The sequence below is a fragment of the Oceanicaulis sp. genome (genome assembly GCF_051859625.1).
Lineage (GTDB): Bacteria > Pseudomonadota > Alphaproteobacteria > Caulobacterales > Maricaulaceae > Oceanicaulis.
The window spans coordinates 386094-441014 of the sequence record NZ_JBHYFH010000003.1 but is presented as its reverse complement, the minus strand read 5'-3'; the positions used below and the strand labels follow the sequence as shown (position 1 = coordinate 441014).

At 63.4% G+C, this 54921-nt stretch carries 57 protein-coding genes and 1 other RNA gene (2 of these 58 running past the window's edge); 28 read left to right on the top strand and 30 right to left on the bottom strand.

Annotated elements, in window-relative coordinates; genetic code table 11:
• Positions 1 to 562, top strand: the 3' end of a protein-coding gene (locus ACTIGF_RS15370) for a serine hydrolase domain-containing protein (RefSeq protein ID WP_439637700.1). The gene continues 1127 nt to the left of window position 1, outside the view; only the last 562 of its 1689 coding nucleotides appear in the window; its start codon lies off the left edge, out of view; its stop codon occupies positions 560 to 562.
• Between the two features lie 75 nt (positions 563 to 637).
• On the opposite strand, the gene ACTIGF_RS15365 is transcribed toward ACTIGF_RS15370, so the two are convergent.
• Both ACTIGF_RS15365 and ACTIGF_RS15360 read right to left on the bottom strand, forming a co-directional pair.
• Positions 638 to 1420, bottom strand: a complete 783-nt coding sequence (locus ACTIGF_RS15365) for a metallophosphoesterase family protein (protein ID WP_439637699.1) — start codon at positions 1418 to 1420, stop codon at positions 638 to 640.
• Entirely contained in the window at positions 1417 to 2310 is an 894-nt protein-coding gene (locus ACTIGF_RS15360) for a diacylglycerol/lipid kinase family protein (RefSeq protein WP_439637698.1), read from the bottom strand. The genes ACTIGF_RS15365 and ACTIGF_RS15360 overlap by 4 nt, the downstream gene beginning before the upstream one ends.
• Before the next feature lie 121 nt (positions 2311 to 2431).
• Between ACTIGF_RS15360 and ACTIGF_RS15355 the strand changes: the two genes are divergently transcribed.
• A complete protein-coding gene (locus ACTIGF_RS15355; protein WP_439637697.1) occupies positions 2432 to 4003 on the top strand; it encodes an alkaline phosphatase in 1572 nt (523 codons plus the stop codon).
• Positions 4004 to 4092: 89 nt separating this feature from the next.
• Here ACTIGF_RS15355 and ACTIGF_RS15350 read toward each other — a convergent pair whose 3' ends face one another.
• A complete protein-coding gene (locus tag ACTIGF_RS15350) occupies positions 4093 to 4893 on the bottom strand; it encodes an endonuclease/exonuclease/phosphatase family protein (protein ID WP_439637736.1) in 801 nt (266 codons plus the stop codon).
• A 92-nt stretch (positions 4894 to 4985) separates the two neighbouring features.
• Between ACTIGF_RS15350 and ACTIGF_RS15345 the strand changes: the two genes are divergently transcribed.
• Both ACTIGF_RS15345 and ACTIGF_RS15340 read left to right on the top strand, forming a co-directional pair.
• Positions 4986 to 5168, top strand: coding sequence for a hypothetical protein (locus ACTIGF_RS15345; protein WP_439637696.1), 183 nt, complete (start codon positions 4986 to 4988; stop codon positions 5166 to 5168).
• A gap of 521 nt (positions 5169 to 5689) precedes the next feature.
• Positions 5690 to 6595, top strand: a complete 906-nt coding sequence (locus ACTIGF_RS15340) for a hypothetical protein (protein WP_439637695.1) — start codon at positions 5690 to 5692, stop codon at positions 6593 to 6595.
• 92 nt (positions 6596 to 6687) lie between these two features.
• Here ACTIGF_RS15340 and ACTIGF_RS15335 read toward each other — a convergent pair whose 3' ends face one another.
• Complete coding sequence (locus tag ACTIGF_RS15335; protein ID WP_439637694.1) at positions 6688 to 9282, bottom strand: bifunctional aspartate kinase/diaminopimelate decarboxylase; 2595 nt, start codon at positions 9280 to 9282, stop codon at positions 6688 to 6690.
• A gap of 146 nt (positions 9283 to 9428) precedes the next feature.
• On the opposite strand from ACTIGF_RS15335, the gene ACTIGF_RS15330 reads away from it, so the two are divergent.
• The 3 genes from ACTIGF_RS15330 to ACTIGF_RS15320 all read left to right on the top strand — a co-directional run bounded on the left by ACTIGF_RS15330 (position 9429) and on the right by ACTIGF_RS15320 (position 12554).
• Positions 9429 to 10730, top strand: a complete 1302-nt coding sequence (locus ACTIGF_RS15330) for an ectonucleotide pyrophosphatase/phosphodiesterase (protein WP_439637693.1) — start codon at positions 9429 to 9431, stop codon at positions 10728 to 10730.
• Between the two features lie 102 nt (positions 10731 to 10832).
• Entirely contained in the window at positions 10833 to 11048 is a 216-nt protein-coding gene (locus ACTIGF_RS15325; RefSeq protein WP_107711462.1) for an AMP nucleosidase, read from the top strand.
• A 36-nt stretch (positions 11049 to 11084) separates the two neighbouring features.
• Complete coding sequence (locus ACTIGF_RS15320) at positions 11085 to 12554, top strand: AMP nucleosidase (protein WP_439637735.1); 1470 nt, start codon at positions 11085 to 11087, stop codon at positions 12552 to 12554.
• 9 nt (positions 12555 to 12563) lie between these two features.
• Here ACTIGF_RS15320 and ACTIGF_RS15315 read toward each other — a convergent pair whose 3' ends face one another.
• The gene (locus tag ACTIGF_RS15315; RefSeq protein WP_439637692.1) at positions 12564 to 14618 is read right to left on the bottom strand and encodes a putative bifunctional diguanylate cyclase/phosphodiesterase; all 2055 of its coding nucleotides are present in this window, start codon (positions 14616 to 14618) and stop codon (positions 12564 to 12566) included.
• A 116-nt stretch (positions 14619 to 14734) separates the two neighbouring features.
• Between ACTIGF_RS15315 and ACTIGF_RS15310 the strand changes: the two genes are divergently transcribed.
• The 3 genes from ACTIGF_RS15310 to ACTIGF_RS15300 are packed head-to-tail and all read left to right on the top strand — an operon-like array spanning position 14735 to position 17654.
• Positions 14735 to 15508, top strand: a complete 774-nt coding sequence (locus ACTIGF_RS15310; protein WP_439637691.1) for a tyrosine-protein phosphatase — start codon at positions 14735 to 14737, stop codon at positions 15506 to 15508.
• Positions 15505 to 16833, top strand: a complete 1329-nt coding sequence (gene pabB / locus ACTIGF_RS15305) for an aminodeoxychorismate synthase component I (RefSeq protein WP_439637690.1) — start codon at positions 15505 to 15507, stop codon at positions 16831 to 16833. The genes ACTIGF_RS15310 and pabB overlap by 4 nt, the downstream gene beginning before the upstream one ends.
• Positions 16830 to 17654, top strand: a complete 825-nt coding sequence (locus ACTIGF_RS15300; RefSeq protein WP_439637689.1) for an aminotransferase class IV — start codon at positions 16830 to 16832, stop codon at positions 17652 to 17654. The genes pabB and ACTIGF_RS15300 overlap by 4 nt, the downstream gene beginning before the upstream one ends.
• Here the strand turns inward: ACTIGF_RS15300 and ACTIGF_RS15295 are convergent.
• From ACTIGF_RS15295 to ACTIGF_RS15285, 3 genes are all read right to left on the bottom strand, one after another.
• A complete protein-coding gene (locus tag ACTIGF_RS15295; RefSeq protein ID WP_439637688.1) occupies positions 17651 to 18187 on the bottom strand; it encodes a TadE/TadG family type IV pilus assembly protein in 537 nt (178 codons plus the stop codon). The two genes, ACTIGF_RS15300 and ACTIGF_RS15295, sit on opposite strands and share 4 nt — an antisense overlap.
• Before the next feature lie 4 nt (positions 18188 to 18191).
• Complete coding sequence (locus ACTIGF_RS15290; RefSeq protein WP_439637687.1) at positions 18192 to 18728, bottom strand: TadE/TadG family type IV pilus assembly protein; 537 nt, start codon at positions 18726 to 18728, stop codon at positions 18192 to 18194.
• Positions 18729 to 18795: 67 nt separating this feature from the next.
• A complete protein-coding gene (locus ACTIGF_RS15285) occupies positions 18796 to 19242 on the bottom strand; it encodes a pilus assembly protein N-terminal domain-containing protein (RefSeq protein WP_439637686.1) in 447 nt (148 codons plus the stop codon).
• Between the two features lie 341 nt (positions 19243 to 19583).
• Here ACTIGF_RS15285 and ACTIGF_RS15280 point away from each other — a divergent pair, with 341 nt between their 5' ends.
• The 10 genes from ACTIGF_RS15280 to ACTIGF_RS15235 all read left to right on the top strand — a co-directional run bounded on the left by ACTIGF_RS15280 (position 19584) and on the right by ACTIGF_RS15235 (position 29352).
• Positions 19584 to 19796, top strand: coding sequence for a Flp family type IVb pilin (locus tag ACTIGF_RS15280; protein ID WP_439637685.1), 213 nt, complete (start codon positions 19584 to 19586; stop codon positions 19794 to 19796).
• Positions 19797 to 19947: 151 nt separating this feature from the next.
• Entirely contained in the window at positions 19948 to 20451 is a 504-nt protein-coding gene (locus ACTIGF_RS15275; RefSeq protein ID WP_439637684.1) for an A24 family peptidase, read from the top strand.
• Between the two features lie 96 nt (positions 20452 to 20547).
• Complete coding sequence (gene cpaB, locus ACTIGF_RS15270) at positions 20548 to 21351, top strand: Flp pilus assembly protein CpaB (protein WP_439637683.1); 804 nt, start codon at positions 20548 to 20550, stop codon at positions 21349 to 21351.
• The gene (locus ACTIGF_RS15265; protein WP_439637682.1) at positions 21348 to 22940 is read left to right on the top strand and encodes a type II and III secretion system protein family protein; all 1593 of its coding nucleotides are present in this window, start codon (positions 21348 to 21350) and stop codon (positions 22938 to 22940) included. The genes cpaB and ACTIGF_RS15265 overlap by 4 nt, the downstream gene beginning before the upstream one ends.
• A 4-nt stretch (positions 22941 to 22944) precedes the next feature.
• Positions 22945 to 23601: a CpaD family pilus assembly protein gene (locus ACTIGF_RS15260; RefSeq protein ID WP_439637681.1), complete on the top strand. Its 657-nt coding sequence runs from the start codon at positions 22945 to 22947 to the stop codon at positions 23599 to 23601.
• A gap of 13 nt (positions 23602 to 23614) precedes the next feature.
• Complete coding sequence (locus ACTIGF_RS15255) at positions 23615 to 25249, top strand: AAA family ATPase (RefSeq protein ID WP_439637680.1); 1635 nt, start codon at positions 23615 to 23617, stop codon at positions 25247 to 25249.
• Between the two features lie 9 nt (positions 25250 to 25258).
• Positions 25259 to 26794 carry a CpaF family protein gene (locus tag ACTIGF_RS15250; protein WP_439637679.1) on the top strand — a complete coding sequence of 512 codons (1536 nt, stop codon included), beginning with the start codon at positions 25259 to 25261 and terminating at the stop codon, positions 26792 to 26794.
• A 3-nt stretch (positions 26795 to 26797) separates the two neighbouring features.
• Positions 26798 to 27793, top strand: a complete 996-nt coding sequence (locus tag ACTIGF_RS15245; protein ID WP_439637678.1) for a type II secretion system F family protein — start codon at positions 26798 to 26800, stop codon at positions 27791 to 27793.
• Between the two features lie 11 nt (positions 27794 to 27804).
• Positions 27805 to 28785 (top strand): type II secretion system F family protein, encoded by a 981-nt coding sequence (locus tag ACTIGF_RS15240; protein WP_273145906.1) that lies wholly within the window; start codon positions 27805 to 27807, stop codon positions 28783 to 28785.
• A gap of 69 nt (positions 28786 to 28854) precedes the next feature.
• Positions 28855 to 29352 (top strand): hypothetical protein, encoded by a 498-nt coding sequence (locus ACTIGF_RS15235; protein ID WP_439637677.1) that lies wholly within the window; start codon positions 28855 to 28857, stop codon positions 29350 to 29352.
• Here the strand turns inward: ACTIGF_RS15235 and ACTIGF_RS15230 are convergent.
• Both ACTIGF_RS15230 and ACTIGF_RS15225 read right to left on the bottom strand, forming a co-directional pair.
• Positions 29349 to 30122 carry a class I SAM-dependent methyltransferase gene (locus ACTIGF_RS15230; RefSeq protein ID WP_439637676.1) on the bottom strand — a complete coding sequence of 258 codons (774 nt, stop codon included), beginning with the start codon at positions 30120 to 30122 and terminating at the stop codon, positions 29349 to 29351. The two genes, ACTIGF_RS15235 and ACTIGF_RS15230, sit on opposite strands and share 4 nt — an antisense overlap.
• Positions 30123 to 30127: 5 nt before the next feature.
• Positions 30128 to 30961 carry a tetratricopeptide repeat protein gene (locus ACTIGF_RS15225; RefSeq protein WP_439637675.1) on the bottom strand — a complete coding sequence of 278 codons (834 nt, stop codon included), beginning with the start codon at positions 30959 to 30961 and terminating at the stop codon, positions 30128 to 30130.
• A gap of 146 nt (positions 30962 to 31107) precedes the next feature.
• Between ACTIGF_RS15225 and ACTIGF_RS15220 the strand changes: the two genes are divergently transcribed.
• The 3 genes from ACTIGF_RS15220 (at position 31108) to ACTIGF_RS15210 (ending at position 34388) form a co-directional block, all read left to right on the top strand.
• Entirely contained in the window at positions 31108 to 32478 is a 1371-nt protein-coding gene (locus tag ACTIGF_RS15220) for a leucyl aminopeptidase family protein (RefSeq protein ID WP_439637674.1), read from the top strand.
• A 9-nt stretch (positions 32479 to 32487) separates the two neighbouring features.
• A complete protein-coding gene (locus tag ACTIGF_RS15215; RefSeq protein ID WP_439637673.1) occupies positions 32488 to 33279 on the top strand; it encodes a C40 family peptidase in 792 nt (263 codons plus the stop codon).
• 80 nt (positions 33280 to 33359) lie between these two features.
• Positions 33360 to 34388 (top strand): sensor domain-containing diguanylate cyclase, encoded by a 1029-nt coding sequence (locus tag ACTIGF_RS15210; RefSeq protein ID WP_439637672.1) that lies wholly within the window; start codon positions 33360 to 33362, stop codon positions 34386 to 34388.
• Here ACTIGF_RS15210 and ACTIGF_RS15205 read toward each other — a convergent pair whose 3' ends face one another.
• The 6 genes from ACTIGF_RS15205 to ffs all read right to left on the bottom strand — a co-directional run bounded on the left by ACTIGF_RS15205 (position 34389) and on the right by ffs (position 39107).
• The gene (locus tag ACTIGF_RS15205) at positions 34389 to 35393 is read right to left on the bottom strand and encodes an alpha/beta hydrolase (protein WP_439637671.1); all 1005 of its coding nucleotides are present in this window, start codon (positions 35391 to 35393) and stop codon (positions 34389 to 34391) included.
• A 373-nt stretch (positions 35394 to 35766) separates the two neighbouring features.
• A complete protein-coding gene (locus tag ACTIGF_RS15200; protein WP_439637670.1) occupies positions 35767 to 35976 on the bottom strand; it encodes a hypothetical protein in 210 nt (69 codons plus the stop codon).
• Between the two features lie 11 nt (positions 35977 to 35987).
• The gene (gene recR / locus ACTIGF_RS15195) at positions 35988 to 36584 is read right to left on the bottom strand and encodes a recombination mediator RecR (RefSeq protein ID WP_439637669.1); all 597 of its coding nucleotides are present in this window, start codon (positions 36582 to 36584) and stop codon (positions 35988 to 35990) included.
• Between the two features lie 245 nt (positions 36585 to 36829).
• Positions 36830 to 37174 carry a YbaB/EbfC family nucleoid-associated protein gene (locus ACTIGF_RS15190; RefSeq protein ID WP_439637668.1) on the bottom strand — a complete coding sequence of 115 codons (345 nt, stop codon included), beginning with the start codon at positions 37172 to 37174 and terminating at the stop codon, positions 36830 to 36832.
• Complete coding sequence (locus ACTIGF_RS15185; RefSeq protein WP_439637667.1) at positions 37171 to 38934, bottom strand: DNA polymerase III subunit gamma/tau; 1764 nt, start codon at positions 38932 to 38934, stop codon at positions 37171 to 37173. Before ACTIGF_RS15185 ends, ACTIGF_RS15190 begins: the two co-directional genes overlap by 4 nt.
• A 76-nt stretch (positions 38935 to 39010) precedes the next feature.
• An RNA gene (ffs, locus tag ACTIGF_RS15180) (signal recognition particle sRNA small type) lies at positions 39011 to 39107 on the bottom strand.
• Positions 39108 to 39295: 188 nt separating this feature from the next.
• On the opposite strand from ffs, the gene ACTIGF_RS15175 reads away from it, so the two are divergent.
• The 3 genes from ACTIGF_RS15175 (at position 39296) to ACTIGF_RS15165 (ending at position 41591) form a co-directional block, all read left to right on the top strand.
• Positions 39296 to 40282, top strand: coding sequence for a hypothetical protein (locus ACTIGF_RS15175; protein WP_439637666.1), 987 nt, complete (start codon positions 39296 to 39298; stop codon positions 40280 to 40282).
• Between the two features lie 86 nt (positions 40283 to 40368).
• Entirely contained in the window at positions 40369 to 41097 is a 729-nt protein-coding gene (locus tag ACTIGF_RS15170; protein WP_439637665.1) for a helix-turn-helix transcriptional regulator, read from the top strand.
• A 167-nt stretch (positions 41098 to 41264) separates the two neighbouring features.
• On the top strand, positions 41265 to 41591 hold the full coding sequence (locus tag ACTIGF_RS15165; RefSeq protein WP_439637664.1) for a hypothetical protein: 327 nt from the start codon (positions 41265 to 41267) through the stop codon (positions 41589 to 41591).
• On the opposite strand, the gene ACTIGF_RS15160 is transcribed toward ACTIGF_RS15165, so the two are convergent.
• The 4 genes from ACTIGF_RS15160 to ACTIGF_RS15145 all read right to left on the bottom strand — a co-directional run bounded on the left by ACTIGF_RS15160 (position 41588) and on the right by ACTIGF_RS15145 (position 43452).
• The gene (locus ACTIGF_RS15160) at positions 41588 to 41797 is read right to left on the bottom strand and encodes a hypothetical protein (protein WP_439637663.1); all 210 of its coding nucleotides are present in this window, start codon (positions 41795 to 41797) and stop codon (positions 41588 to 41590) included. The two genes, ACTIGF_RS15165 and ACTIGF_RS15160, sit on opposite strands and share 4 nt — an antisense overlap.
• 92 nt (positions 41798 to 41889) lie before the next feature.
• On the bottom strand, positions 41890 to 42012 hold the full coding sequence (locus ACTIGF_RS15155; RefSeq protein ID WP_439637662.1) for a hypothetical protein: 123 nt from the start codon (positions 42010 to 42012) through the stop codon (positions 41890 to 41892).
• A gap of 124 nt (positions 42013 to 42136) precedes the next feature.
• Positions 42137 to 42655, bottom strand: a complete 519-nt coding sequence (locus ACTIGF_RS15150) for a porin family protein (RefSeq protein WP_439637661.1) — start codon at positions 42653 to 42655, stop codon at positions 42137 to 42139.
• 236 nt (positions 42656 to 42891) lie between these two features.
• Positions 42892 to 43452 (bottom strand): carboxymuconolactone decarboxylase family protein, encoded by a 561-nt coding sequence (locus ACTIGF_RS15145; RefSeq protein WP_439637660.1) that lies wholly within the window; start codon positions 43450 to 43452, stop codon positions 42892 to 42894.
• Between the two features lie 186 nt (positions 43453 to 43638).
• Between ACTIGF_RS15145 and nudC the strand changes: the two genes are divergently transcribed.
• Positions 43639 to 44511: an NAD(+) diphosphatase gene (nudC, locus tag ACTIGF_RS15140; RefSeq protein WP_439637659.1), complete on the top strand. Its 873-nt coding sequence runs from the start codon at positions 43639 to 43641 to the stop codon at positions 44509 to 44511.
• Between the two features lie 142 nt (positions 44512 to 44653).
• On the top strand, positions 44654 to 45376 hold the full coding sequence (locus ACTIGF_RS15135; protein ID WP_439637658.1) for a c-type cytochrome: 723 nt from the start codon (positions 44654 to 44656) through the stop codon (positions 45374 to 45376).
• Positions 45377 to 45451: 75 nt separating this feature from the next.
• Here ACTIGF_RS15135 and ACTIGF_RS15130 read toward each other — a convergent pair whose 3' ends face one another.
• From ACTIGF_RS15130 to fliF, 10 genes are all read right to left on the bottom strand, one after another.
• Positions 45452 to 45907, bottom strand: a complete 456-nt coding sequence (locus ACTIGF_RS15130; protein ID WP_439637657.1) for a hypothetical protein — start codon at positions 45905 to 45907, stop codon at positions 45452 to 45454.
• 96 nt (positions 45908 to 46003) lie between these two features.
• Positions 46004 to 46330, bottom strand: coding sequence for a hypothetical protein (locus ACTIGF_RS15125; RefSeq protein ID WP_022701515.1), 327 nt, complete (start codon positions 46328 to 46330; stop codon positions 46004 to 46006).
• 69 nt (positions 46331 to 46399) lie between these two features.
• Positions 46400 to 47203, bottom strand: a complete 804-nt coding sequence (locus ACTIGF_RS15120) for a nucleotide-binding protein (RefSeq protein WP_439637656.1) — start codon at positions 47201 to 47203, stop codon at positions 46400 to 46402.
• The gene (locus tag ACTIGF_RS15115) at positions 47200 to 48183 is read right to left on the bottom strand and encodes a flagellar biosynthesis-like protein (FlhF) (RefSeq protein ID WP_439637655.1); all 984 of its coding nucleotides are present in this window, start codon (positions 48181 to 48183) and stop codon (positions 47200 to 47202) included. Before ACTIGF_RS15115 ends, ACTIGF_RS15120 begins: the two co-directional genes overlap by 4 nt.
• A gap of 26 nt (positions 48184 to 48209) precedes the next feature.
• Complete coding sequence (gene flhA / locus ACTIGF_RS15110) at positions 48210 to 50318, bottom strand: flagellar biosynthesis protein FlhA (RefSeq protein WP_022701518.1); 2109 nt, start codon at positions 50316 to 50318, stop codon at positions 48210 to 48212.
• Positions 50319 to 50461: 143 nt separating this feature from the next.
• Entirely contained in the window at positions 50462 to 51826 is a 1365-nt protein-coding gene (flbD, locus tag ACTIGF_RS15105) for a sigma-54-dependent transcriptional regulator FlbD (protein ID WP_439637654.1), read from the bottom strand.
• Between the two features lie 31 nt (positions 51827 to 51857).
• Positions 51858 to 52163 carry a flagellar motor switch protein FliN gene (fliN, locus tag ACTIGF_RS15100; RefSeq protein ID WP_040705591.1) on the bottom strand — a complete coding sequence of 102 codons (306 nt, stop codon included), beginning with the start codon at positions 52161 to 52163 and terminating at the stop codon, positions 51858 to 51860.
• Between the two features lie 84 nt (positions 52164 to 52247).
• Positions 52248 to 52916 carry a hypothetical protein gene (locus ACTIGF_RS15095; RefSeq protein ID WP_439637653.1) on the bottom strand — a complete coding sequence of 223 codons (669 nt, stop codon included), beginning with the start codon at positions 52914 to 52916 and terminating at the stop codon, positions 52248 to 52250.
• Between the two features lie 15 nt (positions 52917 to 52931).
• The gene (fliG, locus tag ACTIGF_RS15090) at positions 52932 to 53918 is read right to left on the bottom strand and encodes a flagellar motor switch protein FliG (RefSeq protein WP_439637734.1); all 987 of its coding nucleotides are present in this window, start codon (positions 53916 to 53918) and stop codon (positions 52932 to 52934) included.
• A gap of 55 nt (positions 53919 to 53973) precedes the next feature.
• Positions 53974 to 54921: the 3' portion of a flagellar basal-body MS-ring/collar protein FliF gene (gene fliF / locus ACTIGF_RS15085; RefSeq protein WP_439637652.1), read on the bottom strand. Its footprint extends 693 nt past the window's final position; the window shows 948 of its 1641 coding nt (coding positions 694-1641); its start codon lies off the right edge, out of view; it ends in the stop codon at positions 53974 to 53976.

The following is a 54921-nucleotide window of genomic DNA, read 5'->3' as shown; positions in this document are numbered from 1 at the left end:
GACCGATCTGGCGAGCCTTGAAGAGCTGTACGGGGTCTATGCGATTGAAGGCACGGACGACACGCGCCAGTTCTTCGCCCGTGACGGACAGCTTTACACGTTGCGCTCTGGCGGCAGCGCCAGCGAGGTCTTTCATGCCGGCGACAACCGGTTTTTCTATGGCCCGGACAGCCTGACCTGGTTCGAGATCGTGTCATCACCCGATGGGACGTCCCGGATGAACATGTATCAGCAAGGCGCCAGCGAGGCGGAGCCCGCGCTCTGGTCCGGACCCGTGCCCGAACAGCCTGACGTCATCGAACTGCCCGCCAGCACGCTTGAAGCCTATGTGGGTGCATACGCGCTGGGCGCTGCGGTGCTCGAAATCCGGTTCAATGACGCCGGCGCTTTGGAAGCCCAGCTCACAGGCCAGGACCCCATCGCCATCAACGCCATCAGCGACGTTGAGTTTCTGGTGTCCGGCGTGGATGCGCGTCTGGTCTTCTCCGCAGGCGAACCCGCACCCTCTGTCACGCTGCTGCAGAGCGGTCAGGAAATCCTGGCGGAGCGTGTCACCGAGTAAGCGTCTGGCGCCACTGCAACGAGATCAGCCCCGGGCGCGCCGCGTCCGGGGTTTTTCTTCCGCGGAGGGGACATCCTAGCCGTGCAGCGCCTGGGTCTTGATCGGGGCGAAGCGGTTTTCGCCCTCCTGCGCCGCGTAGACGGTCAGGCTGAGCCCGTCGAGCGTATAGTCAAAGAGGTTGAAGCTGGGCGGTTCGCCACGGGTGCGATGTGACAGCGCCGTGCCGGCGCCGACAAACCAGCACGCCTTGCCGTCGGGGCGGCGCTGATGCAGGGCGAAGACCTGATGCAGATGCCCGGTCACCACCAGATCCACGCCGGACTGGACGAACACTTCGGCCGCTTCACGTCCGCCATGGGTCTTGGCTCGGCCGGTCAACCCGCCCGGCGCCACCAGCGGATGGTGTGCGGCGACGACTTTCAGCCCGTTAAAGTCTGACAGGGACTGAGCGATCTTCGCAGCGTGCTTGGGGTTGGCCCGGCCCAGGGACCAGTCGAGCTGGGCCTGAAGCCCGCGCGCGGTGAGAAAGGATTCCACCGCCGCTTTCGCAGAGCGCCAGCTGGGCGTCACCCCCTGTCCCAGACGTTTTTCAAAGCGCGCCCAGGGGGAGGCGACGCGAGCGGCCAGGTTGAGATAAGGCGTGTCATGATTGCCCGGCGCCGCGATGACGGGCGCATCAATGGCGCTGAAGAAGTCGCGCGCGGCGTCAAATTCCCGCCGGCGGCCATATTGGGTGAAATCACCTGAGGCGATCACCGCGTCGGGCTTGAGCGCCGCCAGGCTTTCAAGCAGGGCTTCGGGCAGGCCGGGGGATTCCGCCCCGAAATGCAGGTCAGAAATCTGGGCCAGTCGGGTCATGCGTCAGCCTCCGGTGCGGCGAACAGGGCGGCGTTGGGCTTGAGGGAGATGCGCAGCGGCGTTTTCAGGGTCAAGGTCTCGCCATCCAGCATCACGGTGACTTTTGACGGCCCGTCCAGCACGGCGCTCTCATAGGAGCGTTGGGGCGCCAGCTCCCCCATATTCAGCATTTCGCCCAGAAATCCGGTCATCGCGCCCAGCGCGTCGGCCAGGTCATCGGTATGGGTGAAGATATGCTCGAGCACCTCATCGCCTGGCCGCGCGCCATGGATCATCGTCACCGCGCCGCCGGGAATGGTCATCAACGCATTGGCGCGGCTGAGCTTGCGCACTTCGTCACCATCCAGCGTCAGACGCAGGCGGGTCGTGGTGTACGCTTTCAGCGCTTGGCGCAGGCGGGACAGGGCGCGTAGCGGTTGACGGCCGTCTCCGTCCGGGCGCAGGGCCTCGCGCGCCTGGCCGACGCGCACGGGGAAGCCCGCCATCAGGGCGCAGAAAAACAGATTTCCCTCCACCTCGCCGGCGTGCAGCGGCTCGATGGGATAATCCGGCGCTTCTTTCAGGATGGTCTCGATGGAGCGGTCGCCATAGAGCCGCTTGGGCAGAAGATTCGCCGTTCCGAGCGGCAGGGCGATCACCGGCGTTTTGCAGTGTGTGCGCACCAGCTCGTTGAGCACCGCCGCCGCTGTGCCGTCTCCGCCGGCCACTGCGATATAATCAGAGGCCGCCGCACAGGCCTGATTGATGCAATCCTCAAAGCCGTCCTCGCAGTCATGAACGATGACCTGGGCCCAGTCCGCGGAGCGTGTGACTGCATCCAGTACTTTTTCCTTGCCCAGCTCACGCGTGGTTCCAGAATGGGCGTTCAGCACAAGCGACAAGGTTTTCAAGCGTCTACTCTCCTACAAGAGGGGGCGCCCAAGGCGATGGGCGCAGGGAAGTCAGGCGAGATGCTTTGATCCGTCACATTCCCGCGTTAAACCAACGCGCAAGTTAGATGAGGGATCCATCATGTTCTTCCGTGCCGCTCTTTTTTCTGCAAGCGCTCTGTCGCTTTGCGCTTGTCAGAACGTGACCGTCCAGTCCGATATCGACTGGTCGGGCCGTAATGATGACGCGCCTGAGGCCGCCGCCGCTCCCGCCGCATTTGAAGGGCCGGGCGCTGAATGGCGCTCGCTGGCGCAAAGCGAAATCCTGGACCGTCTGGCGCGTCCCGAACGTGAAGGTCGCGCCCGCAACGTCATCGTTTTTGTCGGCGACGGCATGAGCCTGAGCACGATCGTGGCGAGCCGGATTCTCGACGGTCAGAACCAGGGCATGAGCGGTGAAGAGAATTATCTGCCGTTTGAGCGCTGGGGGCATTCCGCGCTGATCAAGACCTATTCGGAAAACGCGCAAGTGCCTGACAGCGCCGCCACTGCATCGGCGATCCATACGGGCGTCAAAACCCATTCAGGCGCCATTTCGGTCTATGCGCGCGATACGATTGAACCGTGTCAGGGCGGCCCGGTGCCGCAAACCCTCGTCGAGATGGCCGAGGAACGCGGCCTGTCCACCGGCATCGTCTCCTCGGCGCGCCTGACCCATGCGACCCCGGCCACCACCTACGCCCATGTCACCAATCGCGGGTGGGAAACCGACACCGCGCTGCCTGAAGATGTGGTTGAAGCGGGCTGCACCGACATTGCTGCGCAATTGATCGGCACGCGCTCGGGCGCATATGGCGACGGTCTGGACGTGGCGCTGGGCGGCGGCCGGGCGGCTTTCCAGATGCAGGCGCAGGGCGGTCAGCGGGCCGACCGCGACCTCACCGCCGAATGGACGGATCTGGGCGGCGTCTATGTCGAGGATCGCGCCGGGTTTGACGCGCTGGATGCAGGCGATGACGCGCCGGTGCTGGGCCTCTTCACCCGGTCCCATCTCAGCTATGAGCTCGATCGTGACCCGGCGGTGGAGCCCTCTCTCGCCGAGCTGACCGAGTTCGCCATCGAGCGGCTCTCCAATAATGATGACGGCTTCTATCTGCTGGTCGAGGGCGGCCGGATCGACCACGCCCATCATGGCGCCAACGCCGCGCGAGCGCTCAATGACGCGCTGGCCTTCTCTCAGGCCATTGATCGCGCCCAGCAGATGGTGGATCTGGATGAAACCCTGATCCTGGTCACCGCCGACCATGGCCATGTGTTCACGATTTCGGGCTATCCGCGCCGCGGCAATCCGATCCTGGGCCTGGTGCGTCCGCCCGCCCCGAACCTGACCGACGCTGAAACCCCGCCCATGCCGGCGGGCGACGGCCGTCCCTACACCACGCTGGGCTATCAAAACGGCGGCCCGCTGCGTCCGCGCGGCGATGACGCCGAGCCCCTGACCGACGAAATCGTCATGGACCCGAACTATCGTCAGGAAGCGGCGATCCCCATGGGCTCTGAAACCCATTCGGGCGAAGACGTCATCGCCTACGCCGTCGGCCCCTGGGCGCATCTGATCGACGGCTCCATGGAGCAAAACACCCTTCACCACGTCATCACCCATGCGTACGGGTGGAGCGCCACCGCCGCCATCGCCGAGGCGGATGAGGACTAAGGTTCGAGAGAGCCTGAACGACAAAGCCCCGGTCGATGTGACCGGGGCTTTTTTGTGGCGGCGCCGAGCCATGTTGGTGTCGCCATACTTCAAAGTTCCAGAACAAGTGGGCGATGGTCGGAGACTTCAGGGGTTTCGACGACCTGGAACTCCCGAACGGCGCTGAGATCACTGATCAGCATATAGTCCGCGAAACGCCCGGGTTTTTTGTAAAACGAACTGCGCGTGCTGGTGAAACCGGTGTGCGCCACCAGCTCGGTCAGGCCCGAGGCCTGAAGGGTTCTGATCGTTTCACTGTCCGGTTCGACGTTGAAATCACCGCAGATGATCTTCAGATCTCCCGGCTCGGTCAGCTGATCGGAGAGGTCGAGCAAACGCCGCGCCTGCTCTGAGCGCTCCGGCGTATCCATCTTGCCGCGCAAGTCTCTCAAGCCATGCATGTGGGTGACGCTGACAAAGCGCTTTCGGGCGGGCGCATAGACGCGAACGCCATGGGCGTTGCGGGATCTGGGATGCTCGCCATATCCGTCCGGGGAATAGCTCTTGTGCACGAAGCCCTGCACCTGTCCGACGATGGGCAGGGCGGCGTGCACAAAGGTCGCGAGCCCCCATTGTGAGGGGACAGGGCGATCCCCGTCCCACAACACGCCTTGGGCGGCGGGGCAGAAGACGGCGGTATGGTCCGGCAGCGCCGCGCACACCTCCCGAAAGAAATTCGCGCGTTGCGGCAGGACATGGTCGCCATCGCGATAGGTGAGGCAGTCCTTGTCCGTCTCCGGACTGTGGACGACCTCTTGCAGGCATAAGATCTGCGGCTGCGTCGCCTTCAGATAGGGCAGCAGCCTGTCATGCAGCGTCCCGCCCCAGCCGTTCAGGCACATGATGTTCATCGGTCCGGCCTGACTCGTGTCTCCGCCCATACCCTCAGATCATCCCTCAGCCGCCGGTCGAGCCGAGTATAGCGGTTGGCGCTGAGGGCGCCATGGGCGGCGGTTTCTGGGCGTATTGGGGTGGATGGCTCCATGACGCAACACATCCTCCACCTCGTCATCATCCATGCGTAGATGGGGGCGTCACCGTTGCGGTGGTCGCGGCGGATGAGGATGACGACGAGGACGAAGACGAAGACGAAGACGAAGACGAAGATGATGGCGATGACGACTAGGTCGCGTCATCGCTGAACCTACAAAGCCCTGGCCAGATGGCCGGGGCTTTTTTGCTGGCTAAAATTATGGTCAGCTTCTATCTCTGGTAAGGATGTATCAATGTTCTTTGCGTCGTATTTAATAGCGTTAGCCAATTTGCTTCGCAATATGCTATGCTAAGAATATGAAATTGTACTGTTAGTTGATAGTTTCGTGAATGGGCTGAGGTGATATCGGGGGGCATGAGATTTGTGATGCCTTTAGCACCTCAAATTTTGCTAACGTGGTATTAATTAGAATCGAGCGTAGCTACATGCATGAAGGGGCCACAGCGATGAAGAAAATTACTAAAGTTCTGATTGCAAAACAGCTCATCCGGGATCGCGGGTTCAAGGTTGTAAAAGTGACGTCCCGTGAAGCGCACAAGAAGTTTCAGAGTCAGGCTATGCGCCGCGCGAAAAAAATGTCCGCTTGATCCTTTATGGAACTAACATCTAGTTTTTTCGCTATATTATACTCCCTTGTGCCGGGAGTAATATTTGTGTATTCGGTGCTCCTTTTTCAGAGATTATCTGTCGAGTATACTGATACTGTTTTCGATAAATTATTCTATGCAGTAATAGCTGCGCCATTTATTCACTTCTTAACTTTTTGCTTCCTAAAGTTCGCCCCGTGGGATATTAGTGTTGGGTATGCGCAATTCAATTTTGATAAACCAGTAAGGTTTATTTCAGAATATCGCGAGTTTGTTGCTTATTTAATTTCCGATGCGCCAAGTGGTGAAAACATACCGGCAGATACTGCGCTTCGACAATTCGGTATATATTCTATAGCTTCTTTTTTAGTCGCAGTAGTATCTTCATACTTGGCCACAAAAATATTTATAATGTTTTTTGGTGGTTTCCCTGGTTTCAGGCGAGGGATTTATTCTATTGTAAATGGGCCTGTGAAGCCAAAATTAGTCGCATCTGTGCTTTGCACCGAACCGAGTTCAGAAAAAAGCTATATAATATATACTGGAATTGTCGATCAGATCCGAGTTAGAAAAACTGGTGAAATAGTCTTTATTTATTTAAACTTTTGTGAGAAGCGTGTTGCTTCATTTAAAGAGCAAATAGTCTCAGATGAATTAGAAGATCGAATTGATGAGGTTTTCCAGTCTCATCCATCGAGTCTGTTGAATGAACAGCAACTCCGCTTGCAGCTTGATGAGCAAGACGACACCGCAATGCCGAACACACGCGCGCGACTATCGGATCGTGCTGGTGAGCAGCCATGGGAAGCGGGAGTGTTCATAAGCGGTGAACATATCGCTAATATCTATTTTGTTCCTTGGCGTGAACCTGCAATTTTGTCTGCAGGCGAGTTGATACTAGAAGCGATTGAGACTTATGCGATAAGCCTTGGCCTAACATTGCGAGATTTCATCGCACGACGCCTTCTGTGACAGCACTTAATGGTGCGAACGGTTAGGCGAAATGGAAGGATGATCCATCAGTCCCCGGATGAAGTCCAAGGACCGAGAGGCTCGCCCCCCCCCTAAATCACCACCTCGTCCGCCGGTTCGCGCAAATTATACCGGCTGGCCATGACCGCGCCATAGGCGCCGGTTTCGGCGATGGCGATGACGTCGCCTTCCTGGGTGTCGGGCATCAGGCGGTCGGCGCCCAGAAGGTCCGCGCTTTCGCAGATGGGGCCGACGATGGAGGCCATGCCCGTGCCGTCCTCGTCATAGCGCGTCAGGTTCACGATCTCATGCCGCGCGCCATAGAGCGCCGGGCGGATCAGCGAGTTCATGCCGGTCCCAAGGCCGATAAAGCGCGTGCCGAAGGCGTGCTTGATTTGCGTGACGCCCGACAACAGAACGCCCGCTTCGGCCACCGGATAGCGGCCCGGCTCCATCCAGATTTCATAATCGGGCAGGGCCTGTTTGAGCTTGGCGAGCTCCGCGTCCACTTTTGACAGGTCCAGCGCCGGCGCTTCGGCGCTTTCCGGCACGCCCAGGCCCCCGCCCACATTCAGGATGCGGATATCGTCAAAGCCTTCGGCGGCGCGGGCCAGAATAGCCCCGATCTCGCGCCAATGGTTCGCCTCCACCACGCCAGAGCCGGCATGGGCGTGCAGGCCGATGACGGTCGCGCCCGCTTGGGCCGCGGCCTCGCGCGCAGCGTCGAGCTGGTCGAGCGGAATGCCGAATTTCGCTTTCGGCCCGGCGGTCTGCACATGCTGGTGGTGACCGCGCGGACGGTCGGGATTGATGCGCAGGATGATCTCCGCGCCCTTGAACATGTCGGGCCAGTGGGTCAGCGGATGCAGGCCGTCAATGGTGAGGTTCGTCCCCAGCTCGATCGCGGCGGCGTATTCATGGCGCGAGGCGAAATTGGGGGTGAACAGCACCTTCTTGGGGTCGAGCCCGGGGAAGGTGTCTTTCAGGCGCATCAGCTCGCCCGGCGACACGCATTCAAAGCCGAGGCCCGCCTCGAAAATGGTTTTGAGGACCTCCGGGTGCGGATTGGCCTTCATGGCGTAAAAGGCGCGATTGACGCTCTTGATGCCCGCCACCGCGCTGGCGCGGGCCTTGATCGTCTCAAGGTCATAGACATAGCGCCCGCCGGTTTGCGGGGTCAGCTTGATCAGCTGGTCGCGCTTGGTCGCCCACCAGGGCGTGGGGCGTGCAGGCTTGGCGGCGGCGGTGTCGTTGAGCTCGGCCCAGCTCGGCCCGAAGACGGGGCCGGAAGGGGCGGGGGCGATCAGCTCTTCATGCAGGCGCGCGGCGAGGGTGCGGCCCTCGCTTTCATCCACCACCACGGTGAAGTTGAGATCATTGGCGGCCTGGCTGACCAGCCGGATCGGCTTGTCCTGGAACATTTCCAGCGCCGGGGCGAGCTTGTGCAATATGCGCCGCACGCCATAACCCACCAGCGACACCGCGGCGCCGTCCTCGATGATCTTCACCCGGCAGAACGGCTCAAGCCGTGCGCGCAAAGCGTCGAGTCGCGCCTGGTCGAGGCTGGGGTCGGGATCCAGGCTGACGGTGATGTTGGTTTCAGAGGTGGAGACGAGATCCACCGACACGCCGCACGCCTTGAAACAGGCGAAGACATCGGCGAGGAAGCCCGCCTGCCGCCACATGCCCGCACCTTCCATGGTGACGATGCGCACGCCGGTCTTCACAGACACGGCTTTGAGCTGCGGCGCGTCATCGCCGGGCTCGGACGTGATCAAGGTGCCGGCGAGTTCGGGGCGCAAGGTGGAGCGCACCTCCACAGGGACATTCGCGCGGCGGGCCGGTCCGATGCAGCGCGGATGCAGCACCTTGCCGCCCATGGTGGCGATTTCCTGCGCCTCGTCATAAGACAGCGCCTGCAGCAGGCGCGCGCCTTCGGTCAGGCGTGGATCGGCGCTAAAGAGCCCCGGCACATCGGTCCAGATTTCAAGCTTCGCCGCTTCCAGCTTGTTGGCGAAATACGCCGCCGAGGTGTCTGATCCGCCCCGGCCCAGCAAGACGGTTTCGCCGCGGTTATTGCGGGCGATGAAGCCCTGGGTCAGCACGAGGTCGGCGCTGTCGAGCCGCGCCTGCAGCGCCGGGTCGGCGCCTTCGATGACGGAATTGGACAGATAGCCGCTGGCGTCTGTGCTGTCGGATGACGCTGTCAGCGCGTCGCGGGCGTCCAGCAGAACCGGGCTCAGTCCTTCCTGACGCAGGCGCTCCATGCCCAGCACGCTCGCCATCTGTTCGCCCAGCGCCAGCAATTCCGCGCGCACGCGCGGGCTGGCTTCACGCACCAGCGCAATGCCGGCGGCCAGACGATCAAGTGTCTCAAAATGGGACGCCAGCAGGGTGGAGCCGTCCAGCGCGGCGTTTTCCGCAAAATCCAGATGCACCGCCTTGATCGCCGCGATCTCGACGCTGACATCGCCGCTGAGCGCCTTGTCGGGCAGGGCCTCGAGCCGGTTTGAGACACCGGACAGGGCCGAATGGACGATCAGCACCTTGCCGCCCGGTTTGTCCTGTTTGATCCGGGCCTTCGCAAGCTTTGCGATAACAGCCCAGTTTTCCGGCTTGGCCACGGAGGTGCCGCCGAATTTCAAAACAGTCCAGATACGCGAGGAGGGCAGGGATTGATCAGTCATCGGATCGTCCAGAATTACAACAGAACGACGGACATAGCCCGCCATGTTGCAGTGCGAAAGTTTTCATTCGCGGTGTTCACTTTACCCCGGTCCATGCATGGGGTAGGGCGGGCTTGAAATTTCCAGTTATCGCATGGGGATGCGTCATGTTACGGTCATTTGTCTATACTATTGCTGCGTGCAGCACGCTGGCGCTTGCAAGCTGCGCCAGCATCTCTGAAACCGCGTCCACGCCGGAGGCCGCTGCGAGCGAGCAGCCCGAGCGGGTCCTGATGATCGGGCTGGACGGGTTCCGCGCGGACTTCCTTGATCTCTATGACGCGCCGAACATCGAGGCGCTCGCCGAGCGCGGCGCCCGCGCTGAACGCATGATCCCGGTCATGCCGTCAAAGACCTTCGTGAACTTCTATTCCATCGCCACGGGGCTCTATCCTGAAAACCACGGGATGACGGAAAACGCGCCCTATGACCGCGAGGCGCGGACCGGGTTTGTGAACCCGATGTCGGCGCAGGACCCGTTCTGGTGGCAGGGCGAGCCAATCTGGATCACTGCGGAAAACCAGGGCCGGTCCAGCGCCATCATGTTCTGGCTGGGCTCCGAGATCGAGCATGACGGGGTTCGCCCGTCGATCTGGACGCCCTATCAGCACGACAAGCCCTATCAGGAGCGCGTGGACGAGGTGCTCGCCTGGTATGACGCGCCGTCTGACGACATGCCGCGTCTGGCGGCGGTCTATTTCGACCGCGTGGACAGCATCGCCCATCGCAACGGGCCGGAAAACGACGCGGTTGCGGCCGCGGTGGCGGAAGTGGACGGCTATGTGGCCCAGCTGGTCGCGGGGCTTGAGGCGCGCGGACTTCTGGACACCACCAACATCATCGTCGTCTCCGACCATGGCATGGCCCAGCTCTCTGAGGATCGCATCGTCGCAGTGGATGACTGGATCGATTTCGAGCATGTGTACTCGCCGCAAATGGAGGGGCGCTGGGGCGCGGGCGCGCAGCCTTACATCTTCCTGTTCTCCGAAGAGGGCGATGAGGCCGCCATCGACGCGGCGTATGACGCCATCAACGCCTCGGGCAATGACCATGTGGTCGCCTACAAAGCGGGCGAGATGCCTTCCCATTACCATCTCGACCATCCGACCCGCGGCCCGGACCTGCTGGTGGTGGCGGAGGCCGGCTGGTCTCTGGTCGCGCCGAGCCTTGAGCAATCGCCGCGGCGCATCATTCCGGGCAATCACGGATACGACAATCTGGACCCGGTCATGGGCGCGACCTTCGTCGCCGCCGGCCCCCGCTTTGACGGGGTGGGCGACGTGGCGGCGTTCGAGAACGTCAACGTCTATCTGATGATCGCCTGCGCGCTGGGGCTGGACCCTGCTGAGACCGATGGGGATCCCGCAGAAGTCGCGCGGGTGACCGGCGGTCGCTGCCCCGCGCAGTAAGTCGCACGCCCCGGGTGGTCATCCCGGCTTGGAAGCGCGCGGAGATAGCGGTACGACTTAAGAACCGCGCTTCGTGCGCACCTGAGTTTCAAGGAGGCCGTCATGGCAGACGAACCGCATCGCATCACTTTCCTGGCCAAGACGTTTTCGGCGGCGGCTCTCGAATTTCATCGCGGCCGCATGGCCGAACGCGGCTATCGCATGGAAGGCCGGATCGAGCCCACGGCCTTTCAGATGATTGACGAAGACGGCAAGACCGAGCCGGTTTTTGACGGCGAGCCGCTGTTCACGGTGACCTTCGTCAAGCGCGAGGACTAGGCCTTGGGCGAGACCGACATCGTGTCACACGAGGCTGTGGAGAAGACCTTCAAGCGCGCGGCCACCGCCTCCAAGGCGGTGGATCGTCTGTGCGTGATGTTTGAAGCGTCGGTCAAGGCGCTGCGTGAAGAGCTGAAAATCTATCTCGAAGGCGGCCCGCCGCCGTCCGAGGCGGATCGCTTTTCCGGCGCCTTCGCCTATCCGGCGCTGCGCATCATATACCAGCCTGACGGCGCCGTGCCGCCGATCAGCCGGGCCTACGGAAAGTTTTCCGAAGCCGGCGTCTATGAACAGACGATCACCCATCCCGAGCAGTTCCGCCGCTATCTGGTCGAGCAGATCGAACTGTTGTCGGACATGTATCCGGTAAAGATCGAAACCGGTCTGTCGGTGCAGGAGATTCCCTTCTCCTACGTGCTCGACGGCGCGGATGATCTGGATATGGACGCGGCCTCGCCGGCCGAGCTGGTGCGCCATTTCCCCTATGCCGATCTGGCGGGGATCGATGATGCGCTGCCCAATGGCGAGCGTCCTTCGATACCCGGGCGATCGCGGCCTCTGAGCCTGTTTGACGCGGTGCGCACCGACTATTCGCTGCAACGCATCCGGCACTATACCGGCACGCCCTATGAGGACGTGCAGCCCTTCATCCTGTTCACCAACTACCACCGCTATGTGGATGCGTTCGTGGAATGGGCGGTCGAGCAGGTCAAGGATGAGAACACCGAGTATGATTCTCTGTCCGCGGCGGGCTTCGTCCATGTGGACGCCAACACCGAAGACCCGGTGGGCGAAATCAGCGGCGCGCCCTGGCGGCGCTTCCAGATGCCGGCCTATCATTTGAAGACCAAGACCGGTCGCGGCATCACGCTGGTGAATATCGGGGTCGGGCCGTCCAACGCCAAGAACATCACCGACCATCTTGCGGTGCTGCGCCCTGAATGCTGGATGATGATCGGCCATTGCGGCGGTCTGCGTCATTCCCAGCGTCTGGGCGATTACGTGCTGGCGCACGCCTATCTGCGCTATGACAGCGTGCTGGACCGCGAATTGCCGGTGGAGATCCCGATCCCGCCGATCGCGGAAATCCAGGTCGCCCTGCAAGAAGCGGTGGAGACGGTTAGCGGCGATGATGCGGGCGAGCTCAAGCGTCGCCTGCGGACGGGCACCGTGGTGACGTACGCCGACCGGAACTGGGAGCTGCGCTATACGCAAGAGGCGCGGCGCATCAACCAGTCGCGCTCCATCGCAGTGGACATGGAAAGCGCCACCATCGCGGCCAACGGCTTCCGTCTGCGGGTGCCCTATGGCACGCTTTTGTGCGTATCCGACAAGCCCTTGCATGGCGAGCTGAAGCTGCCCGGCGCGGCGAACCGGTTTTACGCCAAATCGGTGTCTGAACACTTGGCGGCGGGCATCGAGGCTGTCGAAATTCTCAAGCGGCAGGGCGCGGATGCGCTGCATTCGCGCAAGCTGCGCAGCTTTGACGAGCCGCCCTTCCGCTAAGCGGCGCGATCAGGTTCCTGTTTGAGTGGCGGCCGGTTCAGCCGGTCGCCACATCACATCCTGCACGGCCGGCGGCGCGCCATTCTCGGCCGGGGCGGGGCGTCCGATCAGATAGCCCTGGGCCTGCTCGCACCCCACCATGTTCAAGAGCTCCAGCTGATCAGCGGTTTCAACGCCCTCGGCGAGCACGGGAATTTCGAGATTGCGCGCCAGGGTCACCACGGCGCTGATCACGGCGCGGGACCGTCCGCCGTCTGACAGGCCGTCGGTGAAGCCCTTGTCGAGCTTGATCTTGTCGAACGGAAATTGCCGCAAGGTCTCCAGCGCCGAATAGCCGGTGCCGAAATCATCCAGCGCCATGGAGACGCCCAGCGCCTTGATCCGCCGCAACACGCTGAGCGACTGGCGCAGATCATGGATCAGAGCGGTTTCCGTCAGCTCGATCTCGAGCTGGCTCGGACTCAGGCCCGTGGAGACCAGCGCTTGCAGCACCTTGCCCACGAGATGCGGGTCATTGAGCTGAATGGCGGACAGGTTGATCGCCACTTTGGGAGAGCCCGGCCAGCGCGCCACTTCCTCGCACGTGGTCTCCAGAACCCAGTCGCCCAGACGTCCGATCAGCCCGTTCGCTTCCGCCAGCGGGATGAATTCGGCGGGGGACACCAGGCCTCGCACCGGGTGAGGCCAGCGCACCAGGGCTTCATAGCCGCACACATCGCCTGTCTTGAGGTCGATCTGGGGCTGGTAGTGCATCATGAGCTGGTCGCGGTCGAGCGCCAGGCGTAAATCCTGCGCCAGTTCGCGCCGTTGCCGCACGGCCTCGCCCAGGGCGTGCTCATAATGCTGGATGCGGTGCAGCGGATCAGTCTTGGCCTTGTACATGGCCAGGTCCGCATTGCGCATCAGGGTGTCGCGATCTTCGCCGTCGTCAGGATACAGCGCCACGCCCAGGCTGGCGCTGGTGATGATTTCAAAATCCGCATGGCGGACTGGCGTCTGGAACAGGGAGTCGATCAGGTTCAGCTCGTCGATCAGGGCCGCTTCATCCTCGACCGGAATGACGACGCCGAATTCATCACCGCCCAGACGGGCCGCAAACCCGCCCGGCCGCTCATGCCCGCGCAACCGGTCGGCGATGTCGCACAACACGGTGTCGCCGGCCTGATGTCCCCAGACATCGTTGATCTCCTTGAACCGGTTGAGATCGATCATGAGCACCGCCAGCCGTTTGCCGTCTGCGCGTGTTTCTATGGCGTGGTCGACCATGGCTGAAAAGCAGGCGCGGTTGGGCAGGCCGGTGACGATATCGTGCAGCGCCAGATGACGCATGCGCCGGTCTGAGCGTTCGCGCAGCCCCGCTTCGACCGCATATCCAACTCCGCCGGCGCCCAGCACGACCAGCGTGGTGAGCGCCGTCGTGAAGGCCAGGATCTGGAAGGTGGCCGGGTTCAGGCCTTCAGAAACGCCTAGCGGAACAACGATCAGCGCGCCCATGCCCGTGAAGTGAAGGCTGACCACGCCCAGCGCCAGCAACAAGCCCGGGAGAAGGGTTTTCAGCCCTTTTTCGAGACGGCCCGACACTTCATACGCCAGCGAGGCGAAGAAGACGCCCAGAACGACCGAGGCGATCACATAGCGCAAATCCCAGACCACCACGGCGTCCAGATGGTAGGCCGCCATGCCCACATAGTGCATGGCTGTGACCGAAAGCCCTACGACCGCGCCGGCCAGCGCCCGTGCGAACGGCCAGGACAGGGTCGCGAGATAACTGCCGACAATCGTCCCGCAAACGATGATCAGAGCGGAAAACGCCGTCTGGTCCACATCCAGGGTGACCGTCGCAGACGGGCGATAGCCCAGCATGGCGATGAAATGGGTGGACCAGATGCCGGCGCTCAGACAGATGGCCGTGATGACCAGCCAGGCCACTTGAACGCCGCCTTCGCTCGCCTCGCTTCGCCGCTGCAGACGCATGCTGAGCAGACAGCTGAGCAGACACACCAACGCCGCCAGAATGACGCTGGGAAAATGGTGCTCCAGGGCGAGGCATGAGAGGATGCGCAACGGTGTCTCCTTAAGGTGTGAACTTCATACCGTTACACCCTTAACTCGCGCTTATGCTTCGGAACTGTTTGGGCGGCCCTCTTGCTCAGACTCGCATTCAGAATTACCTCAGTGCCATGACTGATCGCGTTTTGCCTCTCTCCGGCGTTTATAATTTTCGCCATTTCGGCGCCTACCCGCTCAGCGGCGGGGGACAGGTGCGTGACCGCCTTTATCGGTCGGGACAGTTTTCCCGCGCGACCGATGAGGATGTGAAGGCTCTGGACGGGCTCAACATCAAGGTCGTGGCCGATTTGCGTCGCCCCCGGGAACGTGAGCTTGAGCCGTCCCATTGGGGTGAAACCGGCGCCGTCACGGTGCTCAGCTCTGACCATGCCGGCCATGCCGAGCCGCCGCATCTGGCGTTCTTGCGCGAGAGCGATCTGACCCTCGAGAATATCCGCGGCTTCATGCAGAAGACCTATGAGCGCCTGCCGTTTGATCCGGGCAACAAGGCGGTGTTCAAGGCCGGGTTTGAAGCGCTGGCGCAGTCTGATCCCGAAGACGGGTTCGTCGTGCATTGCGCAGCGGGCAAGGACCGCACCGGCATTTTCTGCGCCTTCTTGCTGATGGAGTTGGGCGTAGATGCGGACGCCGTGCGCGAAGATTATCTGATGACCAATACGGCCGTGGACTATGACGAGCTGACGCCGCGCTTCGCCAAACGCATCCGCGAGGGGATGGGGCGCGATGTGGGCGACCGTGAGGTCCGCGCCTTTCTGGGGGTGGAGGAATCCTATCTCGACACCGCGATGGACGCCGTGGGCGATGTGCCGGGCTATCTGCGCGGCGAGCTGGGCCTGAGTGACGCCGTGATCGCGCAATTGCACGAGCGGCTGAAAACCTCGTGATCGCGGCGCCGGAGCGGGCGCAGATGCTGGACTGGATGGAGCCGGTCCAGGCGCTGAAAGCGTTCGAGGCTGAGCCCTATGCCCTCTTGTTGCAAGGGGGCGGCGCCCAGCCCTGGGGGCGCAAAAGCTATCTGTGCGCCTATCCTGAATTCACTGTTGAAGACGACGATCCTGGCAGGGGGTTCGACCGCCTCAGGGCGGGCTATCGCTGCGCGACTGCGTCTGATGGGGAAGGGTTCTCCGGCGGTTATGCCGGTCTGCTCGCCTATGATCTGGGGCGGGCGTTTGAAGACTTGCCTGTCTGCCCTCCGGCGCCGGGCGGCGGCCCGGTCGTGGCCATGGGCTGGTATGAGGCGGTGCTGGAATTTGATCACGGCGCGCGCACCCTGCGGGCGCTCGGCGCTGCGCCGGCCGCGGCGCGGCTGATCAAAACGCTCAACGCCGCATCCGATGAGCCGAGCCCGCCGGGCGGGGCGGGGCGCCTGTCGCAGGACTGGCCGGATGCGCGCTATCTTGAGGCCGTCGAGACGGCGCGGGCGTATATCCGCGCGGGCGACGTGTTTCAGGTCAATCTCTCGCACGCCTTCACCGGACACATGCCAGGCGACCAAGCGCCACTGGCGTTGTTTGAGCGTCTGATCACGGACAGCCCTTCCGCCTTCTCGGCGTATTTCCGGCTGAGTGAGGATCAGGTCGTCATCACCAATTCGCCCGAGCGCTTTGTGCAGGCGTCAGCGAGCGGCGAGATCGAAACCCGGCCCATCAAGGGCACCCGCCCGCGCCGGGCTGACCGGGACCAGGACCGCGCCGAAGCCGATGCGCTGGCCGCTTCGCTTAAGGACCGGGCTGAAAACCTGATGATCGTGGATCTGATGCGCAATGATCTGGCGCGCGTCTGCCAGCCCGGCAGCGTCAAGACGCCCGAATTGTTCAGCGTGGAAAGCTACGCCAATGTCCATCATCTGGTCTCTACCGTTCGGGGGCGATTGCGCCCCGACCTCAACGTCTTTGATCTGATCGCGGCGACGTTTCCGCCCGGCTCCATCACCGGGGCGCCGAAAGTGCGCGCCATGCAGATCATCGCAGAGCTCGAACAGCAAAGCCGGGGGCCGTATTGCGGCGCGCTGGGCTGGCTGGGCGCGGACGGGGCGTGTGATCTCAATGTGATGATCCGCACAGCCAGCCTTCGGAAGGCCGAGACGGGTTGGGATGTGACTGTGCGCTCTGGCGGCGCAATCACCATTGATTCAGTTCCTGAAGACGAGCTGGCGGAAACCCGGGACAAGGCCGCCTCGCTCAAGGCGGCGATTGAGGGGCGCAGATGACAAAGCTCTGGTTGAACGGCGCCATGCTGGATGCGGACGCCGCCCGGATTGATCCGGCGGACCGGGGGTTTCTTCTGGGCGACGGCGCATTTGAGACCCTGCGGTATGAGGCGGGCGCGGTGCGCCGCTGGCCGCGTCACCGGGCGCGCCTTGAGAGCGCTTTGCAGCACATCGAAATCGCCTGCCCGGACTTTGATGAGGTCGAAGCCGCAGCGATAGAGCTGTGTCAGGCGAGCGCGCTTGAACGCGCCATGGTCCGCCTGACGGTGTCGCGCGGTGCGTCCGGCGGCGGGCTGGCGCCGCCCCTGGACGCGGCTCCGACTGTCTTGATCACCGCCAACGCATTGCCGGATGCGCAGCAGGCGCTGAGCGCCCGGATCGTTGAGAGCGCCCGGCGCGATGTCCGAAATATCTCAAGCCGGTTCAAGCTGACCAATTACGCTGACATGCTGGCGGCGCGGCGTGACGCGGTGCGTCAGGGCGCGGACATGGCGCTGGTCCTGTCAGCTGAGGGTCATCTGTCCAGCGCAGACAGCGCCAATCTGTTCTGGGTGACGGAGGGGCGTGTTTTTACGCCGGACCTGTCTTGCGGATGCCTGCCCGGAACGAGCCGGGCCGCGCTGATCGCGGCGTTGAAGGCTGAGGGAGAGGCTGTGATCGAGGGCCGGTTTGCGCCAGACGCGGTGATGCAGGCCGAGGCGGCGTTTCTCACCAACGCCGTACGCGGCGTCATGCCGCTTTTCCGCATTGAGGGTCGTGATTTTTCGCCCGAAGGCGCCGTGCTCCACCGCATGAAAGCGCTGTGTGACGCTGCGCTTTAGCCGCGGCGCACCCAGGGGCCGCGCCGGGGGCGCAAATAGGCGGTATCTGACAGGGTGATCGGGGTTTTCGTCAACTCGCCCAGATTGGTGGAAAAGACATAATTGGCTTCCACCATGATAATTGAGTTCATGGGCGCCAGCAGACCTGCGGGCAGTTCGGGCAGGCTGTCGGTGTCGAGCGGCGTCATGCCTTCACCTTCGCTCCAGTCCACGAAGATCTCCTGGTCGGCGTCCATTCGGATCGAGGTGATGCGCAGGCTCAGCGGCGCGGAGTCGAACGGGTTCAGAATGGCGTCGCCGGCGGCATAGATGTCGAGCAGGTCCGCATCCGTGATGAAATCATCCTGGGTGACGAGGTCGGCGACCGAATTGGCGACCTGGGAGACCTTGCGGTCCGCGGTCAGTCCCAGCGTAAGCTGCACCGAGCCCAGATACAGCGCGATCATGAACGGGGCGAGCAGGGCGAACTCCACCGCCGAGACGCCGCGTTCGTCGCGCCGAAAGCTCAGCAATGACTGAATGAACTGACGCATGGGGCTACTCAAAGGGCTCATTCCTGAACACGGCGGTGGCGGTGATCAGGCGTTTGTTGCCGCCCATATTGGACATGCCCGAGATCACGCCCGGCGCCATCAGCTGCCAGTCATAGAACACGCGCACGACCACCACATCGCCGCCGCCGCCGGGATCGAAGGTGAAATCGCTATCGTCAATTTCGCCTTCTCCGTTCAAGGGCGCGCCGGTCGAGCTTGAGGAGAAAGAGTCAAAGGTGCGCACATCCACACTGATGCGGCTGCAGTCAGCCACCGAGCTGATGCGCTCGCAGATCGAGCCGCGAAAATCCGCGACGGTTTGGTTTGATTGCTGAAGCTGGCCTGTCCGAATGCTGCGCGCCGCTTCGTGGACGCCGTTCTCGATGATGGTGGAGCCCAGAAAGAACAGGGCGACTTCCAGCGTGGCGAAGATCAACAGGAAAAACGGTGCTGCGATCAGTGCGAACTCGACCGCCGCCGCGCCCCGCCGCGCACGGATGAAGCGGCTCAAACTGTTTTTGATCGTCGCCTTAAGCGGCATGATCCCACCCTCTTCATGAAGGCGGGAGTATGCGGCAGAGCGCTTAATGCCCGATGAAACGGTAGAGTTAATTTTCGGCGGCGCCCGCGCCGTCACGGATCGCGTTGCGCTGGATGTTCATATCGTTGAACCAGCTCTGGTCATCACCGATCTGGGGCAGGGCCTGGCAGGTCGGCGCGCAGACATAAGTCTCGGGGCGGCCTGAACTGCGGAAGATCTGAACGGTTCCGCTATCGGGCTGCGCCACCACAAGATCAGAGGTGTACAGAACGCGGCCGGCTTCATCGAGCACGATGAGATTGGTGCGGCCGAACACCTTGCCGGTCACAAACAGGGTGCGTGAGTCATAGAGCGTGGCGTCGGCGATGCCGGGATTGCCCACAATCACGCCTGCCGCGTCGCCGGGCAGCCGGATCAGTCCCGCCTGATCGGCGGAGACGACAAATTCCCGCGCCTGGGCGGAGCCCAGACCCAGAACCAGACTGACGGCGATGGCGATAGCGCGAAAACCCATGACAGGCCTCTCTCTATAGAGTTGGCGTCAGTATGGGGTCGGGCCGTGAAGGAAACCTAAACGCTGTTTCTGCATCCGGGGCTTGAAGAACGACCGTGCGCAGGCTTAAGGAGAGATCAAGTTAGCAAGTTGTTTATTGGTGTTGATGCTTTGAACGCTGTTGGAGTTTGCGTTTACCTTTTATTAGTTATAGCCGAGACTTTTGATTTTTACCAAAAATAAAGCATGGATTTTTACTCGCTTTAAATCGTCTTCGGGTTTTACTCCACATGCATTCAGGACGGGGCGGCAACAAGTCTGCGATCCTGGGGCCACAGAAAAATATCTATGGAGTGGATGGGATGAACAACCTGGTTTCGCGTTTTCTGAAAGATGAGTCTGGCGCCACCGCGATCGAATACGGTCTGATCGCTGCGCTGATCGCCGTCGTGATCATCACGGCCGTGACGACCCTCGGCACTAACCTCAGCACCACCTTCACCAATGTGGGCACGCAGCTCTCCACCGCAAACGGCGGCGCGGCTGGCGGCGGTGAAGGCGGCGGCGAAGGCTAAGCCTCGCAGCGCTGACTACAGCAACGCATGTGAAAAGCCGTCCCGAAAGGGGCGGCTTTTCTGCATTTGCGGGCGGATGAAGCGCGTTTGAGAAGCCTTAAGCATAAGCGCCTAGGCTTTGGACTTCTGTCGCTGTGTCCGGGTCCGGGTCATGATCTCCAATATCGCCCTGTTGGGTTTCGCCTTTCTGATGTTGTGCGCCGTCTGGTACGACGTGCGCAGCTTCACCATTCCCAATTGGGTGCCGGGCGCCTTGTTGGCCGGCTGGGTCATCGCTGCGCCTTTTCTCGGCCTGGGCTGGATGGATGCCGGATTGTCGTTTCTGACCGGGCTCGGCGTGCTTGTGCTGGGCATGGCGCTCTGGGCGCCGGGTTGGGTTGGCGGCGGCGATGTCAAATTGCTGGCGACTGGCGCGCTGTGGTTCGGTTGGCCGGACGGGCTGGCCTTTCTTCTGATCGCCGTGGCGGCGGGCGGTGTGCTGGCGGTGATCCTGGTGATCGCGCGTCAGATCGTGAACATGCTGCCGATTTCATCGGATGTACTGGGCGCGACCGCGCTCGCTCAGGGCGCGCCGGTGCCGTATGCGATCGCCATCGCGGCGGGCGCTTTGCTGGTGCTGCCCCAGGCCCAGATGTTTGCAGTCTACACCGGATAGTTAACGCGCTGATCACCTAGCATTAACGCGGCCTTGAGAATTATCGGCTCTGATACCTGCTGACGCCTTGTGCGTAAAAGGGTTTTGGGGTCCGAGATGAACGCTGTCCGCCTGATCGTGCTCGCTGTCGCTGCGCTGGCGGCTGTATTCGCCGCTGTCTTTGTGCGCAGCGCCATGCAGCCTGCCGCCGCGCCGGCGCCTGTCATTGTGGAACAGGCGGCCGAGCCTGAAGTGATGCAGGTGCTTGTCGCCGCGCGTGACATAAGCCCGTCCATGCGCGTCAGCGCGTCTGATTTTCGCTGGACGGACTGGCCCGTCGAAGCGGTGATGCCCGCCTTCCTCAATCGCAATGACAATCCGGATGCGCTTGAAACCCTGAGCGGTTCGATCGCCCGCGCCGCCTTTGTGGATGGCGAGCCGATCCTGCCGGGCAAGCTGGTGCAGCCGGGTGAGGCGGGCTTCATGGCCGCCGTGATCGATCCGGGCATGCGCGCCGTGGCGGTGCCGATTTCTGCAGAAGCGGGTGCGGGCGGGTTCATCCTGCCCAATGACCGGGTGGATGTTCTGGTGACCACATCAGTGCGCGACCGGGGGTATGTCTCCGACGTGCTCGTGGAGAATGTGCGCGTGCTCGCCATTGACCAGACCTATGTGGAAGACGGCGAGAGCGTCGTGCTGGGCTCGACCGCCACGCTGGAATTGACCCCGGAGCAGACCCGGGCCGTGGCCCTGGGCGTGGCCGAGGGCGACATCGTCCTGGCCCTGCGTTCTGTCGCGGATCGCGAAGGCGGGCCTCGCCTGCCGGACGGATCGTCCAATGGTCAAACCCAGAATGGCCGTGAAGTGCGCATCATCCGCTATGGCGCCGAACAGCGCGTCGCCCTGGGAGGGACGCCATGATGATATCCATCTCCAAGGCTGTCTGCGCCGCCGCCGTGCTTGCGGCGGCTTGCGCGTTTTCTGCGCAGGCCCAGCTGTCAGGCGGCCGGACCGAAGCCAACAACACCTTGCAGGTTCATATCCGCGAACCGGGCGCAGGCCCGGCGTCGGAAAGCCTGCAATTGCCGCTGGGGCAAGCCGCCGTCATTCATCTGCCCGATGACGCCGCCGATGTGGTCATCGCCAACGACGAAGTCGCCAGCGCCGTGGTGCGCACTGCTCGGCGCGCGTTCGTGTTGGGTCAGGATGTGGGCCGCACCAATATCTTCTTCTTTGACGCCGATGGCGGACTGATCCTCGACCTCAATGTCCGGGTCGAGCGCGACATCGCCGCTTTGCAGGACGCGCTGGACCGCTTCGTCCCTGAAGGCCGGGTGCAGGCGGAAAGCATGAACGCCAATATCGTGCTGTCCGGTCAGGTCCCGTCCGCCTCCGCCGCCGACACCGCCTTGCGGGTGGCGCAACGCTGGGTGGATAACCCCGATCAGGTCGTCTCCTTCCTGACCGTGGAAGGCCGCGACCAGGTCACCTTGCAGGTGCGCATTGTCGAGATGGAGCGCACTTTGGTGCGCCAGCTGGGCGTCAATCTGAGCGGCGAGCAGGCGTTTGGCGAATTCACGCCGAACATTCGCACCGCCGCCACCAATGATCGCGGCGACCCGTTGTTTGACCAGAACGGCGCGCCCATTTTCGAGGTCTATCAGCCCGGACGCTTCCAGAACAATTCCAGCTGGGGCACGTCCAACGCCTTTGGCGTCGCGGGTGCGGCGCTTGGCGGTCTGGCGGGCACGATCGGCACCCGGAACCTTGTGGACGGCGTGCTGCAAAGCTCCATCTCCGCCACGTTGAACGCGCTCGAGCGCGTGGGGCTGGTGCGGACGCTGGCCGAACCCAACATCACCGCCATTTCGGGCGAGCCGGCGCAATTCCTGGCGGGCGGGGAATTCCCTGTGCCGGTGGGCCGTGACCGCGACGGCAATGTCACCATCGAGTTCAAACCCTTCGGCGTCGGGCTGGGCTTCACCCCCGTCGTTCTGTCCGAAGGCCGGATCTCACTGCGGGTCTCCACGGAAGTCTCCGAGCTGTCCAATGAAGGTGCGATTTCTCTGAATTCGACCGTGATCACGGACAGCGACGGCAATGTCACCGGCTCCGTGCCCGGCGTGACCATTCCGGCTCTGTCGGTGAACCGCGCCGAGACCACGGTCGAGCTGCCCTCCGGCGGCTCCATGGTGATTGCGGGCCTGATCCGTGAAGAGACGCGCCAGGCCATGGACAGCGTCCCGGGGATCGAGCGCATGCCGGTGCTGGGCTCTCTCTTCCGGTCTCGTGATTTCGCCAATAATGAAACCGAGCTTGTGGTCGTGGTCACGCCGTATCTGGTGGACCCGGTCAATCCCAATGATCTGGAAAGCCCGGCGGAAGGGTTCGCCGTGTCCTCGCTGGCCGCGGGCGCCTTTCTGGGACGTCTGAATCGGGTTTACGCCGCGCCGGGCGCGCAGGTGGAAAACCGTGGCTGGTCAGGCCCGGTCGGCTTTGTGCTGGAGTAGCGTGATGAATCTTGTCTTCAAAAGCCTGATGGTCGCCGGCGCTCTGGTCGTCGCCGGCTGCGCCAGCGCCCCAGACCCGCGTCCGCGCGCCACGGCTGCGGCGGAAACCGTCCGCGTCAGCATGGAGGTCAGCGCCATCGACAACGGGCTGACCTGGAACCAGATCGACGTGATCGAGGCCGTCGCCGCCGAGTACAAGGCGCGCGGCCATGGTCCGCTGGTGATCTCCTATCCGCAAAACGCCGGCAATGCGGACGCCGCGATCGGCGCCATCGCCGAGGCGCGCACGCGGCTGTACGCAGCCGGGCTCGATTGGCGTCAGATTTCCGGCGGCGCGTATGAAGCGGGCGGCCGGGTCAGCGCGCCGGTGATCTTCTCCTTCACCCGATACGAAGCGATTGCGCCGGAATGCTCGACCACCTGGACGGACATGGCGCGCGCGCGTCCGAATGAGACCTGGCCGCGCTTTGGCTGCGCCACCGCCAACAATCTCGCCAGCATGGTCGCCGATCCGCGCGATCTGGTGGCGCCGCGCACCCTGGACGCGCCCGATTCCGCGCGTCGTCAGGGCGTGCTCGACAATTACCGGCGGGGCCAGTCCACCGCCAGTGAGCGCTCCGACCGCGAAAGTGGAGCCGTCAGCTCCAGCGTCGGCAATTAATTAGGGTATGGCTATGAACCGCACCGCTGACGCCTTTGAAGATGAAGCGTTCGACGTCGCCGACGAATTCGTCGCCGAGGACGCGTATACGCCGCAAGAGCCGTTGAACGCAGCGCCGGAAGACCCGTTCTACGATGCGGAAAGCATTGAACGCCGTATGCTCGGCGAAGAAGAGGGCTTTGGCGATGTGAACGCGGCGACGCAGCCTGCTGCGGATCCCGGCGCGCGTCCGTTCGGCGCCCGTCTGGCCGACGCCAATCAGCACGCCGGTTATGATGATGAGTTCGACGGGTATGAGCCGGCGGCGCCGTTGCGCCCGGCTCAGGCCCCGGCGCGCGACGCCAAGACTGACCCGTTCGGCGATGCGGATTCCCTGCCGCTGACCTCGCCCATCGGGTCGGGCGGCATGTCGGGTGAAATTTCGGCGGTGTCCGGCCCCGATGAATCCCTGATCAATCAGCCGGTCCCGCGCATTGCGATCCATGCGTTTTGTGAGAGCCCGGAGACCGGGCGTCTGATCCATCACGCCGCCGATGACCGCCGCATGGCGCGCACCCATGTGACCGTTGAGCTGGGCGGTCTGTCCGCCGCCATCGAGCGCTTTCATGACGAGAGCACGCCGGAGCTGCTGATCCTTGAGACCGGCATGCGCGGTCGCGAATTGTTCCAGCAGCTTGAAGATCTGGCGGCGGTCTGTGACGGCGACACCAAGGTGATCATCATTGGCGCGGCCAATGACATCACCCTCTATCGCGAGCTGATCAAGCGCGGGGTTAGCGAGTATCTCGTCCCGCCGATGACGCCGCTGCACCTGATCTCGACGATTTCCGGCCTGTTCCTGGACCCTGAAGCGCCGTTCGCCGGCCGCTCCATCGCCTTTATCGGCGCCAAGGGCGGGGTGGGCTCCTCCACCATCGCGCATAACGTCGCCTGGCAGATGACCGAGGGTCTGCGGTCTGATGCGGTGCTGGTCGATCTTGATCTCTCATTCGGGACGGCGGGCCTCGATTTCAATCAGGACCCGGCCCAGACCATCGCCATGGCGCTTGAAGAGCCTGACCGGCTCGACGATGCGCTGCTCGATCGCCTGCTGGTGCGCTGCACGGAACGGCTGAGCCTGTTTTCCGCGCCCGCGACGCTGGAGCGCGACTGGGATTTCGGATCGGAAGCGTTTGAGACGGTGCTCGACAAGGTGCGCCGTCAGGCGCCGTTCGTCGCGCTGGATCTGCCCCACGCCTGGAGCCCCTGGGTGCGCCAGACCCTTTTGAGCGCAGACCAGGTGGTGGTGACGGTGACGCCCGATCTCGCCAGCCTGCGCAACGCCAAGAACCTGTTTGATCTGGTGCATAACGCCCGCCCCAATGACGAACCGCCCAAGGTGGTGGTGAACATGGCCGGGTGTCCGAAAAAGCCCGACATTCCGCTCAAGGACTTCTCGGACGCGCTGGGCGCGGCGCCGGTTCTGGTGCTGCCGTTCGAGCCCGCCCTGTTCGGCAAGGCCGCCAATAACGGCCAGATGATCCCTGAAGTGGATCCCAAGTCGAAAGCGGCGGACGGGTTCTCGCATCTGGCCGCGCAACTGACCGGTCGCGCGCCGGCCTCGCCGCGTCGCAAATCCCTGTTCGGCTCGCTTCTGGGAAAAGGCTAACGCTCGCTCATGTTCGGTAAGCGCCCCACCGGTTCGCAAACCCCGCCGCGTCAGTTCGGCGGCGGCGCGCCGCGTCCGTCCCAGGGCGGAGAGAGCGGCGTAACGACCCAGTCGCGTCCGCCTGCGGCGCCCAGCCCTGCACCGGCCAAACCTGCAGCTTCGGCTCAGCCTGCGCCTGCAGCGGCCCCCGCCGCAGCGCCCAAGCCCAAACCCGCTGCTGCGCTCAAGCCCAAGGCCGCCAATCAGGCCGCCACCATCGGCGCTGAGCGGTCGGCGGAATACTATGCGGTCAAGACCACCATCTTTAACGCCCTGATCGACACCATCGATCTTGGTCAGCTCGCGCGCCTCGACAATGAGACCGCGCGCGATGAAATCCGCGACATCGTCACCGAGATCATCTCGATCAAGAACGTGGCCATGTCCATCGCCGAGCAGGAGCAACTGCTTCAGGACATCTGTAATGATGTGCTCGGCTATGGTCCGCTCGAGCCCTTGCTGGCGCGCGACGACATCGCCGACATCATGGTCAATGGCGCAGGCGACGTGTTCATTGAAGTCAGCGGTCGTGTCCAGAAGACCAATATCAAGTTCCGCGATAACGGCCAGCTGATGAACATTTGTCAGCGTATCGTGTCCCAGGTGGGCCGCCGGGTGGATGAAAGCTCGCCGATCTGTGACGCGCGTCTGGCCGATGGCAGCCGGGTGAACGTCATCGCCCCGCCCTTGTCGCTGGACGGCCCGACGCTGACCATCCGGAAATTCAAGAAAGACAAGCTCAAGCTCCAGAACCTTGTGGAGTTCGGCTCGATTTCGCCCGAAGGCGCGCGCATCCTTGAGATCATCGGCGCCTGCCGCGCCAATGTGCTGATCTCGGGCGGCACCGGTTCGGGCAAGACGACGCTGCTCAATTGTCTGACGGGCTTTATCGGCGAAGACGAGCGGATCATCACCTGTGAAGACGCCGCGGAACTCCAGCTGCAGCAGCCGCATGTGGTGCGCCTTGAGACCCGCCCGCCGAACCTTGAGGGGCAAGGCCAGGTCACCATGCGCGATCTGGTGAAGAACTGTCTGCGGATGCGCCCCGAGCGGATCATCGTGGGCGAGGTGCGTGGACCTGAATCCTTTGACCTGTTGCAGGCCATGAACACCGGCCATGACGGCTCCATGGGCACGCTGCACGCCAACTCGCCGCGAGAGGCGCTGAGCCGGATTGAATCCATGATCACCATGGGCGGCTACAACCTGCCCACCAAAACGATCCGCGAGATGATCTCAGGCTCGATCGACGTGATCATCCAGGCCGCGCGCCTGCGCGACGGATCGCGCAAGATCACCCATGTGACCGAAGTGCTGGGCATGGAAGGCGATGTGATCATCACCCAGGACCTGTTCCTGTACGAGATCACGGGTGAAGACGAGAACGGCGACATCACCGGCCGTCACGTCTCCACCGGCATCGCTCGTCCGAACTTCTGGGAACGCGCGCGCTATTTCGGGCTCGACGCTCAGCTGGCCGCCGCCCTCGACGCGTCGGAGGCCTGATCCATGCCCCCCGAACTCGCCCTTTATGTCGCTGCTGGATGCGCCTTCATCGCCGTGGCCGGCGTGGGCTTTGCGTTTGTGGGGTCCGGCGAGGAGAAAAACCGCAAGATGCGCCTGGAAGGCGCGGTTGGCGGGCCGTTGCAGGCGGGGCGTCGCCGGGTTTCGGCGGTGGACAGCGCCAACCAGAAACGGCGTCAGATCCAGGAAGGCCTCAAGGAACTTGAAGAGCGCCAGAAGGCCGAGCGCAAACAGTCGCTGACCTTGCGCGCACGTCTGGATCAGGCGGGCTTGTTGAAAACCGGGCCGATGCAGTTCTGGATCTTTTCCGCCATTCTGGGCTTCGTCGCAGCTTTCGCCGTTCTTATTGCGGGCCTGAATCCGCTGATCTCGATCGCCGCCGCCGTTATCGCCGGGCTCGGCCTGCCGCGATGGGTGCTGGGGATGATGCGCAATACGCGCCAGAAGAAATTCACCGAGAACTTCGCCGATGCGCTCGATATCATCGTGCGCGGGGTGAAGTCCGGCCTGCCGCTCAATGAGACGCTGAAGATCATCGCCCAGGAAGGCGAGGCGCCCGTGAAGCAGGAATTCCAGCTTCTGGTGGAGGGCCTCGCCGTCGGCGTGGATGTGGAAGAGGGCATGCGCCGCATGTATCGCCGCATGCCGCTGTCAGAGCTGTCCTTCTTCACCACTGTGCTGGCCATTCAGCAAAAGGCGGGCGGCAATCTCGCCGAGGCGCTCAACAACCTCTCCACCGTTTTGCGCGCGCGCAAGATGATGCGTGAGAAGGTCGGCGCGCTGTCGTCTGAAGCCAAGGCTTCCGCCTGGATCATCGGCTCCTTGCCGCCGGGCGTGGGGGTGATGGTGTCCATCATGTCGCCCGATTACATGACGCCGCTTCTGACCACGCCGACCGGGCATTTCCTGCTTCTGGGCGGCGGCGTGTGGATGCTCACCGGGATCTTGGTCATGCGCAGCATGATCAATTTCAAGATGTAGGGGGGGGCGCCATGAGTGATTTCATCAACTGGATCGTCACCCCGGCCAATCTGTTCGCGGTCATCGCCGCCGGGCTTGTGTTTGCGACCGTGTGGACGCTGTCCGCGCCGGCGTTTGGGGGCAATGACCTCAACAAGCGCATGAAAGCGGTCGCCAATCGCCGGGATGAGTTGCGGCGCAAGGCGCGTGAAGAGCTTGAGAAGTCCGCCGCCGAGAAAAAAGGCGGCCTGCGCGGCAAGGACACCCGTTCGCTCTACCGCAAGGTGGTGGAGAAGCTCAATCTCGCAACCTTGCTGGAAGACGCCAATCTGAAGACCAAGCTGGTTCAGGCCGGCTATCGCGGTCAGGGGCCGGTCTACGCCTTCTATTTCGCCCGCTTCGCCATTCCGCCCGTATTGGGCCTGATCGGCTTTTTCTATCTGTGGGTGGTCAATGATTTCGGCTTGCCGCTGATGCAGCGCCTGACCGTGGTGATGGGGCTGGCGGTGCTGGGCTATTATGCGCCGGGCATCTACCTGTCCAACAAGGCCGCCAAGCGGCGCGACTCCATCATGCAGGCCTTCCCGGACTCGCTCGATCTGCTGCTGATTTGCGTTGAGGCGGGCATGTCCATCGAAGCGGCCCTGCACAAGGTCGCGGCCGAAATCGGCACCAATTCGATGGAATTGGCCGAGGAATTGTCCCTGACCAACGCCGAGCTGGCCTATCTGCAGGACCGGCGGATGGCGTTTGAAAATCTGGGCAAGCGCACCAATCACGCTGGGGTGAAGGCGGTGGCGACCGCCCTGATCCAGGCGGAGCGTTACGGCACGCCGCTGGGGCAGGCGCTGCGGGTCATGGCCAAGGAAAACCGCGACATGCGCATGAGCAATGCGGAAAAGAAAGCGGCGGCCCTGCCGGCCAAGCTGACCGTGCCGATGATCCTGTTTTTCCTGCCGGTTCTGTTTGTCGTGATCATTGGCCCCGCCGCGATCAGTTTTCAAAACATGTAAGCCTCGCTAGGCTGCGGTCTGCGCTATGGGTTAAAACCGGGCGTCGCGTTCAGAGGGAGCCGTCAAGGCATGTTTGGTGGTGAAAAGGCTGTGGCCAAGCGTCGGGAGGCGATTCGGATCGCCGACCAGGCGGCGGAACACGCCCTGGACGCGCTGGCTGAAGGCGATCTGAATCGCGCGCGTGAGGAATTGGCGGCGGTTCCCCGCAAGCTCAAATTCGCTGATGGCGGCTGGAAACCGGCTCTGGCCTCCGCTGTGGTGGACCTCGCCAGCGGCAAGCGCCGGGCCGGCAACGCCAAGCTTCTGGAAGTCTGCGCGGGCCTTGATGAGACCTCTCTGACCAAGGACGACAAGGGCTATCTACGCCTGTATGCGCTCTATCGCGCCATTGAAGCGTCCAAGGACGGACGGGCGCCGGTGGAGCTGCGGGCTGAAGCGGAGAATTTCCGCTTTGATCAGATCATGGTCAGCCAGTCACTCAAGACCCGGTTTCCGCTGAAAAAAGTCGAAGACGTGCAGACCGCCCCGCCGCCCATGGCGCCGCCGCCTGATGTGGGCGAGGTCTAGAGCGGTTTTTCCGCCAGCGTGGCGATGTAAAGCGGTGTGAGAGCGTCGATGGCGAGGTCGGCGCCCGGCCAGTTGTCTTCATACAGGTCGATCAGGCGAAGACCGGCCCGCATCTGGCCGCCCATCAAGGCGTCGATGCTGTGGCTGAATTCGTCCACCCCAAGCGCCTGTGCGCGCTCGCGCAGCTCGGGGCTGGTGCTGTCATAGGGCAGGGCGAAACGCGCCTGTAACCGGTCCGCGCCGGGCGTGTCATGGTCGAACAGGAAAAACAGCGGGTTGATGAAGCCGGTCATGAACCGTCCGCCGGGGCGCAACACTCTGGCGACTTCGCGCCATACGGGCTCCACATCGGCGACAAAGCAGACTGAACACGGGTTCACCACAAGATCAAAGCTGGCGTCGGCAAAGCGCGACAGGTCGGCCATGTCGCCTTGCTCCAGACGCAGGTCCAGACCCTCGCGCTCTGCGACCAGCCGGTCCTTGCCCAGCTGGCCTTCCGACAGATCGAACACGGTCACAGGCGCGCCGGCCGCAGCCAGCACCGGCGCTTGCTGACCGCCTGACCCCGCGAGAGCGAGCAGTTGCACGTGTTTGAGATCGGACGGGAACCAGGCGCGCGGAACGGCCTTTTCCGGCGTCAGGACGATCGACCAGTCGCCTGCGCGCGCGCGAGCGATGGTGTCGGCGTCCACCGGTGCGCTCCAGCGCTCTTCATCGGCGGCTTGCTTGTTCCAGTAAGCGGCGCTGCGCTCAAGGGTGTCAGAGCCCATGACGCCTAGCCGCCCAGCGCTTCAGAGCCTCGCAGCTGCTCCCAGCTTCGCGGGCTGCTCATCAGGGCGCGGATGTATTCAAGATTGGCGTCCGCCATTTCCGGCGTGGAATCGATCAGGGCGATCTCTCGCGCTTCATCAAACCGGCCTTGCAGCGCCAGCGCCATGGCGAGATTCTGGCGCACTTCCGGGCCCGCCGTCACGTTTTGCATCGCCTGCCGCAGAACCGTCTCGGCGCGTTCGGGTTCGCCGCCCAGCAAGTAGGACAGCGCCAGATTGTTCATGATCGCAGGCTCGCCAGGAGCGAGGCCCAGGGCTTCCTGGAAGCGTGCGCGAGCCTGGTCAGGCCGGCCGCTCTGGTCGAGCGCCACGCCAAGCGTGTTGATCAGACGCCAGTCCGGATCGCCTGAATTGAGCGCCCGCATCAGGTATTCCACCGCTTGCGCGCCGCGTCCGTCCGCGGTCAGCGCCATGCCGTAGGCGCTCAGAAGCTCTTGATCTGCCGGATAAAGCGCCAGCGCCTGCCGCGCGACTTCCGCGGCGCGCTGGCTGGATCCCAGCTGGCGCAAAACGTCTGACAATTCATAGGCCGCTTCACGGTCGCCGGGATTGAGCTCATAGGCCTCCGCCCAGAACGCCGCCTGGGTCAGAAGGTCCTGATTGTGGATCGCCTCGCGCTCAGCCGCGGTGGCGGGCGCGATGGAGCGTCCCTGCAGGGTTTCGCTCAGCTCGGCTTCCTGTTCGGTGGGTTGCAGCTCGGCATGGGTGGCGCAGCCGGACAGGGCGATCAGGCTGGCGGTGATCCACAGCGCGGCGATTGCAGGAGACAGGCGGGCCATGCTCTACCTTTTTGACGTCAGGCTATATGCATCCAAATGTATGGAATAAGAGTGCCCGTGAGCCGGTCAAGAAGTCGTTAACGTTTCCGCCGTGTTCACCTTTGGCGCCTGACGCCTGCAAGACCTGAGTGATTGAAAGAGTTAGCATGACCGACCTTTTCGCCTCGCCTTCAGATTTCGCCCGCACGGCGCGTCTGGTTACGGCTTCTGATCTGGATTCCGAGCTGTCTCGCTTGAGCGATTCAAGCGCCGCCCATGCGCGCGCCAGCGGGTTTGAAGCCGGACCGGGACAGGTGGTCATGTTGCCGGGCGAGGCGGGGCTCGACGCGCTGGTCGGCGCGGGCTCTGGTCAGTCGCCTTTTGACGCCGCGGGCGCGGCCTTGGCCCTGCCGGAAGGCGACTGGGCCTATGACGGCTTGCCTGAGGGCTGGGACGCCACCCAGACCGCCATCGCCTTTGCGCTCGGCGGCTATCAGTTCACCCGCTACAAATCTCCGAAACGCGCCCCGGCGCGACTGGTGACGGCGCAAGATTGCGATGTGGCCGAGGCCGAGCGAGTCGCCAAAGGCGTCATGCTGACGCGTGATCTGATCAACACGCCGGCGGGCGACATGCTGCCCTCGCATCTGGAAGCCGAGGCGCGCAAGCTGGCTGACGCGCATGGCGCGTCGGTCACCGTCACCACCGGCGACGCTCTGCTGGAGCACAACTATCCCATGATCCATGCGGTGGGCCGCGCTGCGACGGACGCGCCGCGCCTGATCGAGTTTGAATGGGGCGATGAGAGCCATCCGCGTCTGGCGCTGGTGGGCAAGGGCGTGTGCTTTGATTCCGGCGGTCTCGACATCAAACCCGCCGACGGCATGCTGTTGATGAAAAAGGATATGGGCGGCTCCGCCACGGTGCTGGGCCTCGCCTCCATGATCATGGACGCCAAGCTGCCGGTGCGCCTGCATGTGCTGATCCCGGCGGTGGAGAACGCCATTTCTGGCAATGCGTTCCGCCCCGGCGACATCCTGACCAGCCGCAAGGGCCTGACCGTCGAGGTGGGCAATACCGATGCGGAGGGGCGTCTGGTGCTGGCGGACGCCATCACTAAGGCATGCGAATCCGATCCCGAGCTGCTGATCGACATGGCGACGCTGACCGGCGCCGCGCGTGTGGCGATGGGGCCGGACGTGGCGCCGTTCTACACTGATGTGGACGCGATTGCTGAGGGTGTGGCCGCGGCGGGTGAATCCGTTGACGACCCGGTCTGGCGTCTGCCCTTGTGGAACCGCTATGACGAATGGCTCGACAGCCCGATCGCCGATCTCAGCTCCACCGGCTCGGGCCGTTTCGCCGGTTCGATCACCGCAGGATTGTTCCTGCGCCGGTTCGGATCGGACGCGAAAGAATGGGCGCATTTCGACATTTTCGGCTGGACGCCGGCGGCGCGCCCCGGGCGTCCGCAGGGCGGTGAAATGCTGGCGGGCCGGGCGGTTTACACCTATCTCAGAACCCGGTTTCACGGCTAGGATCGGCTTATGACGGACGCCGCCCTCTCTTCGACGCCGTACCAGGTGATCGCCAGCGCAACGCCGTTGCGGCGTTCTCCGTCGCGCGATGGCGCGCGGGAGACGCAAATGCTGGCTGGAGAGGTGTTTCATGTGCAAAGCCGGGTGGACGGCTGGGCGCAAGGCGTCGCGGCGCTCGACGGTTATGAAGGCTGGGTGAAGCTGGAGGCGCTGGCCGAACCGGCGCTGATCCCCACCCACACCGTCAAAACCCTGCGCACCTATGTCTATGCCGAACCGGAGATGAAAAGCGAACCGCTGGCTCTGGTCTCCATGAACGCCAAGATCGTCGGCGCCCGGCGTGAAGGCCGTTTCATCGAGGCGCAACGCATGGGCTGGGTGCTGGAAAGCCATTTGCGGGCGGTGGGCGAAGAGGTCGAACCTGACTGGGTCGCCGTCGCCGAACGCTTTGAAGGCACGCCCTATCTGTGGGGCGGCAAGGAAAGCCTGGGGCTGGATTGTTCCGGCCTGATCCAGACCGCCATGGAGGCGGCGGGGCGCTTCATTCCGCGCGATTCCGGTCCGCAGGAAGCCTGGGCGAAAGCCAATGGCCGGGCCGTCGAGCTGACCGAGGATTTCAGCGGACTTGAGCGCGGCGATCTGGTGTTCTGGCCAGGCCATGTGGGCGTGATGACGGACCCTGAAACCCTGTTGCACGCCAATGGTCACCATATGATGACGGTGACAGAGACTCTGGCGCGCGCTGCAAAGCGGATCGCCTTCAATTACGCGCCCCTGAACGGTGTTTATCGCCTGGGCTAGGGCTTCGTTTATCCTGTTGATTAAAGCTTGATCAAATCGCGTGTGTCATAGTCCGTGCTGTTTCTTCCAGAACAGTGTGGATGAAGGAGACGTCTTTGCTCGGCAAAGTGAAACTGGGTGATGAACCGGGGCGTCTTGCGGCGTTGCATCGGTATCAGGTTCTGGACACGGGTCCGGAACGTCCGTTTGAGACCATCGTCTCCTTGATCGAGGACATTCTGGAGACGCCGATCTGTGCGGTGACTCTGCTGGACGCCGACCGGCAATGGTTCAAGGCGCGTCGCGGCGTGAGCGTGTGTGAAAGCGCGCGGGACACCGCGTTTTGCAACTACACCATCCAGCAGACCGATCCGCTGATCGTGGCGGATGCGGCTGCGGATCCGCGCTTCGCCGATAATCCCCTGGTCACCGGGGAACCGCACATCAGGGCCTATGCCGGCGTGCCGCTTGTGTCGCCGGACGGGTATCAGATCGGGACGTTGTGCGCGATCGAGACCAAGCCGCGCGACTTCGCCGACCATGAAATCAAGCTGCTCACCAAATTCGCCAAGCTGGTGGTGGATGAACTTGAATTGCGCCTCCAGGCCGGCACTGACTCCCTGACCGGGGTGATGTCGCGCCGCTACTGGATGATGACGGTCGAAGAAGAGATCCAGCGTGCGGCGCGCAACGCCAATCTTCTGTCGATCGCCTTGTTTGACATCGACAAGTTCAAGCGCATCAACGACACCCATGGCCACGCCTTCGGTGACCTTGTGATCAAGAGCGTGGTCAACGCCTGCCTCGACCATGTTCGGGCCGGGTCCAGGCTGGGCCGGCTGGGGGGCGAGGAATTCGTGCTCCTGTTCACCGAATGCGCGCTTGATCAGGCCGTGGTCGCCGCCGAGCGATGCCGACGCGCCATTGAGGCCATCCGCCTGACCGCGCCCAATGGCGACGAGGTGCGCGTCACCGCCAGCTTCGGCGTCGCGCCGCTTTTCTCTTACGCGCTGTCGCCGGACGATCTGATCGAACTGGCGGACCGGGCGCTTTACCGGGCCAAGGAAGCGGGCCGGAACCGGCTGGAAGTGGGTCAGGTGGCCGCCAATATCTATCCAGACAGCGCCTGATCAAACGAGCGCTTTGGCCAGATAGGGCAGGCTGACATCCATGCGGTAATCAATGCCGGAATGGGTGTCGGGAAACTCTTCATAGCGGTGATTCACGCCCAGCTCGGTCAGGCGCCGGGTCAGCCGTCGCGCGCCATAGACCAGGTCGTACTGGTCCACATCGCCGCAATCGATGAACAACGCCTTGAGCGAATTCAGGCCCGCATGATGGGTTTCCACCAGGGTCAGCGGATCCCAGGCCAGCCAGTTTGACCACAAATCCTCAAGGCGTTCGCAGGTGTCGAGCGTGACCGGCAGGCGCACGCCGAAGGGCTGGCTGGGATCGGGATCATAGGTCGCCGCCATCGCAAACGTCATCAGGGCGTGAATATCGTCGCCTTTTGGCTTTTCACTGGTTTCCAGCTGATGGATGAACGCCTCCACCGAGCCATACTTGGCGAGGGCGCGCAGGGCTGCGGGAAAATCGCGCGCATAACACAGCTCGAAATCCATATCGCCGGAATGGCACGCGGCCGCGGCCCAGAAATCATTATGCTTCAGGGCGTGGACGATCGCGCCATAGCCGCCCGAGCTTTTGCCGAACACGCCGCGCTTGCCCGCGCCGCCGCATTTGAACTGAGCTTCCACGGCGGGGACAAACTCGGTGATCAGGACGTCTTCCCACGGCCCCATGGCCGAGGAGTTCACATATTGATTGCCGCCCAGGCGGGTGAAGCAGTCGGGAAACGCGACGACCACCGGGGGCAAGACGCCGTCGCCGATCAGACGGTCCAGGCGCTCGGGCACGTTCTCGCCGAAATTCTTCCACGCCGTATGAGACAGGCCGGAGCCTGTATAGCCGGTCAGGTCCACCAGCAGCGGCAGGCCCGCCCCGTCATGGCCATGCGGCGCATAGACGTCGATCTCCCGCGCGGTGGGATCGCCCAGCAGATTGTCCTGCAACAGTTCGGACTGGACCTTAATCCGGGTCAGGGTTCCGGCGGGATGGGTGGTGCGACGGGTCATGAGGGCTCCTGGGTTGGAGCGCCATGACAGGCGGGTTGGCCGCCAAGATCAAGTGGGGTTTCAGGCTCTATCGTTGATGAATTCCCGGGCGAGCGTAGCGAAGACCCGGGAGCTCTCTCCACGTATGGCGCTTTATCCTGATGGAGGCCCCGGCTCAGCGCTGCGCTTGGCCGGGGTTTCATCCCTATGAGTGTCATTCGCCGGTTTATCCGGCGAACCCATGCCGTGACCTGTGATCGAAACAACCGGAATGGATCGGCCGGACAAGCCGTCCGAAGACATGTTGAGGGGGCTGTTCTGAATTCTCTTTCCCGGCGAAGGCCGGGATCCAGAGATCGCAGGCGCTACACATCTGTTCGAGGAGGCGCCTCAATCAGGATTTTGTCCCGTATAGGGTTCCGAAATACACCGCCGTGCCTATGCCTGCTCCGACTGTAAGAGCGAAAACGCCAGTGACCCAGTCGAGGCTTGTGTAATTCAAAGCCACAAAGAGAAGGCACATACAGATTCCCACCGGAATGGCGCGCTTTAGCGCGATGGCCTTGTCCTTGCGAAACGCTTCTTCTTCTTCTTCGGGTGTCATGGTTCTGGATCCTAAGCCGGACGTCGTGAGCGGAAGGCGGCTGTCAGCGTGCCGTCATCGAGATAATCAAGCTCGCCGCCCACCGGCACGCCGCGCGCCAGCGAGGTGATGTCCACGCTCGCTTCGGCCAGCTTGTCGGCGAGGAAATGGGCGGTGGTCTGCCCGTCCACCGTGGCGTTGAGCGCCAGGATGATTTCCTTGACGTCCTCGCGGCCCGCCCGCTCGATCAGCCCCGCCACGTTGAGGTCTTCAGGGCCGACGCCGTCGAGTGCGGAGAGCACGCCCCCCAGCACATGATAGCGGCCGCGAAAGGCGCTGGCGCGTTCCAGCGCCCACAGATCGCCCACGGTCTCCACCACGCAGATGACGCTGTCATCGCGGCGAGGATCGCTGCACACCGCGCACGGATCGGTGACGTCAAGATTGCCGCAGGTCGAGCAGGCGCTGATCTTCTCCGCCGCCTCGGCCAGAGCGTCGGCCAGCGGCATCATCAATTGCTCGCGCTTTTGCAACAAGGACAGCGAGGCGCGCCGCGCGGAGCGCGGCCCTAGCCCGGGCAGCTTGGAGAGGAGCTGGATCAAACGCTCGATTTCAGGACCAGCGGACATGGGCGCCTCGACGCAGGGAATCACTGTTGTGAGAGTAGGGCGGTCCGACAGGCGCACCAAGCGAAACGCTGAGGGGGATTGAAAGCCGTGCGTTTCCCCTCTCCCCCTTGAACAAGGGGGAGAGGTCGGGTGAGGGGGTACGTCTCAATCTGTGAGATTTGAGCCAGACAAACCGCCGCTCACCCCTCACCTAACCTCTCCCCTCGAGGAGGGGAGAGGGATAAGTTCGGCGCGTGAATACGGCCCTAAAACGGTCCCGGTTTCGTCCCGAACGGCAGGTCGATTCCCGGCGGCAGGCCCATGCCCTTGGTGGCGTCGCTCATGGCGTCGGCCTGGGCCTTGTCGGCCTTGCGCTTGGCGTCGTTATGGGCGGCCTTGATCAGGTCTTCGAGCATCCCGGGGTCTTCGGGATCGATGACGGATTTGTCGATCTGAAGCCCGCGCATCTCGCCTTTGGCGGTCAGGGTCAGCTTGACCAGGCCGGCGCCGGCTTCGCCGGTCACTTCCAGCGTGTCCAGGCGCTCCTGGGCTTCGGCCATCTTGGCCTGCATTTCCTGGGCTTTCTTCATCAGCCCGCCAAGGTCTTTCATCGCGAGTTCTCCTGCCGCGCAGCGTTGTCGTCATCTTCTGATGTGGGGAGCTCCGGCGCGTCGTCAACGGTGATGATCTCTGCGCCCGGAAACAGGGTCAGCGCCTTGATCATGGCCGGGTCACGCCGGATCGCGTCCATGCGTTCTTCATGCAGGCGCGCACGGCGCTCGGCGATGGTCTCGCCGCCCTTGGATTTGGGCTTTGAATCCACCAGCCAGCGTTCGCCGGTCTGCTCTTGCAAGAAGGCGGCGATGCGGCCGCCCAGATTGCTGGGCGCGTTTTCGGTGGGTTCAAAGACAATGGCGCCGGGCTTCATCGACACCGGACGAAAGCAGCGCTCCACATCGAGCTTCAGCCCGATATCGCGCGCGGCGTCGATCATCACCATCATCGCGTCGAGATCTTTGGGACCGATAGGCTCGGGCTCCGGCTCAGGAGCGTGAGCGGCGTGCGGTCCGGACGGCGCCTCGCCCCCCGGACCGGTCTTAGGGTTTGCTCCATCGCCTGACGGGGCGATCCCGGCGAGCAGGCGGGCGGCGTCTTCAGGGCTCGGCAGGCTGGCCGCCGCCATCAGACGGATGACCGCCATTTCCGCCGCCGAGACCGGATCGGGCGCATTGCGCACATCATCAAGCCCGGTCAGCGTGGTCTTCCACAGCCGTCCCAGAGAGGCGAGGGAATGGGCCTCGGCCAGTTTCGCCAGTCGGTCGACCGTTTCCTGCGCCTCGCCCAGATCCGCGTCCGGCCCCGCCGCCTTGATGCGGCTGACTGCGTGCAGATGATCCAGAAGATCGCGCATCAGAACCTGCGGGTCGGCGCCTGAGTCATACTGGTGGCGCAGCTCGTCGAGCGCATCCTTGGCGCGGTTTTCAAGGGCGGCTTCCAGAAGGTCCAGCACACGCGAGCGGTCGGCGAGGCCGAGCATGTCGCGGATCTGCTGGGCGGTGACGGTTTCGCCGGTGTCGGCCTGCACGATCGCCTGATCGAGAAGCGACAACGCATCACGCACCGAGCCTTCGGCGGCGCGGGCGATGGCGGCCAGGCCGTCGCGGTCGACGCGGGTGTTCTCTTTGTCGCAGATGCGCGCCAGATGATCGGTCAGAACCTCGCGGTCCACGCGCTTGAGGTCAAACCGCTGGCAGCGCGACAGCACCGTCACGGGCACCTTGCGGATCTCGGTGGTGGCGAAGATGAACTTCACATGCTCGGGCGGTTCCTCGAGCGTTTTCAGAAGCGCGTTGAAAGCCGAGGTGGACAGCATGTGCACCTCGTCAATGATGTAGACCTTGTAGCGCGCGCTGACCGGCGCATAGCGCACCCCGTCGAGAATTTCGCGAATGTCGGAAATGCCGGTGCGGGACGCGGCGTCCATCTCCATCACGTCCACATGAGCCGAGCGCGCAATGGCGTCGCAATGCCGGCCCGGCGGGGTGAGACTGATGGAGGGCTGGTGAACGCTGTCTGTGTCGTAATTGAGCGCGCGCGCGATCAGGCGCGCCGTGGTGGTTTTGCCCACTCCGCGCACGCCGGTCATCATATAGGCGTGGGCGATCCGGCCCGAGGCGAACGCATTGGTCAGCGTGCGCACCATCGGCTCCTGGCCGATCAGGTCGTCAAAGGTCTGGGGGCGATATTTGCGCGCCAGCACCTGATAGCCGGGATCATCCTTGGGCGCTTCAGGCTCGAGGCCGGGCAGGGCCGGGCCGTTATAGGCCTCTGTCGCGTCAGATAGAGGCGCGTCGGAGTTGGGATCATCCATCAAGGAAAGAGTCCTTCGCGCGGGCCGCGCGCCCAGGGGTCCGGGCGCTGCGGAAGATAAACTGACGCGGAAGACGGCGGAAGACCGGACGGCGACCCGAACCGAAACTCGTTACGGCTGCTTCCTTCCGGACCTGACCGGGTTGGCGAGGGGCTCGTCCGCCGCCGGCCTTCCTGTCTGCAATATCGCGATTGAAGCGGGCAAACGCAAGACGCGCGGGCAGATGTCCACAGCTTGCCGGAATTTCACTTTTCATCCATGCCCGACTGCGCTCGACTGGACGGCTCTGGCGGAGAACGGGCGTTCAGATCCGTCGCCGGCCAGAGTTGGTTGAAAGAAGAAGACACGAAAGACGGTCAAGATGAGCCTGAAGACATGTGTATTCGCCCTTAGCGTGAGCGTGGGGCTGAGCCTGCCGGCCCTGGCGCAGCAAGACGCCCCCTATGTACAATCAGTGGACGCTCACCGGTTCGCCGCGCTTTTTGACGCGCATGACGGCGCGATTGATGCAGAAACCTTGCAGGCGGAGTATCTCGACGGCGCCGGGCGAGGCGTGGAGGTGTTCACGCCCAGCCGTATCCAGAACGCTGATAATCTGGCCCGCGCTGTGGCCGAGGATCCTGAAGCGTATCGCCGGGGAATCGAGGTCTGCCTGCCCATCGCGGATTCGATGAACGCCGAGCTGCAAGAGACCTACGCCGCCATGCAGCCGCTGTTTCCCGGTTATGACCTGCCGGAAATCCATGTGGTCTTCGGCGCGGGCAATTCGGGCGGCACCGCGGCGTCTGACGCCCTGGTGCTCGGGCTCGAAGTGATTTGCCGTGTTGGGGAGGAGGAAGCGGATATCCGAGACATCTTCCGCTTCTTCTTCGCCCATGAGGCGGTTCACGCCCTGCAGAGCCAGAACATGGACGCCTATGCGCGTGACCCGCTGTTGTACATGTCGCTTCTGGAAGGGCAGGCGGACTATGTGTCCTTGATGGTGACCGGGCAGGTCCCCACCCAGAGCCGGCATGACTGGGCGGTGGAGAATGAGGACTGGCTCTGGCCGGAATTCGCGCAGGATCGCCGCATTCTCAAGGCGGCCGCAGAGGCGGGCGCGAGTTTCGGAAACCTGCCGCCGGAGGCCGCCACGGCGCTGAGCCGCTGGCACGCCAATGCCGGGCGCGCGCCGGACGGCTGGCCTTATGAGCTGGGCTATTGGATGGGACGTCAGATCGTGGCCGATTATGTCGCAAGCTCAGAGACTCCCGATCAGGCCCTGATCGACCTTCTCGATATTAGCGACCCTGTCAGGGTGCTTCGCCAGACCCGGTATTACGATCAGGCGGGCGCCGACGCCCGATAGGGCGATGACGCGGAAAGGCTTGGGCGATTTGCGCCCTTGCCATCTGCGCGTGCGGCATATCATCATGACCCCGGGAACGGGGTTTGATGATGGCGGAAACGCTGCTTGATTTCATGGCGCTAAGCGCTGACGCGACAAGCGTCGACGCGTTGTGCCGCCTGTTTGAGCAATATGCCGAAACGCTCGGGGTTGAAGCGATCGGCTATCAGATTCTGCCCAGCCCGTTTGAGGCGTCCGACGCCGACAACCAATTTGAGTACAACACTTTTCCTGATCTGATGAAGGACGCTTATCTCAGCGAGCGTCTGTTCGAGCATGATCCGGTGACCAGCCGGGCGGCGATGGCGCTGCACCCTCAATTCTGGTTCGAGGTTGAACAGACCACGCCGATCACCCGGTATAGCCAGCGCATTTTTGACTTGTTGCGTGAGAGCGGGTTTGTGGACGGGCTGACCTCGCCCATTTTCGGTCCCGCCGGTCTCGCCGCCTATGTGGCGTGCGGCCGCTTCAGCGGACCCTTTGAATTGTCAGAGATGGATTGCCGATGCCTCCAACATGCCTGCAATGAGCTGTATGTGCATACGCTCAAGCTGCAGAAGCGCAAGGCGCTGACGCCGCCCAATCTGTCCGAGCGCGAAGTGGAGGTGCTGCACTGGCTGGCGCGCGGCAAAAGCAATGCGGTGATCGCGGATATTCTGGGAATCTCGCCTCACACTATTGATACGGTCATGCGGCGCGCCTTCACGAAGCTGGGGGCTTCAAACCGGATCGCAGCTGTGCTTAAAGCGCTAAGGACAGGTTTGATAACGCTTTAAGTTGTCGCGCTGAGACGCCTTCGCGCCAATAAGGCGAGAATGTGTATCGAATAGGGCTGTCACGCCCCTATTGGTCCCTGAATTACGCGACGTGACCTCCAGTCAGATATGACTATACCCGCGCATCCGGCGATTGAACGCCGTTCAACCTGTATCGGAGTGTGTGTGTGAACGATCACGAGTTCATCCAATTTGTCTTTGAACAACTCAAGCAGATGAAATCGGAGGGCGAAAACCCTGATCTGGCGCACCTCATGCCGGCTGTCAGTGCGCAAAAGGCCAGTGATTGGGACAGCATCGCCATGAAACTGGCGATCTGGCGCTGGGCCCGGATCCGTGCGCAAGGCGAGGCCGAGCGTGAGATGAGCCTGTCCGACCGTCTAGTCTATTCCGCCTTCCGCGACGCTGTGAAACTCAGCGGACGCGAAGGTCTGGCCGCGCAAGCGGACTATGACAATGATTTCTACGCGGACCTGATCAGCTCGGCCGCCTAGACACGGTCTGAGCTGCGCTCCAGCGCTTCGCGCAGGAAAGCGGCGTGCTGATCGAGAACCGCGATCAAGCCGACATCGCCGCCTTGCGCCACCAGCCGGTCAATCCAGATATCGACGACGCGCGCCTGACTGTCGAGCCAATCGGTGACGGAGGGTGCGGTCGGGATCCGGTGGGCGTTTGAAAACTCCAGAACGGCGCTGGTCATGGCGACTCTCCTATTTGCGAACCATTCTCATTCTTAAGAGTGGCGCCGGACTTGTCCAGCCCTGAAATGGGCCGCGGCGATCCTGTCGCAGTTCAGGGCGCCTCGCTTTGGGGAATGGACTCGATGTCGCCGTTCTGAGCGTTCTGGATCTCAAACTCCTGTTCAAGCGCGGTGTCGCGCCCCCTGGCCATCAGCACGATGACCGCGCCCGCCATGCCGGCGGCCAGCGCGACGCAACAGCGCCTGAGCGCGGTCTGGTTTGACGCGCATTAGGCGCAAAATACAAAACGGGCGCGGCCAGCTGGCCGCGCCCGTTCATGTGTCGACCGTGCGGATCGCTTAGAAGCGGCGCACATAGCCGATGGAGAACGCGTCGGCGTCGCCGTCGCCGTCATACTCATAGCGGGTGTAGTCCAGACGCACGGCGTTCGGGCCGGAGACTGTCCATTCCAGACCGCCGCCGAACGCGAACGCGTCAGAGCTGTCTTCAAACTGGGCGCTGGCGATGGAGGCGTCCAGCTCGTGATAGGCGTAGCCCAGGCGGCCATAGACAGAGACTTGCTCGGCCAGCGGGTATTGCGCCTTGGCGAAGATGCCGAGGCCATAATCAAGGCCGATATCGCCGGGCACGCCGCCGATGGTGACGTCTTCGTCTTCGAGGCCGACCAGCAGTTCACCTTCAACGCCGAAATATTCGGTGATGTCGTAGCCGCCGCGCACATTGATCACGTCGAGCTCAACATCGGAGGCGTCAAAATAGGTGTAGCCGGCGCCCAGATGCCATTTGGAGTCTTGAGCGGAAGCGCCGCCAGCGATCAGCAGGGCGGCGGCGGTGGAGAGGAGGATCGTCTTTTGCATGGTTTTTGTCTTTCTGTGACGCTTTTGATCGCGGTTCGTAGCCCAGCCCGCGCCTATAGCTGCGCTTCGGAACCAGGTCTTACAAGACGCGAGCTGATGCTGAAAATGCGTGAAAATACGCAGTGTTGCACTTAGGCGACGCACTATGGCCAAGCGGTGGCGAAGCATGGCGAGGCCGTGACGAAACCCCGTCGGAATTCCGTCACGGCGAACTCGCGTTAACGCTTCGGCAAGGCTTAGGCGGCGGCCGACTTGGTCCAGGTTTGCGGCTTGAACGCGTCATCAACCGGGGTCTCGGCGATGTGGTTGGCGTAGTTGGAGATGGTCTTCAGCGCGGTGGCGGTGATCACGTCGAAAATGTTCGCCTTGGTGAAGCCAGCGTCCAGGAACGCCTTGATGTCGGCTTCGCTGGCGTAGCCGCGTTCTTGCACCATGGTGCGGGCGAAGCGCGCCAGCGCGTCCAGACGCGCATCCGGCAGGGCCGCGCCAGAGCGCAGGGCGTCCAGGGTCGCCGCATCGACGCCAGCGCCGCCGGCCAGCGTGGAGTGAGCCGCCATGCAGTAATGGCAGGTGTTCTCATAGGACACGGCCAGAAGCACGATCTGGCGCTCGGCCGGGGTCAGGCTGGTCTTGTCCACAATGCCCGCGAGGGTGAGATAGGCTTCGGCGGCGGCGGGGCTTTCCGCCAGCGTGCCAAGAAGGTTCGGCACGAAGCCGAAGGCGCCTTTGGCGGTGCTCAGAACCGGGCGGGCGGCTTCGGGGGCGTTGGTTTCGTCGTACAGGTTAAACTCGGTCATGGGATGCTCCATCGGGGGGACAGCGTCGCGATGTGCGGCGCTGGTCGGTGTGACGATGGGCAGGTAAGCGAGGCTGCGGTCGTGCGAAACCCCGTGAGCGATCAACACGTTTTCACAGAAAAGCGAGGGGTCCGAGGCTCTGTTTCGGGCTGGCGTTCCCGCGGCGATGCGCGCTAGAAGCGTGTCATGACACTGACCTTCACGGACGCCGCGCTTGATCACGCGGGATTGCTCCGGTCCAAACCGGACTGGATCGAAAGCCAGCTTGCCGACCGCAAGGCGCAGGCTGTTTTGTTCGCCGGCGGCGATCTGGCGCTGAATGATCAGGGCGGACCGCTGATCATGCGGGCGAAATACGCCGCGCGTCTGCCCATGAAGGCGCCGGGCCTGATCTTCATCGGCGTGCTGGACGGCCAGCCCTGGTTCGCCGGGGCGCTGGAGCCTGGCGTGGCGGACAAAGGGCCCGATTTTCGCCACAGCGCCGCCGAGGCGACGCCGGAACTCGCCAGCGTTCTGGGACGCGCGCGCTCGCTTCTGATGTGGCATCGCGAGCATTTGTTCTGTTCCAATTGCGGCGCGAGCACGACTGTGGCGGATGCGGGGTCCAAACGGGTCTGCCCCAGCTGCGGGACCGAGCACTTCCCGCGGGTCAATCCCAGCGTGATCATGCTCGTGCATGCGGGCGATCAATGCGTGCTGGGCCGGCAGCCGAACTGGCCTGAAGGCATGTATTCCACGCTCGCGGGGTTCATGGAGCCCGGTGAAACCGTTGAAGCGGCCTGCGTGCGCGAAGTCGCCGAGGAGGTCCATCTGAAGGTGACCTCTGTGGAGTATGTGGCGAGCCAGCCCTGGCCGTTCCCGTCCCAGCTCATGATCGGCCTGATGGCGGAGGCGGAGCCGGGAACCCTTGTGCCTGATGATGATCTGGAGGATGCGCGCTGGTTCACCCGCGACGAGGTGCGCGCGCTTTTCAACACCGAAGTGAGCCGAATGATGCCCCGGCACTTCTCAATTGCGCGCATGCTGATAGAAAGATGGCTGTCGGCCGACTCGGTCTGAGAAGTGCGACGCCCTGTCGCGCTTGTCAAAATGAGCTGGGCAATACCTTTCGAAGCGGTGTGAACTGGTTGCCTCTTTCGACGGAGCATGCCAAACACCGCGCACACTCCATTTGTCTCAATAGGGATCGGTGAGGACGCTCATGGGCTCTCTTTTCTTCAATAAACTGGCTGCCGCTCTCCTGGCGGTCGCCCTGGTCATTCTGGGGCTGACGACGCTGGGCGACAGCCTGTTCCATGCTGAACAGCCCGAGCAATTCGGCTATCCGGTGGATCTCGCCGCCCTCGAGGGCGCCAGCGGGTCCGCAGAGGAAGAAGTGGAAGGTCCGGTTGATTTCGGCGTTCTGCTCGCCAGCGCGGACATCTCCGCCGGTGAACGCGTGGCGCGCCGCTGCGCCAGCTGTCACTCTTTCGACTCCGGCATGGCGGACGGCACCGGCCCGCACCTGTGGGGCGTTCTGGGCCGCGCAGTCGCTGCGGTCGACGGCTTCAACTATTCCGGCGCGATGGAAGAGTATGGCGAGACGACCGCCGACTGGCATTACGAGAACCTCTACAACTTCCTGGAAAGCCCGCGTCGCTACATCCCGGGCACGGCGATGAGCTTCGCCGGTCTGCGTGACCAGGAAGACCGCATCAACCTGATCGCCTACATGCACGAGCAGGGCAGCTCGGATATGCCTTTCCCCGAGCCGCTTGCGGTTCCTGAGCAGGAAGGCGACATGGCTGAAGGCGAAGCGGCGGCTGACGCTGAGATCGTCGAAACCCTGGATGAGGCGGAAGCCTCGATCGAGGAGATGGACGATGTCGACCTTGAAGTCGACGCGCCCGCCGAGCCGCAGCCTGAAGGCGGCGAAGAGCTGTAAGCGACTTCGCATCAAGCATCATTGAAAAGGGCGCGTCCGACCGGACGCGCCCTTTTTGTTGATGGAGGGGAGGGTTTAGCCGCCCTGACCGCTGAACCAGGCTTCAAACAGCGGCGCGGCCTGTGTGCTGTAATAGAGCGCTTCAGGGACGTCCTTGCGCACTGCGGCGCGGGCCTCATACCAGGCGCTGAAGCCTTCCGCGCGCGCATCGGCCGGGCCGTAAGCCGCATCAAACTGCGTTTCCAATGCGTCCAGCTCTGTCGCCTCGACCAGTATCCACACATGGGTCAGCGACCCGTCGGCGAAGACGAACTCGGCCAGGCGCGGCGCTCCGAGAAACGCATATCCCTGGCAGTCGATCTGCACATGGCTTGATTGCGCCAGCGGCAGTTGCGCCGGGTCGAGCGTACGCCGGGTCTGGCTCTCGCAAATCCTTGAGAGAGCGGGGGCGTTGACCTGTTCGGAGGCGCCCAGGGCGACGTCAGGCTCGAGCGGGAGCGTCAGGGCGAGGGTCAGAAGAGAGATGAGCATTCAGGTGCGCTCCATACGGGGCCTGCGCCCCAGCGGCGCAGTGCGTATGGATAAGATGACGCTATGGTCGGTATTGGATGCAGGCGTGCGGCGGCTCTAGCCGCCATAGCGCTTCTTGACGCCGAACAGGATGGCGATGGCCCCGAAATACAAAAACGGCCGTAGCGCGGCGGACAGGGCGTGCATGTCCATGCGGGCGAAGGCGAGGTCCAGCGCGAAATTGGCCGGCATGTCGCCCGCGCTCATGAACTCCAGCGAGAAGCGCAACAACACGTCCACCGCATAGGCGATCAGGGCCGCGCCGGTCAGCTGTCTCCAGCGTCGCATGGCCAGCGCCGCCACAATCCCCGCCATGAGGATGAAGGACAGATCGAAAAATGTGAAACCCGCCCATAACAGGCTCCAGGCGTCATTGCCCGCCATGCGCTCCCCCTTCGCCAGCCTCTGATCGAGGCGTTTGTATTGTGTTTCGCCCCCCAGGGCGCAGACAGCTTACTTGACGGCGACGCCATGCTCCAGCGCCCGGACGAGCTTGGCGATGTCAGACGCGGCGTCCGACGCCGGATAGCGCGATTCCAGCATCACCTGGGCGCGAATCGCCTGGGGCACATGCGGATCGCGGCGGACAATGCCCGCCAGCGGCGGCCGGAAGCCCAGAAAGCTCTCACAGGTCTTGGCGAAGCCCAGATAGGCGTTATGGGCGGCGGCGGGATCGGGGGCGTTGTTGACCACCACGAACGGACAGGCGCCTTCATCGCGCATGCGCAGGGTTTTCACGAACGCATAGGCGTCAGTGAGCGAGGTGGGTTCGTCATTGATGACGATGAGCACGTCGTCGGCCGCGGCGGCGAGACGGATGGTGGAGCGCTCCGCGCCTGCGGCGAGGTCAATCAAGGTGCGGTCATAGGCCATGGAGGCCGCTGTCACTCCCGCCGCCAGCCGATTGACGTTTTCAAGGTCGAGCCCGGCAAGCGCCGCAGAGCCGGACGGACCGGCGATCAGGTCAAAACTGCCTTCGCCCACACAATTCACCGCTTCCGCCAGGCTCAGATCACCGGCGACGACGGAGGCCAGATCGCTGGCGGCGCTGACGCCCAATTGCACGTCCACATTGGCCATGCCCAGATCGGCGTCCACCAGCAGGCTGCGCTGGCCGCGGCGGGCGAAGGCGTGGGCCATGGCGATGGCGAGCGTGGTCTTGCCCACGCCTCCTTTGCCGGATGCGATGGCCAGAAGCGGTCCGGCCTGTCGCGGCGCGCTCAGCGCCAGACTGGCGTCTGCGGCGAAATTGGTCATGCCGGGAGCTCCTCTCCGGGGTCTTCCAGTAGCAATCTGGACAGGCGCAGCGCGGTCGCCGGCGCCAGGCCGTCGCCGATATAGGGCGAGGCGGATATCTGGGCGTAGGCCAGCCCCGCCTCTCCAAACGCCAGCAATGCGCCCAGTCGGCGCGCAATGTCGAGCTTGGTGGCGATCACCCGGCCGGCGCCGATCGAGCTGAACAGGGCGGCGGCGTCTTCGGCGTCGCCCGGCGTCATGCCCGCATCCAGCACGGCGACGATCTCACCGTCCGCGGCGTCCGCGAGCGCCGCCAGATCATCAAGCTGATCAAGGTCAAACGGGTTCAGACCCGCGACATCGATCAGCACGGGGCCGGCGCGGCTTGATTCCAGCAAGGACCGTAATTCACGCGGTCCGGTCACGCCTTCAAACGGCAGATCGAGCGCGTCGGCATAGGCGGTCATCTGTTCGGCGGAGCCGGCGCGGCTGTCCGCGCTGATCAGCATGGGCGCATGGCCCTGGGTGACGGCGCGCGCGGCGAGCTTGGCGAGGGCGGAGGATTTTCCCGAGCCCGGCGGTCCGGCCAGCAAGACAGGGCGGCCTGGATCAGGCTCTAGCGGATGCACGCCATAGCGTTGATCGAGCGCCCGGGCGAGGGTGGCGGTGGCCTCTCCGTCTTCAAGCGCCATGGCGCTGTCCATCAGCGCTTCGGAGGCGCGCTCGGGCGGCAGGTGCCAGCCCAGGGCGCGGGCGATTTTCGTCAGGCCTTCATCAGCTTCGCCCCGCGCCTTGGTGCGCGCCTGATCACGGCGCGCCAAGGCGGTGTCCGGCGTCTCGCCCTTGGCGTGAACCGCGCCGCGCTCGGCGGCCGCGCGCACTTCCACCCCGCCCTCAGGGGCGTCTGCGGTGGAAATGATCACCGCGTCCGGGCCCAGCTCATGGCGCACTTGCTCCATGACGGTGCTCAGGGTCTGTCCTGTGAAGGTGCGCAGGCGCATCGCGCCATTTCTCCTTTAGTCAGCGACTAGATCTGGCCGACGGTCTTGAGCCGGGCGCTGGGGTGAATTTCATTCTGGCTCATCACCACGGTTTGCGGGCGGAAGCGTTCGGTCAGCGAACGCACATAGGGGCGCACATGGGGGCTGGTCAGCATTACAGGCACGTCGCCGCTCATGCCGGCCCGGTCAAAGGCGGCGCGCACCACTTCGACGAACTCACGCAGCTTGCTGGGCGCGAGCGCCAGCTGGCGGCGCTCACCATCCCCGATCAGCGCCTCGGCGAAGGCCTGCTCCCATTGCGGGCTTAGCGAGAGGACCGGCAGATTGCCGTCCGGGCCGCGATTGGCGTAGCAGATCTGGCGCGCCAGGCGGCTGCGCACATGCTCGGTGATGGCGTCGAGATTGTTGGTCGCGCCCGACGCTTCGGCCACGCCTTCGACGATGGCGGCGAGATCGCGGATCGAGACCCGCTCTTTCAGGAGGTTTTGCAAAACGCGCTGAATGCCCGCGCGGGTGACCTGGCCGGGCGTGACTTCGTCCAGCAGCTTCTTGTGCTGGGGCGACAGGGCGTCGAGCAGGTTTTCTGTCTCTGCATAGCTCAACAGCTCTGACATGTTGTCGCGCAGAATCTCGGTCAGATGGGTGACCAGAACGGCGGCGGGATCCACCAGCGTATAGCCGCGGAACGTGGCTTCCTCACGATTGGCTTCGTCGATCCAGGTGGCGGGCAGGCCGAAGGCGGGTTCTTTGACGTGGGTGCCGGGCAGATCGACCTGGGCGCCGGACGGGTTCATGGCGAGGATCTGGTTGATCTTCAGCTCGCCGACCCCGGCCTCCATCTCCTTGACGCGCAGAACGTATTGTTCGCCCGGCATCTGCATGTTGTCGACAATGCGCACGCTGGGCAGCACGAAGCCGCTGTCCTGGGCCAGATTGCGGCGCAGCGCCTTGATCTGATCGGTCAGGCGGCGGCCTTCCACATCATTGATCAGCGGCAGCAGGGCATAGCCCAGCTCGATCTTAAGTTCGTCGATATGCAGCGTATCCTCGATCGGCGCGTCTTGCGGATCGGGCGCGGCGGCGGCTTCCTGGGCGACCGCTTCTGCGGCTTCATTGACCACCGCCTTGTCGCGTTTCTGCGCGCTTTGCCAGGCCAGCGCGCCCGACCCCGCCGCCATCAGCGCGAAGGGAATAAGCGGCATGCCGGGCAGCAGGCCGATGGCGAGCGAGGTGCCCGACACCATGCCCATGGCGGCGGGATTGGCCGACAGCTGGCCGAATACGGCCTCTTCCGCTGCGCCGTCCACACCGGCCTTGGACACCAGAAGACCGGCGGCCAGCGACACGATCAGCGCCGGGATCTGGGAGACCAGACCGTCGCCGATGGTCAGCGAGGAGAACGTGCTCGCCGCGGAGCCGAAATCCATGCCCGACTGGGCGACGCCGATGATCATGCCGCCGATCAGGTTGATCGAGGTGATCAGGATGCCGGCCATGGCGTCGCCGCGCACGAATTTGCTGGCGCCGTCCATGGCCCCGAAGAAGTTGGATTGTTCTTCAAGTTCCTTACGGCGCTTGCGCGCCTCGTCTTCATTGATCAGGCCCGAGGACAGGTCGGCGTCAATGGCCATCTGTTTGCCGGGCATGGCGTCCAGGGTGAAGCGGGCGGCGACTTCCGCGATCCGGCCCGAACCCTTGGTGATGACGACGAAGTTCACGATCACCAGGATGATGAAGACGATGATGCCGATGACGAAATTGCCCTGCATCACAAAGCCGCCGAAGGCCTCGATAATGTCGCCCGCCGCCCCGGTGCCGTTCTGCCCTTCAGACAGGATCAGGCGGGTGGAGGCCACGTTCAGCCCCAGCCGCAGCATGGTCGCCACCAGCAGGATTGCGGGAAAGGCGGTGAACTCCAAAGGGGATTTGATGAAGAGCGCGGTCATCAGGATGAGCACGGAAAAGCTCACCGACACCGCCAGCATCACGTCCAGCAGAGCCTTGGGCAAAGGCAGGATCAGCATGACCAGAAGGCCCAGAACCCCCAGGCCCATGGCGATGTCGCCCCGCGCCAGCCGTTTGGCGAGCTGGCCGAAGTCGAAACCGCTTTGGGAGGAGGCGTTGGCGTCAGCCATGGATCAGGCCCGTTCTGGCAGGTTTGGCACGAAACGCGATTCTGCGTTCGTCAGGGTTCTGATTGCCCGGATTCTCGGCCGCTCAAAAGAGCGTCGCACGTCGTCCGTGCGCGCTGATGAGCGGGCGAGAGCCCGGGCGGGCGTCATCCCGCGAACCGGGATTCGCCGGGCGCGGGGATATCCTCGCCCTGTTCGCCATAGAGCTTGAGCTTGTTGCGCAGCGTGCGGATCGAAATCCCCAGAATGTTCGCGGCGTGGGTGCGGTTGCCCAGACAATGATCGAGCGTGTCGAGAATGAGATCCTTCTCCACTTCCGCCACGGTCTTGCCGACCAGATTGATCGCCTCGTCAGCCGCTTGCGCCGCCTGGCGCGCGACGGATGATCCGCCCGCGCTGGCGGGCAGGGGCGAACCGTCGGGCAGGCGGATGGCTTCTGGCTCGATTTGCGGGCCGCTGGCCAGCAGCACGGCGCGGTGCATGGCGTTTTCCAGCTCTCGCACATTGCCTTTCCAGGCGCGGGCGACGACCTGGGTCTTCGCGGCATCCGACAGCGGGCGATAATCGACGCCATTGGCCTTGGCGTATTTCTTCAAGAAGTGATCGGCCAGCGCCAGCGTGTCTTCAGGACGGTCGCGCAGCGGCGGAATGGCGAGGTTCACCACGTTCAGGCGGAACAACAGGTCTTCGCGGAAGCTGCCGTCGCGCACCGCTTCGCGCAGATCGCGGTTGGAGGTGGCCAGAACCCGGATATTGACCTTCACGGGCTTTGAGCCGCCCACCCGGTCGATCTCGCGCTCCTGCAAGGCGCGCAGCAGCTTGGCCTGCAGGCGCACATCCATTTCGCTGATCTCGTCGAGCAGCAGCGTGCCGCCGTCGGCCTCTTCAAACTTACCGATCCGGCGGGCCAGGGCGCCGGTGAAGGCGCCTTTTTCGTGGCCGAAGAGTTCGGATTCCAGAAGGTTTTCAGGGATCGCGGCGCAGTTCACCGAGACGAAGGCCTTGGATGCGCGCTTGGACTTCTTGTGGACATAGCGGGCCATGACCTCTTTACCCACGCCGCTTTCGCCGGTGATCAGAACCGAGGCGTCCGACGGGCCGATCTGATCGGCCAGACGCACCACGTCCAGCATCAGCGGGTCACGGGCGATCAGGGTGCGGTCGTCGTCTGACACCGCTTCCAGCACCGCGGCGATCAGCTCGGGATCGGGCGGCAGGTGGATGAATTCCTTGGCCCCGGCCTTGATGGCGCCGGCGGCCGCTTCAGGGCGCACATTCACGCCGCATGCGATGACCGGAACGATGATGCGCTCGGCCTCGTTGGCGGCGATGAGGCTGCCCACATCCAGATTGACGTCGACCATCAGGATATCGGCGCCCTTGCCGGCGCGCAGATAGCCGGTGGCCTGCTCGATAGTGTCCACATGGGCGACCTTGGCGCCGCGGTCCATGGCGATTTTCGTGGCGGCGGACAACTGGCCGCCCAGGCTTCCAACGATCAGAACGCGCATCGTTCGTTTCCTTTCCTATGGGCGGCCGGGGTCAGCCGGTGTCCCCGTCCTTGATGATTTCAGTCATGGTCACGCCCAGCCGGTCGTCCACGACGACGACCTCGCCGCGCGCCACCAGGCGAGAGTTCACATAGATGTCGATGGCTTCGCCGACCTTGCGGTCCAGCTCCAGCACAGAGCCCGAGGTCAGGCGCAGCAGCGAGTTCACATCCACCTGCGCCTTGCCCAGCACCGCGGAGATGTTCACCGGCACGTCAAAGACCGGCGCCAGGTCCACCGCCGTGCGCACTTCCTCGTCGATCAGCGACTGGGCGGCGCCCGCAGTGGGTTCACCCATGGGCGTGGGGTCGGGATTCACGCCGGCCGGCTCGTCAGACAGATCGGGAAGGTTCAGATCGTCGTCACTCATGGCTTAGCTCCTTCAGGCCTGGGCTTGACCGCCCAGGGCGGCCTGATCGGGGGTGGCGTCCGCATCGGCGTCCAGAGGCTGGGCGAGCCAGTTCTTCACGGCCTGCTCGATGCGGGCTTCAATGTCTTGGGTGGTGCGTTCAATGGCGCCTGAGCGCCATTCCAGCACGCAGTCTGTGCGCGCGACCTCGGCGTCGGCGCGCACGATCAGCGCGCCTTCCATGCCGCGCTGGGCGGCTTCGCCTTCCATCACTTCGGCCAGCGCGTCCGACATGGACGGGTTGACCCGGACGGCGATGCGCGGTTCTCCGCGCAGATCGGACAGGGCTTCGGTGATGCAGGCTTTCAGCGTGTCTTCGCCATAGTGCTCAAGCGCCGCGCCGGCGATGACGCGCGCCGCCGCCAGCGCCAGACGCCCGGCGTCTTCCCGCATGGCTTCGGATTCCGCCTGCATGCGTCCCAGAAGCGCCGTGACCTGGTGAACGACCTGGCCGGCGGCCTCGGCGGCGGCTTCCTGGGCTTCGATCTCGGCGACCTGACGGGCGGCTTCGGCGGCCTGTTCGGCCACCATCTGCATTTCCTCTTCGGTATAGACGCGCTTGAACGTGTCGCCTTCTCGCAGAATGCGGCCGTCCGGAGCGAACTCCCGGTCAAAGTCGAATTTTCTGAAGCCGTCAGTCACGAAGCTTCGGCCTCCCTAGTAAATGAGTTCATCTTCGCCGCCGCCTTCTGACAGCAGGATTTCGCCCTTGGCGGCGAGGTCTTTGGCCTGGTTGACCATGGTCTGTTGCGCGGTATCCACGTCCTTGAGGCGCACAGGACCCATGGAGGCCATGTCCTCGCGCAGGATTTTCGCCGCCCGCTCGGACATGTTGGAGAAGAACAGGTCGCGCAGGGTGTCCGACGCGCCCTTGAGCGCCAGACCCAGCTGATCTTTCGGCACGCCGCGCAGCAGCGTCTGCACCCCTTGAGGATCGAGCTTGCCCAGGTCTTCAAAGACGAACATGAGCGAGCGGATCTTCTCGGCGGAATCGCGATTACGCTCTTCCAGCGAGGCCAGGAAGCGGTTCTCGGTCTGGCGGTCGAAATTGTTGAAGATGTCCGCCATCAGCTCATGGCTGTCCTGTTTGGAGGTGCGCGCCAGATTGCTCATGAATTCAGAGCGCAGCGTCTCCTCGATCTTCTCCACGATCTCGCGCTGGACCGGTTCCATGCGCAGCATCCGGGTCACCACTTCCATGGCGAAGTCCTCGGGCAGGGCGGCCAGCACGCGCGAGGCGTGGTCGGGGCGCACCTTGGAGAGCACCACCGAGACCGTCTGCGGGTATTCGTTCTTGAGATAGTTCGCCAGCACCACCTCGTTCACATTGGCGAGCTTGTCCCACATGGTCCGGCCGGCGGGACCGCGCAGCTCTTCCATGATCTGGTCGACCTTGTCCTCGGGCAGGAAGGAGGACAGCAGGCGCTGCGCCTGATCCACCGAGCCTGTGATCGAGCCGGTCGAGGACATGGAGCCGACAAACTCCATGATCAGTTTTTCAACGGCGCTGGAAGTCACATTGCCCAGATTGACCATGGCCTGGGAGACGACGCGGATTTCCTCGTCATCCATCATCTCCCAGAGCTGGCGCTGTTCATCGCCCAGCGCGAGCAGGATCACGGCGGCCTTCTCGGCGCCGGTCATATCCTTGGGGTCGTCGACCTTTCGACCGCGGGGGGCTGGAGCGTCAGACATCAGATCACTCCCCCTCGTGCATCCAGGTGCGCAGGATGCTCATGGATTCGTCAGGGTGCTGCTCCACGAGGGCGGCCACTTTGCGCACCGAGGACTTTTTCACCTGACCTTCGATCTGGGCGACATCGATATGGTCATCCGCGCTCGGCTCTTCGGGCAGCATCATCCCGCCTTCGGAATTGCCCAGCAGCGCCTGGACGTTTTCCGGCATTGCGCCAGGGCCTGCGAGCGCCGCGGTCCGGCCGCCAGAGACATTGCCGATCGCGCCCTGCACCAGCGGACGCGCCACCAGCAAGATCACCAGCAAGGCGGTGATGAACAGCACGACGATCTCGGCGATGCGCATGAAGTCCAGGCTGCCCAGGCTGAAGCCTTCAGGGGCGGGCGTGCCCAGTGACAGGTCGGGGCGGTTAAAGCGCATGGAGGTGACCTGCAGGATTTGCTCGCCATCCGTCAGCGTGGTGTCAGTGGGGAAGCCCACGGCGGCGGCGACCAGGTTTCGGATCTGGGTCAGCTCGGCTTCGCTGCGCGGCTCAAAGGTCAGGGTTCCGTCTTCGCCCACAGTGGCGACTTCGTCCACGACCACCGAGACCGCCAGACGCTGCAGATCGCCCGCCTGAATGATGGAGACGGTTTCTTCCTGGGTGTTCTGATAATTGCGTTCGGTGATCGAGCTTTGGCTGTTGGCCATCAGGGGCGTTTCCCCGTCTGCGCCCGCTTCGGCGTCCGGGGTGTTCTCGCTGACCGAAACGCCGCCGGAGGTGACGGGTTCTGACCGGCTCTGTTCTTCGGCGCGGCGGCTGACCTCCACCTGGCCGTTGGGATCGTATTCCAGCCGGGTGCGGGTCTGGCTCTGACGGTTCAGCTCGGCGGTCACGGCCACGCGCACGCCGCCCGATCCGACGACGCCTTCGACCAGATCGCGGATTTTCTGTTGCAGGTCGCGCTCGAT

Bases quoted from the DNA above. Each gene is read 5' to 3' on its own strand.
- fliG (WP_439637734.1), bottom strand. From the start codon at position 53,918: ATGACCGGCGCCGAGAAGGCCGCCGTGATCCTGCTCGCGCTGGGCGAT.
- cpaB (WP_439637683.1), top strand. From the start codon at position 20,548: ATGAACGCTGTCCGCCTGATCGTGCTCGCTGTCGCTGCGCTGGCGGCT.
- ACTIGF_RS15245 (WP_439637678.1), top strand. From the start codon at position 26,798: ATGCCCCCCGAACTCGCCCTTTATGTCGCTGCTGGATGCGCCTTCATC.
- ACTIGF_RS15280 (WP_439637685.1), top strand. From the start codon at position 19,584: ATGAACAACCTGGTTTCGCGTTTTCTGAAAGATGAGTCTGGCGCCACC.
- ACTIGF_RS15235 (WP_439637677.1), top strand. From the start codon at position 28,855: ATGTTTGGTGGTGAAAAGGCTGTGGCCAAGCGTCGGGAGGCGATTCGG.
- nudC (WP_439637659.1), top strand. From the start codon at position 43,639: ATGACACTGACCTTCACGGACGCCGCGCTTGATCACGCGGGATTGCTC.
- recR (WP_439637669.1), bottom strand. From the start codon at position 36,584: ATGTCCGCTGGTCCTGAAATCGAGCGTTTGATCCAGCTCCTCTCCAAG.
- ACTIGF_RS15365 (WP_439637699.1), bottom strand. From the start codon at position 1,420: ATGACCCGACTGGCCCAGATTTCTGACCTGCATTTCGGGGCGGAATCC.
- ACTIGF_RS15190 (WP_439637668.1), bottom strand. From the start codon at position 37,174: ATGAAAGACCTTGGCGGGCTGATGAAGAAAGCCCAGGAAATGCAGGCC.
- ACTIGF_RS15220 (WP_439637674.1), top strand. From the start codon at position 31,108: ATGACCGACCTTTTCGCCTCGCCTTCAGATTTCGCCCGCACGGCGCGT.
- ACTIGF_RS15135 (WP_439637658.1), top strand. From the start codon at position 44,654: ATGGGCTCTCTTTTCTTCAATAAACTGGCTGCCGCTCTCCTGGCGGTC.
- ACTIGF_RS15120 (WP_439637656.1), bottom strand. From the start codon at position 47,203: ATGACCAATTTCGCCGCAGACGCCAGTCTGGCGCTGAGCGCGCCGCGA.
- ACTIGF_RS15230 (WP_439637676.1), bottom strand. From the start codon at position 30,122: ATGGGCTCTGACACCCTTGAGCGCAGCGCCGCTTACTGGAACAAGCAA.
- ACTIGF_RS15130 (WP_439637657.1), bottom strand. From the start codon at position 45,907: ATGCTCATCTCTCTTCTGACCCTCGCCCTGACGCTCCCGCTCGAGCCT.
- ACTIGF_RS15355 (WP_439637697.1), top strand. From the start codon at position 2,432: ATGTTCTTCCGTGCCGCTCTTTTTTCTGCAAGCGCTCTGTCGCTTTGC.
- ACTIGF_RS15285 (WP_439637686.1), bottom strand. From the start codon at position 19,242: ATGGGTTTTCGCGCTATCGCCATCGCCGTCAGTCTGGTTCTGGGTCTG.
- ACTIGF_RS15290 (WP_439637687.1), bottom strand. From the start codon at position 18,728: ATGCCGCTTAAGGCGACGATCAAAAACAGTTTGAGCCGCTTCATCCGT.
- ACTIGF_RS15215 (WP_439637673.1), top strand. From the start codon at position 32,488: ATGACGGACGCCGCCCTCTCTTCGACGCCGTACCAGGTGATCGCCAGC.
- ACTIGF_RS15185 (WP_439637667.1), bottom strand. From the start codon at position 38,934: ATGGATGATCCCAACTCCGACGCGCCTCTATCTGACGCGACAGAGGCC.
- ACTIGF_RS15260 (WP_439637681.1), top strand. From the start codon at position 22,945: ATGAATCTTGTCTTCAAAAGCCTGATGGTCGCCGGCGCTCTGGTCGTC.
- ACTIGF_RS15115 (WP_439637655.1), bottom strand. From the start codon at position 48,183: ATGCGCCTGCGCACCTTCACAGGACAGACCCTGAGCACCGTCATGGAG.
- ACTIGF_RS15335 (WP_439637694.1), bottom strand. From the start codon at position 9,282: ATGACTGATCAATCCCTGCCCTCCTCGCGTATCTGGACTGTTTTGAAA.
- fliN (WP_040705591.1), bottom strand. From the start codon at position 52,163: ATGGGTGAACCCACTGCGGGCGCCGCCCAGTCGCTGATCGACGAGGAA.
- ACTIGF_RS15175 (WP_439637666.1), top strand. From the start codon at position 39,296: ATGAGCCTGAAGACATGTGTATTCGCCCTTAGCGTGAGCGTGGGGCTG.
- ACTIGF_RS15125 (WP_022701515.1), bottom strand. From the start codon at position 46,330: ATGGCGGGCAATGACGCCTGGAGCCTGTTATGGGCGGGTTTCACATTT.
- ACTIGF_RS15350 (WP_439637736.1), bottom strand. From the start codon at position 4,893: ATGAACATCATGTGCCTGAACGGCTGGGGCGGGACGCTGCATGACAGG.
- flhA (WP_022701518.1), bottom strand. From the start codon at position 50,318: ATGGCTGACGCCAACGCCTCCTCCCAAAGCGGTTTCGACTTCGGCCAG.
- ACTIGF_RS15310 (WP_439637691.1), top strand. From the start codon at position 14,735: ATGACTGATCGCGTTTTGCCTCTCTCCGGCGTTTATAATTTTCGCCAT.
- ACTIGF_RS15150 (WP_439637661.1), bottom strand. From the start codon at position 42,655: ATGCAAAAGACGATCCTCCTCTCCACCGCCGCCGCCCTGCTGATCGCT.
- ACTIGF_RS15210 (WP_439637672.1), top strand. From the start codon at position 33,360: ATGAAGGAGACGTCTTTGCTCGGCAAAGTGAAACTGGGTGATGAACCG.
- ACTIGF_RS15325 (WP_107711462.1), top strand. From the start codon at position 10,833: ATGGCAGACGAACCGCATCGCATCACTTTCCTGGCCAAGACGTTTTCG.
- ACTIGF_RS15250 (WP_439637679.1), top strand. From the start codon at position 25,259: ATGTTCGGTAAGCGCCCCACCGGTTCGCAAACCCCGCCGCGTCAGTTC.
- ACTIGF_RS15145 (WP_439637660.1), bottom strand. From the start codon at position 43,452: ATGACCGAGTTTAACCTGTACGACGAAACCAACGCCCCCGAAGCCGCC.
- ACTIGF_RS15255 (WP_439637680.1), top strand. From the start codon at position 23,615: ATGAACCGCACCGCTGACGCCTTTGAAGATGAAGCGTTCGACGTCGCC.
- ACTIGF_RS15155 (WP_439637662.1), bottom strand. From the start codon at position 42,012: ATGGCGGGCGCGGTCATCGTGCTGATGGCCAGGGGGCGCGACACCGCG.
- flbD (WP_439637654.1), bottom strand. From the start codon at position 51,826: ATGCGCGTTCTGATCGTTGGAAGCCTGGGCGGCCAGTTGTCCGCCGCC.
- ACTIGF_RS15300 (WP_439637689.1), top strand. From the start codon at position 16,830: ATGACAAAGCTCTGGTTGAACGGCGCCATGCTGGATGCGGACGCCGCC.
- ACTIGF_RS15295 (WP_439637688.1), bottom strand. From the start codon at position 18,187: ATGCGTCAGTTCATTCAGTCATTGCTGAGCTTTCGGCGCGACGAACGC.
- ACTIGF_RS15205 (WP_439637671.1), bottom strand. From the start codon at position 35,393: ATGACCCGTCGCACCACCCATCCCGCCGGAACCCTGACCCGGATTAAG.
- ACTIGF_RS15240 (WP_273145906.1), top strand. From the start codon at position 27,805: ATGAGTGATTTCATCAACTGGATCGTCACCCCGGCCAATCTGTTCGCG.
- ACTIGF_RS15160 (WP_439637663.1), bottom strand. From the start codon at position 41,797: ATGACCAGCGCCGTTCTGGAGTTTTCAAACGCCCACCGGATCCCGACC.
- ACTIGF_RS15275 (WP_439637684.1), top strand. From the start codon at position 19,948: ATGATCTCCAATATCGCCCTGTTGGGTTTCGCCTTTCTGATGTTGTGC.
- ACTIGF_RS15170 (WP_439637665.1), top strand. From the start codon at position 40,369: ATGATGGCGGAAACGCTGCTTGATTTCATGGCGCTAAGCGCTGACGCG.
- ACTIGF_RS15200 (WP_439637670.1), bottom strand. From the start codon at position 35,976: ATGACACCCGAAGAAGAAGAAGAAGCGTTTCGCAAGGACAAGGCCATC.
- ACTIGF_RS15330 (WP_439637693.1), top strand. From the start codon at position 9,429: ATGTTACGGTCATTTGTCTATACTATTGCTGCGTGCAGCACGCTGGCG.
- ACTIGF_RS15225 (WP_439637675.1), bottom strand. From the start codon at position 30,961: ATGGCCCGCCTGTCTCCTGCAATCGCCGCGCTGTGGATCACCGCCAGC.
- ACTIGF_RS15265 (WP_439637682.1), top strand. From the start codon at position 21,348: ATGATGATATCCATCTCCAAGGCTGTCTGCGCCGCCGCCGTGCTTGCG.
- ACTIGF_RS15345 (WP_439637696.1), top strand. From the start codon at position 4,986: ATGGGCGGCGGTTTCTGGGCGTATTGGGGTGGATGGCTCCATGACGCA.